62 protein-coding genes, 1 riboswitch and 1 other annotated feature (2 of these 64 only partly in view) are annotated in these 57671 nt (G+C 38.0%); of the genes, 22 read left to right on the top strand and 40 right to left on the bottom strand.

The genetic code is table 11. The features are described 5' to 3' along the window. Positions 1-59: 59 nt before the first annotated feature. From LQ50_RS00005 to LQ50_RS24560, 3 genes are all read right to left on the bottom strand, one after another. On the bottom strand, positions 60-2288 hold the full coding sequence (locus LQ50_RS00005) for a sensor histidine kinase (protein ID WP_034624796.1): 2229 nt from the start codon (positions 2286-2288) through the stop codon (positions 60-62). Beyond that, the gene (locus LQ50_RS00010; protein WP_034624798.1) at positions 2266-2958 is read right to left on the bottom strand and encodes a response regulator transcription factor; all 693 of its coding nucleotides are present in this window, start codon (positions 2956-2958) and stop codon (positions 2266-2268) included. Before LQ50_RS00010 ends, LQ50_RS00005 begins: the two co-directional genes overlap by 23 nt. Positions 2959-3157: 199 nt before the next feature. Continuing rightward, positions 3158-3304 (bottom strand): YycC family protein, encoded by a 147-nt coding sequence (locus tag LQ50_RS24560; protein ID WP_070808098.1) that lies wholly within the window; start codon positions 3302-3304, stop codon positions 3158-3160. A 175-nt stretch (positions 3305-3479) separates the two neighbouring features. On the opposite strand from LQ50_RS24560, the gene LQ50_RS00015 reads away from it, so the two are divergent. Together LQ50_RS00015 and LQ50_RS00020 are read left to right on the top strand one after the other, a co-directional pair. Further along, positions 3480-3974 (top strand): L,D-transpeptidase family protein, encoded by a 495-nt coding sequence (locus tag LQ50_RS00015; protein ID WP_034624800.1) that lies wholly within the window; start codon positions 3480-3482, stop codon positions 3972-3974. 130 nt (positions 3975-4104) lie between these two features. Next, positions 4105-5256, top strand: coding sequence for an acyl-CoA dehydrogenase family protein (locus LQ50_RS00020; protein ID WP_034624802.1), 1152 nt, complete (start codon positions 4105-4107; stop codon positions 5254-5256). Positions 5257-5741: 485 nt separating this feature from the next. Here the strand turns inward: LQ50_RS00020 and LQ50_RS00025 are convergent, their stop codons facing one another. The 5 genes from LQ50_RS00025 to LQ50_RS00045 are packed head-to-tail and all read right to left on the bottom strand — an operon-like array spanning position 5742 to position 10535. Next, the gene (locus LQ50_RS00025) at positions 5742-6845 is read right to left on the bottom strand and encodes an alpha-hydroxy-acid oxidizing protein (protein ID WP_034624803.1); all 1104 of its coding nucleotides are present in this window, start codon (positions 6843-6845) and stop codon (positions 5742-5744) included. A 17-nt stretch (positions 6846-6862) separates the two neighbouring features. Continuing rightward, a complete protein-coding gene (locus LQ50_RS00030) occupies positions 6863-7534 on the bottom strand; it encodes a methionine ABC transporter permease (RefSeq protein WP_034624805.1) in 672 nt (223 codons plus the stop codon). Position 7535: 1 nt separating this feature from the next. Then, on the bottom strand, positions 7536-8549 hold the full coding sequence (locus LQ50_RS00035) for a methionine ABC transporter ATP-binding protein (RefSeq protein WP_034624806.1): 1014 nt from the start codon (positions 8547-8549) through the stop codon (positions 7536-7538). Between the two features lie 59 nt (positions 8550-8608). Further along, a complete protein-coding gene (locus tag LQ50_RS00040) occupies positions 8609-9424 on the bottom strand; it encodes a MetQ/NlpA family ABC transporter substrate-binding protein (RefSeq protein WP_034624807.1) in 816 nt (271 codons plus the stop codon). A 1-nt stretch (position 9425) separates the two neighbouring features. Then, the gene (locus LQ50_RS00045; RefSeq protein ID WP_034624809.1) at positions 9426-10535 is read right to left on the bottom strand and encodes an iron-containing alcohol dehydrogenase family protein; all 1110 of its coding nucleotides are present in this window, start codon (positions 10533-10535) and stop codon (positions 9426-9428) included. 427 nt (positions 10536-10962) lie between these two features. Here LQ50_RS00045 and LQ50_RS00050 point away from each other — a divergent pair, with 427 nt between their 5' ends. From LQ50_RS00050 to deoD, 4 genes are all read left to right on the top strand, one after another. Beyond that, positions 10963-11328, top strand: a complete 366-nt coding sequence (locus tag LQ50_RS00050) for a Na-translocating system protein MpsC family protein (RefSeq protein ID WP_034624810.1) — start codon at positions 10963-10965, stop codon at positions 11326-11328. A 147-nt stretch (positions 11329-11475) separates the two neighbouring features. Further along, positions 11476-12492: a sodium-dependent bicarbonate transport family permease gene (locus LQ50_RS00055; RefSeq protein WP_034624813.1), complete on the top strand. Its 1017-nt coding sequence runs from the start codon at positions 11476-11478 to the stop codon at positions 12490-12492. Between the two features lie 12 nt (positions 12493-12504). Beyond that, entirely contained in the window at positions 12505-13035 is a 531-nt protein-coding gene (locus LQ50_RS00060) for a carbonic anhydrase (protein ID WP_034624814.1), read from the top strand. A gap of 160 nt (positions 13036-13195) precedes the next feature. Beyond that, complete coding sequence (gene deoD, locus LQ50_RS00065; RefSeq protein ID WP_034624815.1) at positions 13196-13900, top strand: purine-nucleoside phosphorylase; 705 nt, start codon at positions 13196-13198, stop codon at positions 13898-13900. Between the two features lie 188 nt (positions 13901-14088). Here the strand turns inward: deoD and LQ50_RS00075 are convergent, their stop codons facing one another. The 9 genes from LQ50_RS00075 to LQ50_RS00115 all read right to left on the bottom strand — a co-directional run bounded on the left by LQ50_RS00075 (position 14089) and on the right by LQ50_RS00115 (position 22030). Next, on the bottom strand, positions 14089-15390 hold the full coding sequence (locus LQ50_RS00075) for a pyrimidine-nucleoside phosphorylase (RefSeq protein ID WP_152608132.1): 1302 nt from the start codon (positions 15388-15390) through the stop codon (positions 14089-14091). Between the two features lie 103 nt (positions 15391-15493). Then, positions 15494-16303: a purine-nucleoside phosphorylase gene (locus LQ50_RS00080; protein ID WP_373279157.1), complete on the bottom strand. Its 810-nt coding sequence runs from the start codon at positions 16301-16303 to the stop codon at positions 15494-15496. A 17-nt stretch (positions 16304-16320) separates the two neighbouring features. After that, complete coding sequence (gene deoB / locus LQ50_RS00085) at positions 16321-17502, bottom strand: phosphopentomutase (RefSeq protein WP_034624819.1); 1182 nt, start codon at positions 17500-17502, stop codon at positions 16321-16323. Between the two features lie 99 nt (positions 17503-17601). Further along, positions 17602-18492: a site-specific tyrosine recombinase XerD gene (gene xerD / locus LQ50_RS00090; protein ID WP_034624821.1), complete on the bottom strand. Its 891-nt coding sequence runs from the start codon at positions 18490-18492 to the stop codon at positions 17602-17604. Between the two features lie 29 nt (positions 18493-18521). Beyond that, complete coding sequence (locus LQ50_RS00095; RefSeq protein WP_034624822.1) at positions 18522-18755, bottom strand: YqzK family protein; 234 nt, start codon at positions 18753-18755, stop codon at positions 18522-18524. 180 nt (positions 18756-18935) lie between these two features. After that, entirely contained in the window at positions 18936-19394 is a 459-nt protein-coding gene (gene fur / locus LQ50_RS00100; protein ID WP_034624823.1) for a ferric iron uptake transcriptional regulator, read from the bottom strand. 119 nt (positions 19395-19513) lie between these two features. Further along, positions 19514-20155, bottom strand: a complete 642-nt coding sequence (gene spoIIM, locus LQ50_RS00105; protein ID WP_034624825.1) for a stage II sporulation protein M — start codon at positions 20153-20155, stop codon at positions 19514-19516. 148 nt (positions 20156-20303) lie between these two features. Next, positions 20304-21488, bottom strand: coding sequence for an endonuclease Q family protein (locus LQ50_RS00110; RefSeq protein WP_034624826.1), 1185 nt, complete (start codon positions 21486-21488; stop codon positions 20304-20306). Then, on the bottom strand, positions 21485-22030 hold the full coding sequence (locus tag LQ50_RS00115; protein ID WP_034624827.1) for an NUDIX hydrolase: 546 nt from the start codon (positions 22028-22030) through the stop codon (positions 21485-21487). Before LQ50_RS00115 ends, LQ50_RS00110 begins: the two co-directional genes overlap by 4 nt. A gap of 90 nt (positions 22031-22120) precedes the next feature. Between LQ50_RS00115 and mciZ the strand changes: the two genes are divergently transcribed. Further along, positions 22121-22348 carry a Z-ring formation inhibitor MciZ gene (gene mciZ / locus LQ50_RS26170; protein ID WP_084138565.1) on the top strand — a complete coding sequence of 76 codons (228 nt, stop codon included), beginning with the start codon at positions 22121-22123 and terminating at the stop codon, positions 22346-22348. On the opposite strand, the gene LQ50_RS00120 is transcribed toward mciZ, so the two are convergent. Together LQ50_RS00120 and LQ50_RS00125 are read right to left on the bottom strand one after the other, a co-directional pair. After that, a complete protein-coding gene (locus LQ50_RS00120) occupies positions 22240-23322 on the bottom strand; it encodes a DUF3866 family protein (RefSeq protein WP_034624829.1) in 1083 nt (360 codons plus the stop codon). The two genes, mciZ and LQ50_RS00120, sit on opposite strands and share 109 nt — an antisense overlap. Before the next feature lie 101 nt (positions 23323-23423). Further along, the gene (locus tag LQ50_RS00125) at positions 23424-23939 is read right to left on the bottom strand and encodes a TlpA disulfide reductase family protein (protein WP_034624831.1); all 516 of its coding nucleotides are present in this window, start codon (positions 23937-23939) and stop codon (positions 23424-23426) included. A 187-nt stretch (positions 23940-24126) separates the two neighbouring features. Between LQ50_RS00125 and uppP the strand changes: the two genes are divergently transcribed. Beyond that, positions 24127-24960, top strand: coding sequence for an undecaprenyl-diphosphatase UppP (gene uppP / locus LQ50_RS00130; RefSeq protein ID WP_034624833.1), 834 nt, complete (start codon positions 24127-24129; stop codon positions 24958-24960). A 57-nt stretch (positions 24961-25017) separates the two neighbouring features. Here uppP and LQ50_RS00135 read toward each other — a convergent pair whose 3' ends face one another. From LQ50_RS00135 to LQ50_RS00150, 4 genes are all read right to left on the bottom strand, one after another. Continuing rightward, the gene (locus LQ50_RS00135) at positions 25018-25953 is read right to left on the bottom strand and encodes an AEC family transporter (protein WP_034624835.1); all 936 of its coding nucleotides are present in this window, start codon (positions 25951-25953) and stop codon (positions 25018-25020) included. A gap of 164 nt (positions 25954-26117) precedes the next feature. Further along, the gene (locus tag LQ50_RS00140) at positions 26118-26756 is read right to left on the bottom strand and encodes an SDR family oxidoreductase (protein WP_034624837.1); all 639 of its coding nucleotides are present in this window, start codon (positions 26754-26756) and stop codon (positions 26118-26120) included. A gap of 96 nt (positions 26757-26852) precedes the next feature. Further along, positions 26853-27806, bottom strand: coding sequence for a CobW family GTP-binding protein (locus tag LQ50_RS00145; protein WP_034624838.1), 954 nt, complete (start codon positions 27804-27806; stop codon positions 26853-26855). 123 nt (positions 27807-27929) lie between these two features. After that, on the bottom strand, positions 27930-28493 hold the full coding sequence (locus LQ50_RS00150; protein ID WP_034624841.1) for a DUF2179 domain-containing protein: 564 nt from the start codon (positions 28491-28493) through the stop codon (positions 27930-27932). A 202-nt stretch (positions 28494-28695) separates the two neighbouring features. Between LQ50_RS00150 and LQ50_RS00155 the strand changes: the two genes are divergently transcribed. Next, positions 28696-29736: a permease gene (locus LQ50_RS00155; protein WP_034624843.1), complete on the top strand. Its 1041-nt coding sequence runs from the start codon at positions 28696-28698 to the stop codon at positions 29734-29736. Between the two features lie 16 nt (positions 29737-29752). Then, positions 29753-30712: a TIGR03943 family putative permease subunit gene (locus tag LQ50_RS00160; protein WP_034624844.1), complete on the top strand. Its 960-nt coding sequence runs from the start codon at positions 29753-29755 to the stop codon at positions 30710-30712. 78 nt (positions 30713-30790) lie between these two features. On the opposite strand, the gene LQ50_RS00165 is transcribed toward LQ50_RS00160, so the two are convergent. The 5 genes from LQ50_RS00165 to LQ50_RS00185 all read right to left on the bottom strand — a co-directional run bounded on the left by LQ50_RS00165 (position 30791) and on the right by LQ50_RS00185 (position 35563). Continuing rightward, positions 30791-32407 carry a carbon starvation CstA family protein gene (locus tag LQ50_RS00165; RefSeq protein ID WP_034624846.1) on the bottom strand — a complete coding sequence of 539 codons (1617 nt, stop codon included), beginning with the start codon at positions 32405-32407 and terminating at the stop codon, positions 30791-30793. After that, positions 32404-32934, bottom strand: a complete 531-nt coding sequence (locus LQ50_RS00170) for a DUF8052 family protein (RefSeq protein ID WP_034624848.1) — start codon at positions 32932-32934, stop codon at positions 32404-32406. Before LQ50_RS00170 ends, LQ50_RS00165 begins: the two co-directional genes overlap by 4 nt. Positions 32935-33226: 292 nt before the next feature. After that, positions 33227-34180: a carbohydrate kinase family protein gene (locus LQ50_RS00175; RefSeq protein ID WP_034624850.1), complete on the bottom strand. Its 954-nt coding sequence runs from the start codon at positions 34178-34180 to the stop codon at positions 33227-33229. Further along, a complete protein-coding gene (gene licT / locus LQ50_RS00180) occupies positions 34181-35029 on the bottom strand; it encodes a BglG family transcription antiterminator LicT (protein ID WP_034624852.1) in 849 nt (282 codons plus the stop codon). 21 nt (positions 35030-35050) lie between these two features. Beyond that, positions 35051-35563 carry a PTS sugar transporter subunit IIA gene (locus LQ50_RS00185; protein WP_034624854.1) on the bottom strand — a complete coding sequence of 171 codons (513 nt, stop codon included), beginning with the start codon at positions 35561-35563 and terminating at the stop codon, positions 35051-35053. 323 nt (positions 35564-35886) lie between these two features. Between LQ50_RS00185 and LQ50_RS24715 the strand changes: the two genes are divergently transcribed. The 4 genes from LQ50_RS24715 to LQ50_RS00195 all read left to right on the top strand — a co-directional run bounded on the left by LQ50_RS24715 (position 35887) and on the right by LQ50_RS00195 (position 39144). Then, complete coding sequence (locus LQ50_RS24715; RefSeq protein WP_084138567.1) at positions 35887-35982, top strand: YjcZ family sporulation protein; 96 nt, start codon at positions 35887-35889, stop codon at positions 35980-35982. A 294-nt stretch (positions 35983-36276) separates the two neighbouring features. Then, positions 36277-36426, top strand: a complete 150-nt coding sequence (gene sda, locus LQ50_RS24720) for a sporulation histidine kinase inhibitor Sda (protein ID WP_084138568.1) — start codon at positions 36277-36279, stop codon at positions 36424-36426. A gap of 390 nt (positions 36427-36816) precedes the next feature. Next, positions 36817-36918: riboswitch (purine riboswitch) on the top strand. A gap of 99 nt (positions 36919-37017) precedes the next feature. Next, the gene (locus tag LQ50_RS00190) at positions 37018-37611 is read left to right on the top strand and encodes a xanthine phosphoribosyltransferase (protein WP_034624857.1); all 594 of its coding nucleotides are present in this window, start codon (positions 37018-37020) and stop codon (positions 37609-37611) included. 12 nt (positions 37612-37623) lie between these two features. After that, positions 37624-39144, top strand: coding sequence for a SulP family inorganic anion transporter (locus LQ50_RS00195; protein WP_034624858.1), 1521 nt, complete (start codon positions 37624-37626; stop codon positions 39142-39144). A 65-nt stretch (positions 39145-39209) separates the two neighbouring features. On the opposite strand, the gene LQ50_RS00200 is transcribed toward LQ50_RS00195, so the two are convergent. From LQ50_RS00200 to LQ50_RS00220, 6 genes are all read right to left on the bottom strand, one after another. Beyond that, positions 39210-39950: an SDR family NAD(P)-dependent oxidoreductase gene (locus tag LQ50_RS00200; RefSeq protein WP_034624860.1), complete on the bottom strand. Its 741-nt coding sequence runs from the start codon at positions 39948-39950 to the stop codon at positions 39210-39212. A gap of 217 nt (positions 39951-40167) precedes the next feature. Continuing rightward, positions 40168-40317, bottom strand: a complete 150-nt coding sequence (locus tag LQ50_RS25280; protein ID WP_161784641.1) for a response regulator transcription factor — start codon at positions 40315-40317, stop codon at positions 40168-40170. A gap of 125 nt (positions 40318-40442) precedes the next feature. Further along, entirely contained in the window at positions 40443-42290 is a 1848-nt protein-coding gene (gene asnB / locus LQ50_RS00205) for an asparagine synthase (glutamine-hydrolyzing) (RefSeq protein WP_034624862.1), read from the bottom strand. A 255-nt stretch (positions 42291-42545) separates the two neighbouring features. Next, a complete protein-coding gene (locus LQ50_RS00210) occupies positions 42546-43451 on the bottom strand; it encodes an EamA family transporter (protein WP_034624863.1) in 906 nt (301 codons plus the stop codon). A gap of 207 nt (positions 43452-43658) precedes the next feature. Continuing rightward, on the bottom strand, positions 43659-43847 hold the full coding sequence (locus LQ50_RS00215; protein WP_034624865.1) for a hypothetical protein: 189 nt from the start codon (positions 43845-43847) through the stop codon (positions 43659-43661). A 13-nt stretch (positions 43848-43860) separates the two neighbouring features. Further along, on the bottom strand, positions 43861-44643 hold the full coding sequence (locus LQ50_RS00220) for an SDR family NAD(P)-dependent oxidoreductase (protein ID WP_034624867.1): 783 nt from the start codon (positions 44641-44643) through the stop codon (positions 43861-43863). A 131-nt stretch (positions 44644-44774) separates the two neighbouring features. Continuing rightward, positions 44775-44997, top strand: a binding site (T-box leader). A gap of 61 nt (positions 44998-45058) precedes the next feature. Between LQ50_RS00220 and proB the strand changes: the two genes are divergently transcribed. From proB to LQ50_RS00240, 4 genes are all read left to right on the top strand, one after another. Next, entirely contained in the window at positions 45059-46183 is a 1125-nt protein-coding gene (proB, locus tag LQ50_RS00225; RefSeq protein WP_034624869.1) for a glutamate 5-kinase, read from the top strand. Beyond that, positions 46180-47427 carry a glutamate-5-semialdehyde dehydrogenase gene (locus LQ50_RS00230; RefSeq protein ID WP_034624870.1) on the top strand — a complete coding sequence of 416 codons (1248 nt, stop codon included), beginning with the start codon at positions 46180-46182 and terminating at the stop codon, positions 47425-47427. Before proB ends, LQ50_RS00230 begins: the two co-directional genes overlap by 4 nt. Before the next feature lie 10 nt (positions 47428-47437). Beyond that, positions 47438-48271 (top strand): pyrroline-5-carboxylate reductase, encoded by an 834-nt coding sequence (proC, locus tag LQ50_RS00235; protein WP_034624872.1) that lies wholly within the window; start codon positions 47438-47440, stop codon positions 48269-48271. A 165-nt stretch (positions 48272-48436) separates the two neighbouring features. Further along, the gene (locus tag LQ50_RS00240; RefSeq protein ID WP_052144497.1) at positions 48437-49258 is read left to right on the top strand and encodes an ion transporter; all 822 of its coding nucleotides are present in this window, start codon (positions 48437-48439) and stop codon (positions 49256-49258) included. 119 nt (positions 49259-49377) lie between these two features. On the opposite strand, the gene LQ50_RS00245 is transcribed toward LQ50_RS00240, so the two are convergent. The 3 genes from LQ50_RS00245 to LQ50_RS00255 form a co-directional block, all read right to left on the bottom strand. Then, complete coding sequence (locus LQ50_RS00245; RefSeq protein ID WP_034624874.1) at positions 49378-50748, bottom strand: aspartate kinase; 1371 nt, start codon at positions 50746-50748, stop codon at positions 49378-49380. Between the two features lie 326 nt (positions 50749-51074). Next, positions 51075-51716 carry a YgaN family protein gene (locus tag LQ50_RS00250; protein ID WP_034624875.1) on the bottom strand — a complete coding sequence of 214 codons (642 nt, stop codon included), beginning with the start codon at positions 51714-51716 and terminating at the stop codon, positions 51075-51077. Positions 51717-51728: 12 nt separating this feature from the next. After that, on the bottom strand, positions 51729-52013 hold the full coding sequence (locus tag LQ50_RS00255) for a hypothetical protein (protein WP_034624877.1): 285 nt from the start codon (positions 52011-52013) through the stop codon (positions 51729-51731). Positions 52014-52274: 261 nt separating this feature from the next. Here LQ50_RS00255 and folE2 point away from each other — a divergent pair, with 261 nt between their 5' ends. Then, positions 52275-53159 carry a GTP cyclohydrolase FolE2 gene (folE2, locus tag LQ50_RS00260; RefSeq protein WP_034624879.1) on the top strand — a complete coding sequence of 295 codons (885 nt, stop codon included), beginning with the start codon at positions 52275-52277 and terminating at the stop codon, positions 53157-53159. Positions 53160-53205: 46 nt separating this feature from the next. On the opposite strand, the gene LQ50_RS00265 is transcribed toward folE2, so the two are convergent. The 3 genes from LQ50_RS00265 to cobA are packed head-to-tail and all read right to left on the bottom strand — an operon-like array spanning position 53206 to position 56127. After that, a complete protein-coding gene (locus LQ50_RS00265; RefSeq protein ID WP_034624880.1) occupies positions 53206-53820 on the bottom strand; it encodes a precorrin-2 dehydrogenase/sirohydrochlorin ferrochelatase family protein in 615 nt (204 codons plus the stop codon). Further along, positions 53817-54653: a sirohydrochlorin chelatase gene (locus tag LQ50_RS00270; protein WP_034624882.1), complete on the bottom strand. Its 837-nt coding sequence runs from the start codon at positions 54651-54653 to the stop codon at positions 53817-53819. The genes LQ50_RS00265 and LQ50_RS00270 overlap by 4 nt, the downstream gene beginning before the upstream one ends. 4 nt (positions 54654-54657) lie before the next feature. Next, entirely contained in the window at positions 54658-56127 is a 1470-nt protein-coding gene (gene cobA, locus LQ50_RS00275) for a uroporphyrinogen-III C-methyltransferase (protein ID WP_034624884.1), read from the bottom strand. A gap of 266 nt (positions 56128-56393) precedes the next feature. Between cobA and LQ50_RS00280 the strand changes: the two genes are divergently transcribed. Beyond that, entirely contained in the window at positions 56394-56699 is a 306-nt protein-coding gene (locus LQ50_RS00280) for a MerR family transcriptional regulator (RefSeq protein ID WP_034624885.1), read from the top strand. A gap of 142 nt (positions 56700-56841) precedes the next feature. Then, positions 56842-57671: the 5' portion of a divergent polysaccharide deacetylase family protein gene (locus tag LQ50_RS00285; protein ID WP_052144499.1), read on the top strand. The gene runs 16 nt beyond the window's last position; the window shows 830 of its 846 coding nt (coding positions 1-830); the start codon lies at positions 56842-56844; its stop codon lies beyond the right edge, outside the window. Then, positions 57656-57671 carry the beginning of a GNAT family N-acetyltransferase gene (locus tag LQ50_RS00290; protein ID WP_034624886.1) on the top strand. 557 nt of this gene lie beyond the right edge of the window, so the window shows 16 of its 573 coding nt (coding positions 1-16); it begins with the start codon at positions 57656-57658; its stop codon lies beyond the right edge, outside the window. Before LQ50_RS00285 ends, LQ50_RS00290 begins: the two co-directional genes overlap by 32 nt.

Genomic DNA, 57671 nt, shown 5'->3' on the forward strand with positions numbered 1-57671 from the left:
TTGTTTCAGTGCCCTCACATATATTTTGTTCCTTTTTGGAACACCTTTACCATATTGTCTTACTGATATAAAGTAACCATCACTTTAAACAAATCTCCATCAACTTCGATATCTAGATTCCCCCCATGTAAATCAACAATTGATTTGGCTATGGCAAGACCTAGTCCAGATCCTTCCGTATGTCGCGACGTATCTCCACGCTTAAACCGTTCCATTAACTCATCGATATTTTCACCTAATTCATATTTTGTGATATTTTTAAATGAGATGATAATAGAATCTCCTTCTGTTTTAATAGCTATATACACCCTCGTATTTTCTAATGAATAATGTAATGTATTGACGATAATGTTATCAAAAACTCGCCATATTTTTTGACCGTCGACCACAACTGACACTGGCTGTTCCGGAGTAGAAACTCGAAACTGCAACGTGGAGCCATCAATTTCTTCATTATATTCTGCAAGAGCTTGCTGCAATAATTGAACGATATCTACCTTCTCTTTCATTAATTCAATATTTCCACTGGCCATTTTGGATGCTTCAAATAAATCATCAATTAACACTTTTAGGCGTTTAGATTTTCGATCAATAATTTGAATATAGGCATTTTGATCCTCTTTTTTGACGTCATTCGCTTTTAATAATTCAGTGTACGTAATAATAGACGTAAGAGGGGTCCTAAGGTCATGACTTACATTCGTAATAAGCTCTGTTTTTAATCGTTCACTTTTCGCTTGCTCATTTTGAGAACGTTTCATCCCTTGTTTTAAAGTATTGATATCTCTAGCAAGCGTTGCTAAAATTGATTTACCTTTTACCGGTATGTCTTCTTCAAGTTGTCCTATTACTACATGTCTCGCACTTGCTGCAATTCGGTTAAAGTAGCCTATCCTTTTCATAAGTATAGTAAATACCGGAAGACCTACAATAAATACAAACATTGAATAGAGGAAAAAGATAATTGGATCAAATAAACTTATGACTGCCCCAACGCCAAATAGAAAAACGACTCCTGAATAGATCATCACTTGGAGACCTACCCTAGTATGAGAAAAGGCCTCAATCATCGTTTGATACGCCTTATAAACCAATGCTTTTTGCCCCTCTTGCTTCATCACCGATTTATCTTTAAGCAACTCCATGAAATATTTGCCCTGGATAAAGACTAACCCCATAAATAGTGTGGCCGTCAACAAACTCAAGAAAAAGTTTTCATAAAAACGGGAAACATGTTCTACATTAAATAAATAATACGGGCTATGCACTAATTGATTTATGTTGTGTAAAACAATATACAAACTGATCATAAATAAGAAGGCTTTTCCATCTATAGGAATAACTAAATAATATGATTCAAACCTTCTTAAGTGAAGTCTCTTCATTATGTTCAACCTTTTATTTAGGAAAAAACTAGCTATAAGTAGAATGACACCGACAAACGTATAAATAATATAGCCCCACTTTCTCTGTTGATAATCAGAGTAAGAAGTTAAAATGGGGCTTGCTCCTGCAGTAGAATGAGGGATGGCAATCTTTCCTTCAAATACTCTTGTTCGAGTCTGAAGTACAGGAGTGACCAACTCATCGTAATAAATAGCCTCAAATTGATCCACACCAGCCTGAAAATAGCCACTTGTTTTTGATGGATAACTTTGCACATAAAGCATCTTGTTACTAGCAAAAAAGTCATTCACTTCGTCGCTTTTTACCGAGACATTCGTAAACACTTCATCCGTTTCCGTATCCTCAAAGTAATAATGAAAGCCGCCCTTTAACTGAGAAAAATTGGAACGAGTTTGTTCTAACTTTATAAAGTATTCATCAATTCTTGCTTCCTTTTCTTTTAGAATTTTTGCACGGATGTGCTCGTCACTCATGAAATTATCTGTAATATCTTCAATTTTCTGATCCCTTTTAGCTTGATAGGCATCCGCTGCCTCTTGATTCTCAGCCTGTAATGCTTCTTGAATCAAATCTTCATACTGAACCTTTATTGTCGCAATTTGATCTGACAAATCTCCATACCGATATCGATGTTCTTCAATTTCATCTTCGGTAATAATAATGGCCTCTTTTACTTCTTCTTTTGTCATTTGATTTAATTCATAGACACTTAGCTGATTAACAAAGTCTTCAAATTGATACTCAAACTCGTCCGATTGAAAAAAATCCTTCGTGCTAAATTCTATTCCATAAGTCCATCCTGCTATCACACCACTTATCCCAAACGTGAATAATACGAGCCAGCCGAGCACTAACGCTCTATTTTTCCATTTTGTATCCAACTCCCCACACCACCTTCAAATATCTTGGATTTTTCGGATCAATTTCAATTTTTTCTCGTATTTTTCGAATATGAACAGCAACTGTATTTTCGGCATTATAATGCGGTTCCTTCCAAACCCGTTCATAAATTTCATGTATTGAAAACACACGCCCTGCATGGGTCATAAGCAGTTCTACCATTTTGTATTCAATCGGTGTTAGTTTGACACTTTCACCATGAGCTTTCACTTCTTTTGCTGATTGGTCCAATGTCAAACCATTTAGATCAATAACCTTTTCCATCCCTTCGTAAGTACCTAAAGTAACATACCTCCTAAGTTGCGATTTCACTCTAGCTATCAATTCGAGCGGATTAAAAGGTTTGGCAACATAATCATCAGCTCCTACTTGCAAGCCTAGAATCTTGTCTGTATCTTCACTCTTGGCACTCAGGATAATAATCGGTATATTTTTTTCTTCACGTATTCTAAACGTGGTTGCGATTCCATCTAGTCGGGGCATCATTACATCTAAAATAATTAAATGGATTGCCTGTTCATTTAATATTTCTAAAGCTTCAATCCCATCCTTTGCCTTAATCACGGTAATCCCTTCATTTTTTAAATAAATTTCAATTGCATCACGAATTTCCAATTCATCATCAACAACCAATACAAAATACTCATTCATCTGGCCTTCCCTCCTTTCGAAATTTATATATCTCAAGTGTTAGTTACATTGTAGCTAGGAAATCTTAACATTCCGTTAGCAAACATCTTAAGAATTTCTTAATTTATTTTTGTATTTTCTTACATGAAACACCAAAAACGCGAAGATACGATCCCCGTTTCTTCGCGTTTTTATACATGCTGATTTTTTAAGTTTCGGTTTATTTATCCTTTTTCTCACTTTCTTGTAACTCAGCAAGCTTCGCTAACAAAATATGTTGAGGCATATGCATAATTTGTTCAATTGGGACATTTAACGACTCTGATAGCTTCTGCGCTGTTTCAGCCGAAATTTGCAACGGTCTCATAAAATCATCTCCCTTTCCATTTCCATATTACCTTTATTAAACCATAAGAATAGAATGAGATACAATAATCCCTTTCATTCTCAAAGAATAATTACAATTTCATTTTCAACCTATGTAACGTTCTATTCACTCAAAAGTTACATAGGTTGATACAAAAGTAAAAAGGAGGATGTGCATGATTCATACCGTTCAAGCAGGAGAGACATTATTTTCAATTTCGGAAGACTATCGAGTTCCTTTCCAAGAGTTAGTTGCAGCAAATCCCGGTATAAATCCAGATTGGATTCTTATTGGGCAAAGACTAAATATACCAGGCCTTCCCTCTCCCCAAATGATCCCCTTCTCTATCCATGTCTCACTTACCAATCGAACGTTGACCTTAATGGCTCAAGATCAGATTCAAAAGGTTTACCCTGTTGGTGTAGGTCGTGTTCTGCACGAAACACCCGTTGGGGATTTTATTATCATTAATAAAGCACCAAACCCAGGAGGACCTTTTGGTACAATGTGGATGAGTCTGTCAAAGAAACATTATGGAATTCACGGTACAAACGATCCTCAATCAATTGGACATTATGTCTCACGAGGCTGTATTCGAATGTTTAATCACGATGTTGAAGAATTAGCTCACACCGTCCCAATAGGTACATCTGTATTCATCAGGCCTTAACATCACAACGGTTAGTTTGCCATGCTTGAACAACCTTATTATTATGAAGCAATTCCTTTGCATGCAATTCATTCTTAATCTATCCTCCTTTGTGATAAACTGGTAAAAACAAGTGAACGGAGGAGGATATATGAATCTTCAAACAGTGGATACGAACGAAGAGAGAAAGCAGATCGTTCACCAAACTGCTCAAGCCTTTTTGTCGCGTGCACAAAAGCATGATGAAGAAAACACATTTCCAATGGAAAACATTCAAGAGCTAAAAGAAATTGGCTATACCACCCTCACGATTCCAAAAGAATTTGGTGGAGTAGGTCTCCCATTAGTTGACTGGCTTTCTTTACAAGAAGTGATTGCTACATATGATGGTTCAACATCCTTATCCATTGGATGGCATATGGGGATCATTACTCAAATCACTGAAAATCGATCTTGGCCTGAAAATATTCTAGACCGCGTTCTTTATGAAGTGCTACATGAAGGAAAATTATTAAATGCTGCAGCCTCAGAGCCTGAAACAGGCAGTCCAACTCGGGGTGGAAAGCCTACGACCATAGCCAAAAGAGAAAAAGATGCCTGGGTCATTAACGGTAGAAAGAGCTTTACATCTATGGCACCAGCGCTCGATTATTTTATCGTTTCAGCAACAATGGAAGACGACCGGGTAGGAAACTTTTTAATTCATCACACAGACCTGGGAGTAAAAATTGAGGAAACATGGAATTCTATTGCCATGAGAGGAACAGCAAGTCATGATCTCCATTTAAAAAATGTCCGTATACCAAGAGATCATTTCCTTGAAATCATTCATCCTGGCAAAAAAAGTCCAGCTGGCTGGCTTTTGCATATTCCGGCTTGTTATTTAGGAATAGCCCAAGCTGCTCAAAACTTTGCGGTTGAATTCGCAAAAACCTATTCTCCCAATAGTTTATCTACGTCGATAAAAGACCTTCCAAACGTCCAAGTCAAAATAGGAGAAAATGAGGCGGATTTAATTCAAGCACGATATTTTTTATATGGAGTTGCAAAAAAATGGGATACAAGTTCTCAAAATGAGCGCCTAGCGATGCAATCTGAACTAAGTGCAGTGAAATATCAAGTTGTTAATAGTGCGGTAAACATTGTTGACCGAGCGATGCGAGTTGTCGGGGCTCAAAGCTTATTTAAAGAAAATCCAATCCAACGCTACTACCGTGATGTTCGGGCCGGACTTCATAATCCGCCAATGGATGACCGAACGATCGTCACACTTGCTTTCGAAGCTTTTGAAAGCTCTAAATAAAGAAATAATGTTACGAACAGGCTGTCCAAAAGGTCAAAAAATACCTTTTGGACAGCGAAGGAACTGAAAAGGAAAAATACTAGACTTAAAAGAAATAAACAGATGACCCTTAATACGCGGAACAGTTAAAATACCACATTCTCCAATAATTCTTTGAGACCGTTGATTAAAAAGACTTCCCCGCCCTTTTCAATCCCCTCTGTCTTCAGCTGTGTCATTTTCATCATTGTACGCCTGTATTTGATCAAATTGACCCTTTTCCGTATGCATCTTTACTATAGGAAAAGTTTTAAATCGATCATCCATATAAAACCGATGCATCTGTGTTCTTTACCTTTGTTCACCTGAATCAACTAGATAGCTTTGATCATAATCAATCAAAACTTTAATAGTAGCTAACTTCAAAAAAGAGTGCCTCTTCACAACTCAACCATGGACATTTGATATCTCATAATTGATTCATAAAAAAACACTCTTATCTCTATTTACGTTTTTACTACTTCGATTTGTTGCAGAGAAGATAAATCTGTTTCACCCGATAATGCAAGTGCTGATTGGATTTCAGCTATTAATTGCGTAATGACCGTTTCTACTCCGTCCTGCCCATTTGTGAGTCCGTAAGCAAAAAGCCTACCAATTAAAACGCTATCGGCACCTAGGGCAAGCGCTTTGATTACGTCTGAACCACGACGTATGCCACCGTCAAAGAGGATGTCGATTTGGCCTTTCACCTCATCAACAATAGCTGGCAATGCATCAATACTACTGATTGAACCGTCTAGTTGTCTTCCTCCGTGATTTGAAACGACAATTCCATTAACTCCGTGGTCCATAGCTAACTTTGCGTCACCTGCATGTAAAATCCCTTTTAGGACAATAGGTAGGTTGGTTTTCGAACGGAGCCACTTAACGTTTTCCCATGTTAATGATGGATTAAACAAACGAGAGGAGACTTCCGCAATCGCTTCTTGCGTTTCTTCAGTGATTAACTTCGCCTTCTCTTTAAAAACAGGATCAGTCAAATAATTCCCTAAGCCTTGTCCTTTACTTAATGGAAAGTATTGATTTTGTTTGTCCTGCTCTCTAAAGCCAAGGATCGGGGTATCGACTGTAACAAAAATAGCTGAATATCCACATTTCTCCGCGCGTTTCACAAAACTTAAAGCAATATCGTCATCACTTGGCCAGTACAGTTGAAAGAAACGCGGAGCATCTCCCATCACTTTTGCTATTTCTTCCATTGAACTCGTCGAAACCGTACTAACGGTATACGGAACTTGATGAATTGCAGCAGCTTTTGCTGCAGCTAATTCTCCTTCTTGATGAATGATTGTTTGAAATCCTACTGGTGCTAGAGCAAAGGGAACCGGAGAAACTGTTCCAAGGATGTCTTTCGTCAAGTCCACTTTTGATACATTCCGTAAAACACGAGGGACTATTTTCCATTGCTTAAATCCTTCCGTATTGCTTTGAAGAGTTTCTTCTATTCCGGCACCACTTTGAATGTATTCAAACGCGCCTTTTTCTAAACGCTCTTTAGCAACTCGTTCCCACTCTTCAGGAGATCTAAAACCAATAGTTTGTGACATTTTTTGTCCCTTCCTCTCTAATCTTTTTTCAACCTAGCTGCAACTCGGTTTCCTAATGATTGAATACCCTGTACTAGAATAATGAGGATAATGACTGTTGCGTACATCACTTCTGGTTCATAACGCAAATGTCCAAAACGGTAGGCTAAGTCTCCTAGTCCACCAGCACCAACCAGTCCGGCCATGGCGGTTGCACCAATCAACCCGATAGTGGCAATCGTTAAACCTAAAATAAGAGAAGGTCTTGCTTCTCGGACCATAACATGCCAAATGATATGCCTCGTTTTAATTCCCATCGCTTCATAGGCTTCTAATACTCCTTTATCAACTTCAAGCAGCGCTGATTCCATTAATCTTGCGATGTAGGGAGCTGTGTACACAACAAGTGGTACAATTACCCCTTTAACCCCCATTGATGTTCCAACAATAAATTTGGTAAAAGGTAAAATAAAGAACAGTAAAATAATAAATGGGATCGAGCGTGTAATATTAATAACAATATTTAATACTTGATAGACAAATTTATTTTCTAAACTTTTATTAGGTCTTGTTAAAACAAGTAGTGTTCCTAAAGGCAAGGCAATAACAATAGAAATGATTAATGAAATTGAAACCATCTGAAACGTTTCAATGGTTGCTTTCCATATAGGATCTCCCCAACGATCTAAAAATTCAGTTATTTGAAACATGTTATAAATTCACCCTTTCTACGTGCACACCCTCTGCTTCTAAATAAGTTATGGCCGCCTCCGTTTGTTCTTGTATTCCTTGTAAGTGAATAACCATTCGACCATACGGCTCGTTTTTCAATTGAACGATGTTTCCAGATAATATATTGGTGTACACTTCAAATTTCTTAGCCACTTCAGCAAGAGCTGGCTTCCCTGTGGAGTGGTCTACAAAGGACAAACGAATCACAGGGCCTTGTTCATTTAATGAATTAAGCACCTCAGTGGGAATATCTTCTGGAAATAGGCTATTGATAAACTTCTTTGTTGTATCTGTTGTTGATTTCGAGAAGATATCAATAACTTTTCCTTCTTCAATGACTTTTCCATTCTCCATTACAGCTACCCTATCGCAAATTTTTTGAACTACATGCATTTCATGTGTAATTAACAAGATCGTAATTCCAAATTCTTTATTTATCTTTAAAAGCAATGAAAGAATTGATTCTGTCGTCTCTGGATCAAGAGCACTCGTTGCCTCATCACTTAATAAGACATCTGGCTCATGGGAAAGAGCTCGGGCAATGGCCACTCGTTGCTTTTGACCACCTGAAAGCTGACTAGGAAACGAATCAGCTTTCGCTTCTAGACCAACAACAGCTAAATACTTTTTCACTCTCTCATCAATTTCCGTTTTTGCAATCCCTGTTAGCTTTAATGGAATCGCGATATTTTCATAGACAGTAGCTGTTTTCAAAAGATTAAACCCTTGAAAGATCATTCCGATGTTTTGTCTCGCTTCACGAAGTTTATTCGTTGATAATTTAGTCATGGATACCCCGTTAACGTCGATTTCTCCTTCACTCGGCTTTTCTAGCATATTTACACAACGAATGAGTGTACTTTTCCCGGCACCACTATAACCAATCACTCCATAAATTTCACCCTTTTTCACATGGATAGAAACATTATCTAACGCCTTAACCGTTGATTTCTTTGACACAAATGTTTTTGATACCTGCTTTAATTCGATCATGTTTCGTCAACTCCTTAATTAAAAAAGAGGGTGACCATCGTCACCACTCTCAGATTACTTTACCATGATGATACAACTGAACCGGCAAACTCTTCTTCAATGAATTGCTTTACTTCATCAGATTGATAGATTTCAATAAACTTTTGAACTACCGCATCATTTTCATTTTCTGTACGAACAGCAAGTACATTCACCCAAGGTGAATCACTTGGTTCAATAAAAATCGAATCTTCTGTTGGGACATATCCATGTTCAATGGCAAAGTTTGTGTTAATAGCAGCTGCTGCTAATTCATCTAGTTGTCGTGGAATTTGGGATGCTTCAAGCTCAACAAAATCTAAGTTATGTGGGTTCTCTGTAATATCATTAACTGTTGCTGTAACCCCAGCATCAGGATCAAGAGAGATTAAACCAGCGATTTCGAACAAGATTAACGCACGTGCTCCATTTGTTGGATCATTCGGTAAACCTACCTTATCCCCTTCTTCTAAGTCAGCTACATCGGAAATACCAGTAGAATAGATTCCCATAGGAAAGTTAACAGTTGTAGCAACATCTATTAAATCAAGGTCACGTTCTTCTTTAAAGTTATCTAAATATGGCTTATGTTGGAAACTATTCAGATCCAATTCCCCTTCATCTAGCGCTACATTTGGCATAACATATTCAGTAAAAACCGTCATATCAATCTCAAGGCCTTCTTCAGCTGCTAACTCAATTACTTTTTCCATAATTTGTTCGTGAGGACCAGCTGTTACTCCTACTTTTAATTGATCTTCAGATAATTCACCAGTACTCGTTTCCCCACCGCCTCCACAAGCTGCAAGGCCTATCATTGATAAAGCTGTTAACATAGAAAATAATACTTTTTTCATTTTAATCTCTCCCCCACTCTTTTTTCTCTATCTTTTTATATGTTTCAACGGTTTGAATTCCGTGAACAACCTCAGTTGTTGTGAACGATTGATTCATAAAGTGAATCGATTCACTTGGATGAAGTGTTTTGCTTGCTATTCTTTCAAGGAGCTCATCATCTTCTGTTAAGCCTAGTTCCTTTAAAGAAACTGGTAAGCCAACCTGCTCATAGAAAGACAGCAATTCCTCCATTTCCTCTAACTCACCTTCAAGTGCAAGTTGAACAAGAATACCATAAGCAACTTTTTCTCCGTGTAGAAAATGATGTGTCTCTTCAAATTGTGTTAATGCATTATGAATCGAATGTGCGGCTGCTATTCTACCATAATCATCGCCTAGTCCTCCAACAAGACCTCCCGCCATTATATTCGTTTCAATAATGGTTAATAAAGAAGGTGTAACTTCTTTTTTTGTTAATGCTTCTAATGCTTGTTCACTTTCCTTAAGAATAAGCTCTTGGCATAGATTTGCCGTTTGAAGTGATAACTTTACAGGCACACGCATGTAATCTAATCCTTTTGTTAACGCCTTTGCTTCATACCATTTGGCTAAAGTATCTCCAATTCCCGCCCGTAGATATGAGACAGGTGAAGAAGCGATAATAGTAGGTTCCACTAGTACCATCCAAGGATTTTTCAGAAAGGTCGTATATTTAATGTAATCACCTGTATCCGAATAAATAACACTCAAAGGTGTCCATGCTGCACATTGTGATGCAAGCGTAGGTAGCAAAACGACAGGCACATTCATCTCATTCGCTACGGATTTGGCTAAATCCATTACTTTTCCGCCGCCTATTCCGATAATGACATCACAGCACTTTGTTGAACCAAGTTTGGTTAAACGTTCAATTTCACTTATAGAACATTCTTCAACATACTGCTCAAAGTAAGTTTCTATGTGATCAAAAGAAGGCAGATGCTCTCTAGCAGCTTCAAGTGACTTTTTCCCATGAATGAACAATGCTCTTTTCACTTTTCCCTCTATCAAGAGAGAAGGCAGACGATCGTATACTCCTATTTCACAGGCATAATAGCTAGGAGATGCTTGCACTTTTATGTTCTTCACCATTTGTTCGCCTCCCTCCTTATATGTTGTTTCTTTAGCTGACAAAACCAAGAAAATGAGTTGGTTTTAACTTATTGTTCATCATTATAATGAATTATTACTATTTAGACAATTCTTTTTTTAAAAAAATATTTTACAAAAAGAAAATTGTTCTACCTCTCTGTAAGATTCTGAAAATATAATATTGACACTTCCTCTATATCAAGCTATGATTTATAATAACTTAGATCCGAGTGATCAAATGGAGAAGGGAAGAAGCTTAATTCTCTTTAGCGTCTTATTGATAAGAAATCGATATGATGAAAAAGGGGAAAACAACTTCAACCTTAGACATTTATGGTAAATCGGCGTATTTCTTCATTGTTCTCTTTGAAGGGATATGCCTTTTTTGCAGCATTGTTTCTTTTACACATTTTAGGAGGTATCCTTCATGGTACGAACAAAAGGATCACTGGAAGCTGCTATTTCGAAAGCTTTAACTCAATGGGAAAAAGATTTCTTAGGACGTGGCTCCGTTTCCGTAAAAACAGATATCCTTCGAGATATGGTCATTGTGACACTTAAAGGGGTATTGACTCCAGCTGAATATGCACTTTGCAAAAAAGATGAGGGTCGGTTATCAATCAAAAAAATTCGCTGTGAGCTTGTGGAGTCTGGTCGTGATGCATTAGGTGAGCTTATCCAAGATTTAGTGGGAATTGAAGTCATGACGCTACATACAGATATAAGTACAAAAACTGGCGAAAGATTAATGGTATTTAAATTAACAACCGACTTAGAGAAAACCTTAACTTAAATGAATAAGGGAGATCTTTAAAAAGCAATTGCTCGTTAAAGATAAACCGCCAATTACGAAAGCAGTAGCGTCTACATCAGACGAAACCAACTTTCTAATTGGCGGTTTTTTTATATTCAAATAGTCAAAAAAGGAGGATTTTTAACAATGTACGAAATTATGATTCAAAACATATTATCACCTGTTGTCTTATTTTTTGTGCTTGGTTTATTTGCCGCTCTTGTAAAGTCAGACTTAAAATTCCCAAGTGCTCTTAGTGAAACATTAAGCATTTTTCTACTTGTAGCGATTGGCTTAAAAGGAGGAATTGAACTATCCAAATACTCATTAGGAGAGGTCATTTCACCAGTAATTGGCACCTTATTTCTCGGTTCTATTTTGCCTATTGTAACGTTGCTTCTTTTAAAAACAATCAAAATTGATAAAAAGAATGCCATTGCTCTTGCAGCTACTTATGGATCCGTAAGTATTGTCACGTATGGAGCGGCTATATCGTTTCTTGATCAAATTGGAACAACGTATGAAGGGTTTATGAACGCCATGGTTGTTTTAATGGAAAGTCCTGCTATTATCGTGTCATTAGTCCTCTTGAAGATCATGGAACAAAAGAAATCGGAGGCACATGTTTTTTCATCAAAAACCGTTGCCTTTACCTCCCCTTTAACAACTTGGATTGATAAAGAAGTACTAAAAGAAGCATTATTTGGAAAAAGCATTTTGCTCTTACTTGGTGCCCTACTCATTGGTCTCGTTGCTGGAGAGCAAGCACTGCCCACAGTTCAACCATTATTTATTGATCTATATGGCAGTGTATTAATTCTTTTTCTCCTTAGCATGGGATTAACTGCCGGTGCACGATTACCTGAAGTACGTAAGCATGGTTTACAACTGTTTCTTTTTGGAATCATCATGCCTGTCGTTGGAGGGATTTTAGGAGTACTTGTCGGAACTGTCATAGGGCTTTCTCTTGGCGGAATTACCTTAATGGGTGTGCTTGCAGGAAGTGCATCCTATATTGCTGCACCTGCAGCCTTGCGTACTTCTGTACCTGACGCTAATCCATCCATCTATTTAGGCCTTGCACTCGGTATTACGTTTCCATTTAACCTACTTATCGGAATCCCATTATATTATCAACTTGCTCAATGGTTCATTTCATTTTAAGGGGGAATTCAAATGTTAAAACGACTAAACCAAAATAAATTGGGCAGTAAAATACTAGTTATTGCTGATTGTGAACATGAATTCACGCAAAGACTCCCACAATGGCTCAACATTGAAACAAGTCAATTACTCGTTCTTTCAAGCGCAGGTGCTGCTGTAACACAGCCTTATGGTTGTATGGTCCGAAACATTATTTTAGCTATCTACCAGCAAGGTATAAATCAAATATACCTGATAGCACCTGAAAAACAGGGCACTCCTAAGTTTAATCAACAAATTCTTCTAAATCAGTTGAAGCATGATGGAATTGACCAAGACCTTCTTGAGACCATTGAATATAGTCGTATTGTAAAAAAAGATGTTCTGTCATGGCTAAAGGGTCCAACTGAGAACGTTGACGACGTATTAAAAGCAAGTCTTTCTTTATTAGAAAAACACCCACTCATCCCAGAGCGCATTAGAATAGAAGCTTTTACTGTAAATACACGTACTGGATCTTTAACATCGATTGCTTCAAAGGAAACAGAAGAAGATATTTGTTAACACCCTAGCTTGCACTGGATATCGTCCATTGCAAGCTCATTTTTATCACAAAATGAGTAAAGTACATATTCCAACCTTAAAAGATTTGAGATGGTGATGGTTTATGTTATAGTAATGAAAGAAAAAAACCTACCTTCAAGAAGGTCATAGGAGGCATAATATGAGTGTACATATTGGAGCAAAACAAGGTGAGATAGCGGAAACGATTCTTCTTCCAGGAGACCCGCTTCGAGCGAAATATATTGCTGAAACTTTTTTAGAAGATGCGGTTTGCTATAATGAAGTAAGAGGCATGTTAGGATTTACCGGTACATATAAAGGCGAGCGAATCTCTGTTCAAGGAACAGGAATGGGAGTGCCGTCCATTTCTATTTACGTTAATGAACTGATGCAAGAATACAATGTTCAAAACTTAATTCGTGTTGGTACATGTGGCGCCATTCAAAAAGATGTTAAAGTAAGAGATGTAATTTTAGCCATGACCGCCTCAACCGATTCACAAATGAACCGTCTAACATTTGGTGGAGTTGACTTCGCTCCTACAGCAAATTTTGACTTACTAAAGCAAGCCTATGATGCTGGACTTGAAAAAGGATTGAATCTAAAAGTTGGAAATGTCTTTACGGCTGATATGTTCTATAATGACAATGCTGAGTTAGAAAAATGGGCAAAATATGGCATTTTAGCTGTCGAAATGGAAACAGCAGCTCTTTACACCCTTGCTGCTAAATTTGATAGAAGAGCGCTTTCTGTCCTCACAGTAAGCGACCACATTTTAACTGGTGAAGAAACAACTTCAAAAGAACGCCAAACAACCTTCAGCGACATGATGGAAGTAGCTCTTGAAGCTGTTACAAAAAAATAATCGACGTTTAATGGACATGAAGAAGCCAACCCTTTTCATGTCCTTTTATGTTGATCTTCCTTTTAAAAGTTACTCATACAAAATAAAAGAGCACACTCAAAAAAAGCCGCTGAAAAGGTATGATTTTCACCTTTTTCAGTGGCCTTTAAGCAACGTGTAGAGCCTCTTCTTCAAAACATAAGAATCATTCAATAAATCTCATCATAAATCAGTGTCGGTTTATCCACATCACCACTAGAAAATGAATACGCAGCTTGCACCATTTCAATGACGTTGCTTACATTTTCTTTATTCGCATGTAATGTTGCGATCGCTTCCCCTTCTTGAACATAATCACCGATTTTCTTATGTAAAACAATCCCTACCGCTAAATCAATCTCCGAATCCTTCGTTGCTCTCCCTGCTCCAAGTAGCATAGCAGCTGTTCCAATTTTGTCAGCGACAATGGCCGAAACGGTTCCAGCTTCTTTTGCCTGAACATCTAATTTATAGTTCGCTTCTGGAAGGGTTTCTGGATGATCGACGATGGAAGAATTTCCATTTTGAGCTTCAATAAATACTTTCAAAGCTTCAAGTGCTTTTCCATTTGTTATTGCTTCTTTAAGCATTTGACGCGCTTGGTCTATAGACGTTGCTTGTTTAGCTAAATAAACCATTTGACTTCCGAGTGTTAAACATAGCTCCCGCAAATCATCCGGTCCCTCGCCCTGTAGCATCTCAATCGCTTCTTTTACTTCTAATGCATTTCCAATCGTATTTCCAAGCGGTTGGTTCATATCAGAGATAATCGCCATCGTTTCACGCCCAAGGCTCTTACCTATATTCACCATTGCCTGTGCTAATTCTTTTGATTGATTCAATTCTTTCATAAATGCACCCGAGCCAGTCTTCACATCTAGTACAATGGCATCGGCTCCTGAAGCAATCTTTTTACTCATAATTGAACTAGCAATAAGAGGGATTGAATTAACTGTAGCTGTTACATCTCTTAATGAATAAAGTTTCTTATCAGCAGGTGTTAAATTGCCTGTCTGGCCAACAACAGCGAGTTTGTTTTTATTCACCAATTCAGTGAATTGATTGGTGGTTATTTCAACGCTGAACCCAGGAATAGCTTCTAGCTTATCAATTGTTCCGCCAGTATGGCCTAAGCCACGCCCGGACATTTTCGCAACAGGAACTCCAACTGCAGCAACGAGAGGCGCCAAAGCAATTGTTGTTTTGTCGCCTACTCCACCTGTTGAATGCTTATCTACCTTTACACCTTCTATTGCAGACAAATCAATTTGATCACCAGATTGTACCATCGCCATTGTTAATTCCGCACGTTCGTCTGTTGTCATGTCCTGAAAAAAGATGGCCATCGCAAGTGCTGACATTTGATAATCTGGAATATCCCCATTCGTATAACCTTCAATAGCAAAACGAATTTCTTCTTTTGATAACTCATGACCATCTCTTTTTTTCTCAATAAGATCTACCATTCGCATCTACGTCACATCCTTTTTCAAATAAAAAAAGTTCCTTTCGACCGTTGAGACGATTTCCTGCCCAAGCATTTGCTTAATCATTAAGTCTAAATAAATCTCCCCATTACATTTCTTTCACAATTGCTTTTACTAAAGATAAGAAATTTGATTTTACCATTTCTGTTGTTTCGATCACTTCATCGTGCGTAAGAGGCTGTGGTAAGATACCTGCTGCCATATTGGAAATGCATGAGATACCGAGTACCTCCAGTCCAGCATGACGAGCAACGATCACTTCAGGAACCGTTGACATCCCAACAGCGTCAGCACCCAACGTACGCAGCATACGAATTTCAGCTGGTGTTTCATACGAAGGTCCCGTATTTCCTACATACACACCTTCCTGTACGCTTATATTAATTTTTTCCGCTTGTGTTCGCGCAAGCGCACGAAGACGTTCTGAATAAGCACTAGACATATCCGGAAAACGTACTCCAAAAGCTTCATCATTTGGGCCAATTAATGGATTTTGTCCCATGTTGTTAATTTGATCTTTAATGATCATTAAATTACCTGGCTCATATGATTCATTCACACCACCAGCTGCATTCGTTACGATGATTTGTTCGACACCTAATGCTTTCATGACTCGAACGGGGAACGTAACAACATCCATACTGTATCCTTCATAAAAGTGAAAACGTCCCTGCATCGCTACGACTTGCTTTCCCTCTAGCATTCCAAATACAAGTTGCCCAGCATGCCCCGCAACCGTTGACACTGGGAAGTTAGGAATTTCACTATACGGAACTTTCACCGGATTTTGAATTTCATCTGCTAGTACACCTAGCCCTGAACCTAATATTAAACCAATGGTAGGGTTTTCTCCCATTTTCTCCTGTAAATATGATGCCGTTTCTGTAATAATTGTCACATCAATTCCTCCTCTATTTAAAGTTCTTCTAAAAAGCTTACCCCTTTCTTTGGAAGGGGAACATTAAAATTATCAGCAATGGTTGCACCTACATCTGCAAATGTTGTACGCACACCAAGATCTTTTGCATCCATTTGATTCTTGTTATAGACAATCAATGGTACATATTCTCTCGTATGATCTGTCCCATGATGGGTCGGATCATTGCCATGGTCAGCAGTAATGATTAATAAGTCATTCTCTTTCAGTTCCTTTATTACCTGCTTAAGTTGTCGATCAAATTGTTCGAGCGCTTTTCCATAGCCAATTGGATCACGGCGATGGCCATATACGGCATCAAAATCTACTAAATTTAAAAAACAGAGACCCGAAAATGGCTTACGAATCGCCTCAAGCAGCTTCTCCATACCATCATCATTTGATACCGTTCGAACTGCTTCAGTTACTCCTTCGCCGTCATAAATATCAGAAATCTTCCCAAGCGCTATTGAATCAATTCCGTTGTCAGCCAGCTCATTCATAACCGTTCGTTCAAAAGGCTTTAATGCATAATCATGACGGTTAGATGTTCGCTTCCACACACCCTCTTTCCCGACAAATGGCCTCGCGATTACACGTCCAATCATATACTTTGGATCCAGAGTGATCTTCCGTGCTTTTTCACAAATATCGTATAACTCCTCAATTGGAACGATATCTTCATGTGCCGCTATTTGTAAAACGGAATCGGCAGAAGTGTAGACAATTAAATGACCCGTTTTTACATGCTCTTCTCCAAGTTCATCCAAAATTTCTGTACCTGAAGCCACTTTATTTCCAATCATTTTCCTTCCCCATTGACGCTCTAATTCTTCAACTAGTTCTTGTGGGAACCCATCTGGAAAAACCTGAAAAGGCTCTTTAATATGTAAGCCCATTAGCTCCCAATGGCCTGTCATCGTATCTTTTCCACTTGATGCCTCTTGCATGATCCCGTAATGTCCTAGTGGACGGTCTACTTTATCAATCCCTTGAATTGGCCGAATATGACTTAGCCCAAGGGCCGCCATATTTGGCATAGCTAACCCATTCATTTTTTCAGCAATATGCCCTAGTGTATGAGATCCTACATCTCCAAACTCAGCTGCATCTGGAGCCTCGCCAATTCCAACAGAGTCCATGACAATTAAAAATACTCGATCATAACGATAATTACTCACTACTAAATTCCTCCTTTTACTACATACTATGCCCTATTATAGAGTCAACTTGAATGAAGTGAAGTCGTCAGAAGTCTGACCTCTGTACACATAAAAATTCTATGCTCTTGGATGATACTGAGCATAGATATCTTTCATTCTCGCTTTTGTTACCTGTGTATAAATTTGGGTCGTCGAGATGTCCACATGCCCCAGCATCTCTTGAACTGCCCTGATATCAGCGCCATTTGCAAGCAAGTGACTAGCAAACGAATGCCTCAATGTATGAGGTGTTAACGGCTTATTAATGGATGCAGCCACTGCAAGTTGCTTCAATACCTTCCAAAAACCCTGCCTCGATAATGGGTTTCCTAAATGATTAACAAATAATACGTCATGCTCCTTTTGTTTCATAAGGTTTCGACGACTGGTTTCAAGATACTTTTCCAAAGCCTTCGAAGCTTCCTGTCCAAGGGGAATGATTCTCTCTTTTTCGGCCTTGCCAATACATCTAACAAACCCCATTGCTAAATGGGTATTTGTGACTGTTAAATTCATTAACTCTGACACACGCATGCCCGTTGCATATAACGTTTCTAACATCGCTTTATTCCGGATGGAGAACATATCGCTTCCTGAAGGAGCATTAAGCAAAGATTCAACTTCTTGCAAAGATAAAATTTGTGGCAATTTTTTGGACCGTTTTGGAATTTCAAGATGAACGGATGGATCAGAACTCGACATTTTTTCTCGCAACATAAATTGATGGAATGCCCTAATTGATGCAACGGTTCTAGCAATGGTTGTACCGGCACGACCTTGCTCTTTTAGAAAATGCAAATATTCTACAATCATAGATTGATCAATATCATGAATGCTCTTTTTCTTTGCGATTTTCGTAACATAGAGCTCGTACTGTTTCAAATCACGCTCATAAGATTGAACTGTATTGTTTGCCAGCCCACGTTCTAGGTGTATGTATTGTAGAAACTTTTTTCTTTCCTCTTCCATCTTAATCACCTTACATTAAGAGCCCCCGCTTATTCACCTTCTCGATAGAACAGTATAAGCCTGTCAATCCACGAAACAGAATTTCCTCCGTTCTGTTCCATCTGGAAAACCTTCACAGCTTTTCCTTGCGGCTCATCATAGCGATGATAACTCTCATATTCTTGACTCACCCATAGAATACCATAATAAAAGAGAAGTGTGCATCCCATAAATAAGAGAAACACTTTTATTGTTTGAATGACTAAACGAAACCAAGATCTCATGGGACATACCTCCGCATATGACTTCTTGTACGATTCCCCTTTTTACAAGCTATGCCAAAAACCATATGGAATATACCTATAAATCATTCATAATAGGAAATAAAATGGGTTTACGTTTAATGGTGTACATATTTAAAAGCACCCCCAAGATTCAAGAACCTGAGGGTGCTTTATGCTTTGTTATTTTTCTTCTACTTTTTCTTTATCATGGCATCGATGACAGATCCCATGAAATGTTAAACGATGATCTTTTATTTTAAAGTTCCAATCTCGTTCAACAACCTCTTCGACATCACCTAATAAATCTTCTTGTATCTCATCAACAGCTCCACATTCAATACATACAAGATGGTGGTGAAAGTGAGCTGCCCCTTCTTGCCTTAAATCAAAACGAGATACACCATCTCCAAAATTTATTTTATCGACTATTTTTAATTCAGCCAGTAACTCCAACGTCCGATATACTGTAGCTAGTCCAATCTCTGGTGATTTTTCTTTTACGAGGAGGTAAACGTCCTCTGCACTTAAATGATCCTCTTCATGTTCAAGTAGAACACGAACTGTTGCTTCCCTTTGTGGTGTAAGCTTATAACTTTGTGAGTGCAGATGCTTTTTAATACGTTCGAGTCTTTTCTCCATTCGTTATGCCTCCCCTCGCGCATTTTCCCTCCTTTTATTATAGTCATTCAAAAAAACAGTGTCAATCGATAATGATTATTATTTATAGAGATATAATAACTATTAAATAATAATTATTATCACACCATTGATTCAATCACCCACTTCATTAATACAGGTGATACATACGCCTCAAACGCAGAAGCAAAAGCAAGCGCAGATCCTACACATAAAATAAGAAGTGAATATTTAAGAAATTGCGGAAAAATCGGCACATTCGTACGCTTCATAAATTGCTGACGAACCATTTTCAAACAAAATGAAATACTCGCTGTCCCAACAATAATAAATGCAGGCACGAGGATGAAATTTTGAGGCATGATCGATACAAATGCTAAAAAGAAACCCGACATGCCCATTTGATTCACTAAAAACCCCACTGTAAATCCAACAACAACTCCTTTTAAAAAAAGCAATACAAGGATAACGGGCAACCCAATAATGGACAAGCCCAAAATCCACATAAGCCCAAAGTACTTTGCATAATGAGCAAAGCTCTGACTAAACAAAGCAGATGACTGTGCCAATTCCCCTTGTTGAACATGTCCAAAAAACTGGTTCAAATAAGTATATAGGTCATGCTTTTGCGTTAAGCTCAAGCTATTAACAACAATGGCTCCAAAAACGATCCCTATTAAAAACAAAACAATGGTAAACACATAGATCGTTCGGTTCTCTTCTAAATGGGCAGCTATCATTTCACGGAAACCGTACTTCATCATGCCAAGACCTCCTCTTTTGCTCTTACTTCACTCTATGAGATAAAAAGCAAATCTATGACAATGATGTTTCTATAGATTTTTATCAAATACGAGTAAGCTCTAACATTTCAATAGAAACTATCTCCAAAAGGGAGACCACTGAAAAAGGTTACTCTTTGATCATCTTTTTTTGTGCAACTTTCCCGTAAACACCTCCACCACCAGCATCAATGGAGAGAGTCCCCTCCCTTGCTGCAATAATCGACTGTGCAATAGGTTCTGAAACCACCCGCACCAATTCCTCCCTAGAAACAGAATGGATAATTGACATATCTGTTCCAAATTGTTGTCTAAGTTTCTTCAACGTTTGTTTTCCTAACTTCGGTATAAATTGCAATGGTACTTGATGGATATATGGCGGACGTTCTATCTCTTTTTCATTAGCTGATCGTAACTCTAGTATCCGATCAAAAACACCTTTCACTATTTTTTGGGTTTGACAATTCGGACATTCTTTATCTTCTATTTGACCTGAACATTTTGCACAAATTGTTCGATAATACTTGCCTAGTAGGGGATTTAAACCGAAATTGCTACTAATTTGCCTTCCTTCTTTATTTTGTAAGGCAAGCTTGAATTCTTGAAATGATGGATGTTTCATTTTAATTATCTGATACTCTCGTGCAATTTTTTCTAATGAATGCGCATCGGAATTGGTTATATATGGGTAAGCATGTAGCTCTTCTATTTGATCAGCCAGATTCGTGTCACTACTCAAGCCAAGCTCAATAGCATCTATTAACTTTGGGTCAAATACTTCCGTTAAGCTCGATGTCACTCCTTTTCCATATAAGCTTTTGAAAGGAGTAAACACATGTGCAGGAATAAACAGCCCATGTAGTTCTCGGACTTTTAATTGGACAATCTTTGCATTTTCATAAATACGTTGCGAGCTTAGACTGGCATTCGTCATTCTATCAGCTAACCACTCGCTAAACTCTTTCATTTTTTCAATTGTAGGCATGAAGGCAAGCACATGAATCGGACCTTTGCAGCTTTCATCGTATAACTCAAGCTCCGTTCCTAGTAGCAATGTTACTCCAGGAAACTGCACCCCACCATCCTCTAATTGAAATGCTTCCCCATTTTCAATTTTCTCCTCTAATTCCCGGATAACTTCTTTGACATGACAATCAATGACTCCTACCATATCAACCCCTTTTGTCGCTGTTGCAAATTGAATGATGGCATTCATTGTTAAAGAAGGAGCAGCAGTTATTTTAACCGCTGCTCCCAAACGAGTTCTACCAATGTGAATATGTAAATCTGCTAAATAATCTCGTAACTCTATCATGAACCAAAACCCGCTTTCATCCGCAAATATAAAATCGCATAGGCTGTTTTTGCATCATGAATCGTTTGATCCTTAACCATTTGTTCTGCCTCTTCAAGGCTGACCTCTAGTAGATCTAAAAATTCATCCTCATCCATATTTGTCGTTCCTTTTTCAAGCTTATCAGTCATATAAAGATAAATTAGCTCATCTGCAAAGCCCGGCGACGTATAAAAAGATAGTAGGAAATCTAGTTTATCGGTTTTGTAACCAGTTTCTTCTTCTAGCTCTCTTGCGGCAGAATCAAGTGGATTCTCTTCCTTTTCTAGCTTCCCTGCAGGTATCTCTACAATTGTTTTCCCTAAAGCTTTTCGGTACTGCCTAACAAGTACAATTTTCCCTTCCTTTGTAATCGGCAACACCGCTACAGCTCCTGGGTGTTTGACTATTTCACGAGAACTCATTTTTCCATTTGGTAGCTCTACTTCTTGTACTTCTAAGTCAATTACTTTCCCTTTAAAGATCTCCGTAGTTTTTACTGTCTTCTCATATAAATGATTCATTTTCTCCTCCAAATCGTATAATTTCCTGTTCTTTTTCTACATTCTCCTTCATAGACGTGTATCATACTCTACTCGAAAGGACGAGCCTAGATGAAAGTGTACATTCATAACAAAGGTGTCATTATGGCTGGAAAAGCATGGGAGATTCAAGCAAAATTAAAACAAATGCAGAACTCCTTTGATACATTGGAACAATGGATTGATACTGTTCATTCCTCTAACTCTAAACCTACTCTGAGCGCTTCAGCAACTGCGCAGAAAAAAACTGGATCATCTTCATATTTACGTCCCATTGTCAGAATGGGCAAGGTAGAATGATTTACAACTTGCTCCACTAGTAATGAAACAAGATCCTCTTTTGCATGATACACATGGTGATTGGTTTGAAAAGGCTGATATGATTCTAGTTGTTCACAAACTTTCTGACGCTCATAAGTGTTTAGATAAGGTAGTGGCAAGATTGCAGGCTTAAATGTAAATTCACATAATGGTGTTAATGTATGATGGCTAATGCCACTGTGACGTGATCGCTCATCAGCAAACGACAATCTAGGAATCCAGATAGGGGTCCCGTTTAGGGCACTCACCGTATGAGACCAATGTGATAAAGCCATTCCCGTAAAACCATATCGCGTTCCTGTTCCAACGACCCCTGGTCCAACTGATATTAAAATGATCTCTGCCTTCAGTACTTGCTTAGCGAATTGCAAAGCTGAGGCAACCGTAATCGCTTCATACTGAGCACCAAATGCTTGACCAACACTAATTGAATAAAAGTGTTCTTGCTCTTTCAGATGCCGTAATTGGTCGCTCATCATTAAAGGTAACGAGGCTTGATCATCAAAAACAACACAGCATTTAACTCCAGGGGTCATTCGTTGTGATGCATAATAAAACAAAGGGACCATACTATGTAATTCTGCCAGCCAAACAGGACTTCCCTCTAAGGTAAAGGGTTTCTTAAAAAATGGATGAAAATCACTTTCTTGCGCTTCAACAGCTGCAACACTATGTTGAATAGGCGTATAACGAGCTTTCATGATATGGCCTTTCCCATCATTTGAGTGCCACTGTTCGTTATTTAGGTGGGACCTGACAATATCCCACCCACCAGTCCCTAACCTTAAGTCAGTTGCTGTTGTATTAATAAGAATCTGACTTCCGACCTCTGCTCGTGCTGTGAATGACTTATATAAAATCGCTTTTTTGCTTCCATTATCTGTGATTAATTTTTGAATGGACTGATCTTCAAAACAAATATCCAGAACTTTCGCTTTTAATTCTTTATACATACGCTCACGCCTTACTAGTGGCTTATTAGGTTAAACAAACTACCTTTCATTAGTGTTGCCAAAAAAACGATTGGATATAGTCATAAGATGAGGTGGCTCCTCTACAACATAGGGATAATCAAAGATTCAAGCCCTTCATAATCGACTTCACCACGAATGACATGTTTTATCACACCTTCTCTATCTATTATATATGTCATAGGCATGGCAAATATTTTATAGCGATCGGCAACTTCACCATCTACATCAAAGAAAACAGGTAATGTGATTCCAACTTCATCAATAAAATCTGGGGCATCCTGTAATGTCCGTTCTGTTTTTTGCATGTTCACCGTTACAACATGTAAGCCTTGCTCCTCATAATCAGCCTGTAAATCCATTAAATCAGGCATCTCATCACGGCAAGGTTCACACCATGAAGCCCACATATTTAAAATGATCACATCATCTCGATAATCCCATAATTCACCTTGGGCTTGCGTGTGCATGGGAAGTGAGAAATTCTCGGCAATCATACCGGGTTCATTACCAATTTCCTGACGCTCTTGAAAAAAGACGATTCCAATAATCAAGAGGGCTACTAGACTTAATACAGCAATCGTAACTCTACGTTTCATTTATTCGTCTCCCCTATACCATCGTTACTTTCTACTTCGTATTATAGAGAGGTACTTCTTGAAAACGCAAGTAAAGGAGCTATAAATAAAAACTTGTCATGTACAAAATGAATCTTCCCTGAAAATGATAAGTTTGTTAGAATAATAAGGTTAGCGGCTCACATATTAGAAAGGACGGATTGAATTCATGTCAATTATTGAGGCTTTAATATTTGGAATTGTTCAAGGCATTACAGAGTTTTTACCAATTTCTAGTACTGCACATATCGTCATAACACAACTATTATTAGGGTATCAATTCCCAGGATTTGGGTTTGAAATATACCTTCATTTTGCTTCAATTCTTGCTGTTATGATTTATTTTCGAAAAGACATTATGGTTGTTATATTTGGATTCATCGGTTACGTGATCAACCGTTCAAAAGACAACCGGACACAATTCCTCTTTGGAATCTACATCATTGTTGCAACGCTTATAACAGGGGTACTTGGACTAGTGCTTGAGGATTTTATTGGGGCTTCCATGAAAACTCCGCCTTTTATTGCCATCGCTTTAGCTGTAACGGGACTTTTCCTTATTATTATTGAACGATTCGTTCGATATGGCGACCGTACAGAAGAACAGATGACATTCAAAGATTCCATTTTTGTAGGGCTTGGCCAAACGCTAGCCGTGTTCCCAGGCATTTCTCGTTCTGGTGCAACACTTGTTACGGCTTTATTTGCTGGATTAAATCGCGATACAGCTGTTCGTTATTCCTTCTTACTATCTATTCCTGTCATTCTTGGGTCAAGTGTTTTAGCAATCGGAGACTTTACTGACGGAGCGATGGTTGCAGAAGTGGGAATTCCTGCATTAGTTGTTTCTTTTATTGCTACTTTCATTTTTTCTTGGCTTGGAATTGTTTGGCTAATTGACTTCTTAAAGAAAAGCAAACTTATTTACTTTGCGATATATTGCTTTGTAGCAGCAATCTTTGTTTATTTCTTCCTAGACAACAGCATGATTATTGAATTATAAAAAGCCGCAAATGCGGCTTTTTTGACGATGTGAAACAGGACCAGCTCTAGTAGTACTTTATCGAACAAACAAAATTAAAGCGTAAAAAAGTGGAATGGTCAGCACACATAAAATGGTTGTTGTTGCCACTGTAAACGTAGCAAACTCTACATCACCACTATACTTCTGAGCAAACATGGGTACAGTTGGCGCAGTTGGAGTGGCCGTTACTAGGATTGCAACTCCCATCACCGTTGTGGAAACAGGAAACCATAAAAAAGGAATTAAAAAAAGTGGGAGCAGCAGTAACTTTGCTCCTGTAGCATACCAAATGTAGCGGTTTTTTATTAATTGTTTAAACTGCTTCCCACCTATCCTGGCTAATAAACTACCAATTAATATCATAGATAGTGGCAATGTCATTGTCCCTATATCTTCAAGAACTCCTCCAAGTATAGAGGGTAAACGAACAGGAAGAACCATCACAAGGAATCCGATTGATGTAGCAATGACACCTGGATTAAGTATAATCTGTCTCCACGAGATCTTCTGCCCAGCTCTTGCGACAACGTACACAACATACGTCCAGACATAAAACAAGAAAAAAATCATAAAAAAAGCTGTATACAAAACACCGATTTCGCCAAACAACAAAAAAGCAATGGCATATCCGATAAACCCTTGGTTCCCAAAAATGATTGCTGCTTCATAGACCCCTTTTCTATTTTCAGGTAACGATGCTCTTTTTCTTAAACAATAACCTGTTAACGTTGTACAGAGTAAAGCAAAAACAGACAGACCTACTAACCACGATATATCCAGCGCCAAATCAACCGACATCTTAATGTCCATTGAATAAATAATGAGACAAGGTAGAGTAATATATAAAACGACTTGGGTTAAGACAAAATTAGACTCTTTCGGTAAAATATTCGTCTTTCTCATCACAAATCCTATTAGCCCAATCATTAATAAAACAAACATCTCTTGAGCTAATCCCAATATAGCGCTCATCTTATTCCCCCTACACCTTGAATCAAGTTTCAGATTTAAATATCAATAAACGGTCACATTGAATTATATCACGATTCTATAAAATGTATGAAAAAAAAGGGGTGTATCAAAAGGGTACAGTTTAGGGCTGAATTTGACCTTTTGATACACTCCCTTCAATTTTCCTATAATTGCTCTAATGCTTGTTGGATAGGTGTATCGCCATTTAATATTTCAAACGTTTTTCCATAAGAAGTATGTAAGTCCACAGTCTTTGCAAGGACGATTGCTACATCTTCTCTTGTTATTGTATTATCACGAACTTGAATTTCTTCTTCTAGTTTGATGTCCATCTTGGCTGGTTCATTTGTTAAACTGCCTGGACGAACGATCGTATAGTCTAAACTAGAACGCTTCAGATGGTCATCAGCTAACTTCTTTGCAACTAGATAATGACGAATTCGCTCACTTTTATCAGGATCGACCGTCCCCATAGAACTTAGCATGACAAAACGTTTGACCCCTAGTCGCTCTGCTGTATCGATTGCCTTTATTGCCCCCCAAAGATCAACTAAGATTGTTTTATCTGCCCCAGTATGTCCTCCCGATCCAGCAGCAAAAATCACTGCTTCAATCCCATTAAATGCGTGATCAAAGTTAGATTCTAAATCAGCTACTACTGTTTCTTTTGCTCCATGTTCTTTTGCAACTGTCTCTTGTTTAGCATGACGAAGCATTGCAACGGGAGTATGCCCAGCCTCTTTCAGCTTTGTTAATGTTTGACGTGCAACCTGACCGTTAGCACCTATAACTAACACTCTCACTATAGAACACTCCTTTTTCGAGGGACTTAAAAGGGTACATAAGATCCCTTCTTTTGGTGATGATAATGACAAGTTTGAAGCAAACCGAAACTAGAATCAAATGATTTGTCTTACATACTCATTTAATGACTGACGAATTTGCTCCAGATCCAAGCTTGTACCTATTAAAATAACACATGTTTTCTTTGCTGATTTAATAGGCTGAATGTCAAGTCGATTCGCCGCATATTGAAATGAAAAAACTTGCTGTTCACCTTCAAACACAATATAGCCTTTTGCCCTTAGCAGATTCGGACCTTGCTCTTTCAACCATTTTTCAAACTCTTTTTGACCAATTACCTCGACCCCCTCAAGTTTGATCGCCTGAAACGGATGCGAATGATCGTGGTGTTTATGATGGCTTGAATAATCAGTAACTGGAACCGTCTTTGTTAAAAAGCGTTTTTCAAACAATGTATCCATCGGGGCATCTCCATATTGAGAAAAGACCATTTCAGTATTAGCCATTTTAAGTTCTTCTAATTTCGAAGTTACTTTATTTAGTTTTTTCTTATCAATAAGATCGGTTTTATTTACAACTAATAAGGTACTTGAAACAATTTGTTGTTTCAGCATCATTCTAATTTCTTTTGAACTTTGGAATAAGCTTTGATATTCCAAATAGCGGCTAGCATCTACCATTCCAATAATCGTTTGGATGTTTACTTGATCAATTAAATCCGGGTGGGTAAGAGACTCAACGACCTCTGCAGGATTAGCAATGCCCGTTCCTTCAATTAATAAAGCATCAATATCTTTATTTAGTTTGAGAAATTGAGTCAACTCAATTCTCATATCATCTTGGATGGTACAACAAATGCAACCATTGAGGAGCTCAATCATTGCATCACCTTCAAATAGTTCCTTTTCCACATTTTCAGAACCGAGTTCATTCATTATTAATGCAGGTTCCTTACCTTGATCTTTAATCTCTTGTACCATTTTCTTTAAAACAGTCGTCTTCCCGCTTCCTAAAAAGCCGGTCAATATATAAACAGGAATTCGGCTCATCATATGTCACTCCTTTTAGTTTAAAAATAGCATACAATTCACACAGTTACAAATAGGAAACGTTCTTATTTAAATAAAATAGAAAAAACGACTACACTCATCCTGTAGTCGTTCCTGAACATATTACAGCGTAGCATTGCTTTTTTCTTTGCTTTTCAAGAATTTCTCTTTTCTTTTTTTCATCGCTTTTGTAATATAACCACCTTTAAAGTTACGAGGTTCATAGGACACAATAAACGCACTTGGTTCATAGGAACTGACAATTTGTATAAACTCCTGTTCACGATCTCTTCGTGCGGTACAATCTAAACGATAACGCTTAGCTTCATTCATCCCTTCCACTTCTCCAGTCGACACACTAAATCCTACTTCACGAAGTCGATTGGTTAGGGCTTCATTTTTATTCATTAAATTCACTTCAATTGAAACATAACCTATTGCTAATTTCTGCTCTATAATTTGACCAATATATAAACCAACACCAAATCCAATGGCATAAGCAGCCATATTTAAGTAGTTAGATAAATCACTAAAGACAATGGCAATTGCCCCTACATAAATCACTCCTTCAAGAGTCCCTAAAGCAGATGCCTTTCCTTTCATGCCTTTTACCATCGTGATCGTACGAAGTGTTAAGACAGGAACATAAATTAATTGTGCAACAAAGATAATTAACGCTTGAAGCATATATGCCACCTACTTTCTAACTATGATAACTATCGTAGTGTAACAGGAAATTTCCTTATAAGCTACCATAATTTCAAAACGATTTTTTTGTAATTTTGTCAAACATTTCATCATTTTTACAAAACGAGTTTCACACTTCATTCACTCAATCTATGGTAAAATAGCGAAAGAACTTTCATAGAGTAAAATAAGGAGACTTTGGATGAATAAATTTAAACATTTTTTCCTCTCTTTTGGAAAAGACTTTTTAGGGTTTTTACTACTTTTGATATTCTTAATTCTGTTTTTTAATATTGAATCGTTCAAAGCTGAACGTGCTGGTTTTACTGTTCCCGATTCATGGTTAAATGTAAACACGATTTTCCTTGGAATAGTAATTGAAGCTGTTCCTTTTATTTTACTTGGCGTTTTTGTCTCAGCACTCATTCAAATCTATGTAAAAGAAGACCTCATTCATCGATATTTACCGAAAAATGCATATGCAGCACTTTTACCTGCTGCCGTTTTAGGTGCCATTTTTCCAATTTGTGAATGCGCAATTGTTCCCATTGTTCGTAGACTAATTAAGAAGGGCATGCCTTTACACGTCGGTGTTGTCTTTTTAGTTGCTGCCCCTATTTTAAATCCGGTCGTTGCAGCTTCCACCTTCTTTGCTTTTCGAACCGATCTAACCGTGCTCTATGCACGAATGGGACTGGCTTTTGTTCTTTCAATTATTATTGGAGGGATATTATACGTTGTCTTCAAAAATCGTGATCAATTAAAATGGACAAAAGAAGAACTTGTTGGACGTCAAGTCGTTTTAGAAACAGGAGCAACTGCACCAAGAAAGATGAATCGCTTCAAACAAACGTTATATCACGCTGCAGATGAATTTTTCTTAATGGGGAAATTTCTTATTTTAGGCGCTTTTATCGCCGCCCTTTTCCAAACTTTTCTTGATCGTAGCCTTTTACAAGCCATTGGAAGCAATGAGTACAGTTCCACTGCTGTGATGATGGCTTTTGCTTTTCTTCTATCATTATGTTCTGAAGCAGACGCATTCGTTGCTGCATCATTTGGAAATACCTTTACAACAGGGTCTCTTATTGCCTTTTTAGTATATGGTCCGATGATCGATTTAAAAAATACAATTATGTTATTTGCTTTCTTTAAAGCGAAATTTGTATTCGTCTTTATTGGAGTTGTTACAGCGATTGTCTTTATTGCGGTTGTTGCCCTGCAACTACTTGCCATTATTTAAAGAAAGGAGTAGTCATATGGAGAAGAAATCAGACTTAGGTTTCCATGCTTACATCCGTGGCATTATTCTAATTGGCTTCGCACTACTCATGCTCGCCTTTATCATTACAGGTAATATCGTCTATTATATTGCCCCAACGATGATGCCATTTATTTATTTTGCAACAGCCGTTTTCTTAATTCTTGGAGTCATTCAAATCATTCGAAGTACGAGCAAAGGTCAGGAGGAAGAGGAACTATGTGATTGTGGAACTGACCACAATGTAACAGGTTCGCCAGTCACTAAGTTAGTAATTTATTCCATCTTTGTTGCACCAATTATTCTCGGTTTTGTTCTTCCTGATAAACTACTAGATAGTTCCGTTGCTGCTAACCGTGGCATTCAATATGGTTCAGGGATCTTAGCTGATCAAGCAAATGCTGAGCAACAAAAAGAGGAATCCACATCTCGAGCAGAAGCCTATCTAAATGATCCAGATGCATATCTTGATCAACTTGAATCAGGTTCTGAGCTTTCGGATGAAGATCATATAACTGCTGATGAGTATTACACTCAAGAAGGTTTTAATCAATATTATGAGGAACTAGCAGAAGAGGTCCTTCAAGAAGGTCAAATCATTGTGACTGAAGAGAATTACTTAGACATGATGACGATGTTAGATCTTCAACTAGACCAATTTATCGGAAAACCAATTGAAATTGTAGGATTTGTTTATCGTGAGCCTGAGTTTGAAGACAATCAGCTTGTCGTTGCTCGCTTCGGAATGACATGCTGTGTGGCAGATGCTTCTGTATACGGAACGATGGTTGAAGCAAATGAAGCAAGTCAATTTGAAAATGATACTTGGGTTCGAGTGACAGGAATTTTAGATCAGACAGAGTTCAATGATTTTCGTATTCCTCTCATTCAACTACGTGAAATTGAAGTCATTGATCAACCTGAAAGCCCATATGTTTTTCCTCGCTTTAGCTTTTAGTAAAAAAGAACGGCTGCCTATAATGGCAACCGTTCTTTTTTGGGGTTATAACATGTAACCTAGACCCTTTTTCAAGATTTACATTTTTACTGTTCGATCTGATTTATCATCGGCCAGCGATCTCCAGCCTTCAATAGCAAGAAAAACACATAGAATAAATAATACAAAAGCTGAGAAAAATAAGAAATAATTACTAGCCATAAAATTGTTATACATTAATACACCAAGTGCTGAAATCGTAACGATAAACATAAATATCATTGGAATCACAACATAAAATGTTCTGGCCCCTGTTTTCTTCAGCCAGACTACAACAGCTAGTAATGCTAACGCTCCAAGCATTTGATTAGCCGAGCCAAACAATGGCCAAATCTGTTCCCACGTACCTGTTAATGCAAGTGCTGCAGCCCCTATTAATCCTGTAGTTGTTGCCACATGGGAGTTTTGGAACATCTTTGGTGCGCGGTTTTCAGAGATCTCTTGAACGGCATATCTCATCAAGCGAGTTGCTGAATCAAGCGTCGTTAATAAAAATGCTGAAGCCGTTAATGCTGCAAATGTCACAGCTGTTGCTTCTGGAATGCCCCAAAATGACATAAAATAGCCAATCCCAGCTGCAAATGTTCCAATAGGACCCCCAAGGGCATCTAATCTCGCCGCAAAGTCTGCTTGTGTTAAATACGCCACGGAACCAATTGTAATGATCGCCATAAATGCCTCAAGTAACATTGCTCCATAGGCGATAAACTTTCCATTCTTTTCATTATCTAATTGCTTTGCTGTCGTACCTGAGGAAACAAGTGAGTGGAATCCTGAAATTGCCCCACAAGCAATAGTAATAAATAGAATAGGAAATAAAAAGCCCATCGTTTCATGTCTAAAACCAGTATAGGCTGGCAGTTGCATCGCCGGTGAAGCAATTAATATCCCGATAACTGCTCCTATTATGAGCCCATATAACAAAAACGCATTCAAATAATCTCGCGGTTGCAGTAAGAGCCATACTGGCATAACAGAGGCAACATATGCATATCCAAGAAGGATTAGAGACCACGTGGATGCACTTAAGTGAATCGGAAATTGAATTCCAATCCAAATGGATATAAGCATAGCCGCAACCCCTAATATACTTGCCACAGCTAGATTCATTCGTAATTGGTTGACTAAGAAGCCAAAAATAATAGCAACACCTAAAAATAAGATCGATGCGGTCGCAGCTTCAGGAACCGCAACAAATGTATTCGCTACTAATATCATGAATACACCAACAATCAAGATTAGTGTGGCAATAGAAAAAGATAAGAATAAGATCTGGCCTCGACCGCCCATATACTCTTTGATAACGCTTCCAATTGATTGTGCTTTATGACGAATTGATGCTTGTAAAGAGGTATAATCGTGCACTCCGCCTACAAAGATACTTCCTACTATAATCCATATAACCGCTGGCAACCACCCAAATACCACGGCAGCAATCGGTCCGGTAATTGGTCCTCCACCCGCAATTGTTGCAAAGTGATGACCTAATAAGACTGGTTTTTTTGCAGGAACGTATTCAACTCCATCATTGACTTCAACAGCTGGCGTCGTTCTGCTCGGATCTACTTTTAATTCTTTCTCAAGAAACCTTCCATAAATTCGGTAAGCTAATAAAAGGATCACTCCACATATCATCATTAATGTTATAAAGTTCATGATCTTTCGTCCCCCTTCATTAAAGCTTCTTCAAATGTTTTAACAAACTCTTTTCCCTTTCGATTTACGTAAACACGTTTATCTTTCATGCTAACAATCGCAAGATACCGATCAGCCCATCCATGCCAACCAAACTTTAGAAATCGAAGCTTTCTAGCTCGTTGTACATAACGTTTCAGCTCCTCTCCAATAGAGTCATTTGTGACGATCACACCGATAAAGTACGTTGACATATGCTCTTGTTTTTCAGGGACAAACGACGGAATACGAGAATCTAAAACGTTAGCAAAAAGTTGGAGCTTTTCCTTTGACAGGTTGTCTGCTTGTTTAACGAACGCATACTGCTGTGTTTCAACACTCCATACCTTTACAGATTTAGACATTAGATATTTTTCATCGCGTCTTTGAAACTCAGCATAGAAATCCAACGGCATATCGCCAATAGTTTCACCTCGATATACATTGAACTGAACCGTATATTGATTAGCCATTTGATTAATAAATTTCTCTACTTGTGTTTCAGTCATGTACAACCACCTTGCTTTCTTCATCCATGTTCGAAAATCTCCGTTTTTTCAAAGTGAGTTACTTCATAAATAATCAAGTAGTTATGAACTCTTCATTCCCACCTCCTTAATCAACCATATTCTCTTGTCAAGTGTTTTAGTAGGAATATTCACACAATTCTTTAAACTAATTTTATTATAACGAAATGGTAAGATTATACAAGCGCTTTGCATTAGTTTTCTCTAAATCTAACAAACGAAAAAAGGATACTAAAACAGGTGGTTTTCCCTTTTTAGTATCCTTTAAGCTCTTCTATGATTGCTTTTTCGTTAAATATTCTTTTACTTCGGCCATTGAAGGTAATGCGGTCATAGCTCCACGGGTTGATGCTGCCAACGCTCCTGAAACGGATGCAAACGTTAAGATTTCCTTCCATCGTTCAGTTGAAATTTGCAGTACATCTCCTTCTTCTTCATTCAAGTTATAAAGAACACCTGAGACAAATGCATCACCTGCACCTGTCGTATCAATCGTCTCTACTTTCATAGCTGGAATATGGATTGTATCTCCATTCACATGAACATAACTTCCTTCTGCACCAAATGTAACAATAAGGGCTGGAATGTGATAAGATGACAACTTTGAAATTCCTTTTTCAAGCTCTTTTTCCCCTGTTAAAAATTCCAGCTCTTCTTCAGAAATTTTGACTACATCAGCTTCGGCAAACATGGATAGAATTGTTTCTCTTGCTTGCTTTGCACCAGACCATAAGCTCAGTCGGAGATTAGGATCATAAGAAATCAATAGACCGCTTTCTTTCGCCCGTTTCACTGCCTCTACCGTTGCTGTTTTACTTGGTTCACTAATCATTGAAATCGAACCGAAGTGTAACACTTTGTTTTGTGAAAATATTGATTCATTTAAGTCATTCGTTGTTAAAAAACGATCGGCACTTGGATCGATATAAAAACTGAAATTACGCTCACCGTTCTTGTCTAATGTAACGAACACGACACCTGTTCGAGCCTCGTCCGTTAGCGTCATATTTGTAATATCCACTCCATGTTGCTCTAACGTCTCTTGCATAAATTTTCCTAAGACATCATTTCCCACTTTTCCCAAAAAACTCGACTTCGCCCCAAGCTTTGATACAGCCACTGCCACATTGGCAGGGGCTCCACCTGGACTTTTTTGATATGAAATATTCTCTTGATCAAGGGGAATAAAATCAATTAACGCTTCTCCTAAACAAATAATTCCTTTCACTTATGACACCTCATCACTTTTATTACGTTCGATTCGTTGAATGTGTAATGTTAAATAGACAAGTTCAGAAGGAGGTAGTTCGTACTGATGTGCTTCTGATAAATAACGTCCTAACTCTGTAGCTGTATGATAAGCAGACTTATGCTTTTCTTTCACTAATTTATGCATATCGGAATCGACATCATCAAAAGGTTGTCCTTCGGATACTCTTCTGAGTGCGAAATTCAAATGAGTTAATAGCCGCTGATATGATATAGAATCTTCATCTACTTTTACATGAAGGAGCTGTTCAATCTTTTCAATTAACTCATTCAGAACAACTGTTGTGCTTATCGTTTCATCCATTGTCAGTGCATTCATTTTAGCTGTATGAAGGTGTAGAGCAATATGGCCCGCCTCATCCTGTGGTAAACGTACAGCAAGCCTCTGGTCAATCAACTGAAGAGCCCAAAGACCAACTTCATACTCTGCAGAATATAAAACGCGAATTTCATTTAACAATTTGTTTTTTAATTGAAACCCTTGTTTAATCCTCTCAATAGCGAACGACACGTGATCAGTTAATGCAACATGTACATGTTCGTTTAATTTTGTATTTAGTTCCTTCTCCGCATAAGTGATAATTTCTTCTGCTATGGCAATGTGTGCTTCCGGTAGTTGATCAATAATTTGAGTGAACTTTTCATATTCATGTTTATCCTTCATAACAAAGACCTTCTCAATCTTATCAGAACTGATTATGTCATTTTTCCTTTTACCAAAAGCTATACCTGAACCCATAACAATGATTTCTTCTTCTCCTTCTTTTACCACAACAACATTGTTATTTAGCACCCTATTAATCCTCATTTGTACGAACTCCCCACATCATTACAGTTTCAGCGTTAAAAGAGGCGTTTCTCCTGCCACTGTCTCTGTTGCTGTTGCTTTTTCTAGGCTAGCCACTGCTTCCATATTAGTAATAACAACTGGTGTGATGGTACTTGTTGCTTTCTCAGTAATAAGGTTTAAGTCAAACTCTACTAATGTATCACCAACATTAACTTTATCTCCTTCTTTTACATGTGCAGTAAATCCTTCGCCATTCATATTAACGGTTTCAAGACCAATATGTAATAAAAGTTCAATCCCGCCTTTTGTCTTTAACCCAATAGCATGCTTCGTTGGAAATACTTGTACAATCTCTCCAGCTACCGGTGCCACTGCCTTGCCCTCTGTTGGTTCAATAGCAACACCATCTCCCATCATTTTTTGAGCAAACATCGGATCTGGTACTTCTTCAATCGAAATAAGTTTTCCAGTAATTGGGGCAATGATGACCTCTTGTTGTGGTTGAACAGGCTCTGCATCTTTTTTTCCAATTCCAAATAATTTCTTTAACATTTTTTATTCTCCTTTATAATAGCTTTCGTTTAAAATAAAAAAAGACTTAAAAAACATAGAGATACCCTAACTAAGGACCCCTATAACTTTTTAAGTCTTGCCTGACAATCTCAGTAACAATCTTTACATATTCTTTTTCTCACCTATTTTATTATGACATAATTATGGTTGTCAATCAAAGAAAATTATAGAAGGTATACATACTTTACCCTTATCGATAACGAATCAAACAAAAAATATTTCGTTAATCTATGTTCTCTCCGCGTATACCTATACTCATCGTTATCTCTTTTCATATGATGTGATGAACAGGAAGAAAGGAGATGACAATTATGGGTTACGGAAATTACGGAGGATTCACATTAATTGTAGTTTTATTCATTCTACTAGTGATCGTTGGATCTGCTTACGTTTGCTAATTTGATATAAGAGTACCTCTCTCTGAGGGTGATGAAAAGGGGTTTCCCTTTTCAGTGGCTTCCTCACTTAGCTATAATGTCTTATTAAGTTAAGTGAGCTAGAGAGAGGCATCTCCCAATCATCCATATGAGTCTATAGACCTATATAATTCGACATTGTTATGATGAACTATTACATAAGGAAAATTTTGTATGTTAAAAATTCCGACAAAGTAACTATTAAATCCTTTATAACTAGGGTAATATGACTTATAGACAAAGTAAAAAAAATCAAATAGCAAAGGAAGGTATTACATGTTGACGCTATTAGAAGATCAGATCATTCTTGAAGCCTATAAACAATCTGTAAGTTTACAATTAGATGAAGAATTTATCTCATTATTAAAAGATGAATTAATCAAACGAGGCTTATTAAAGGACGTTCAATCAAATACTATCCTTTAGTAATATTACTCTTTAAAATGCTGAGGTGATTTTTGTGCTTAACAATATTCTACGTTTTTTCAGAAAGAAGTCTTGCTATTTTTGCAAGGAAACCACTCCATTCATGCGAAAATATCAAAAAAATTCGACCGACTTAATCTATGTATGTGAGAAATGTCTAGAATATGCCGAACGCCGTGCTTTTACAAAGCTACACTAATTACCTACCCTGGCACTTTTCTCCTCCCTCACTACAAGCATTTCTATCTACTTTTCTTTACATTTATTTCTTCCCCTTCCTTATTTCGCCCATCAAACGAACGAATCTCCAGAAAACAACATGTTTATTCGTATATTATCAAAAAAACTCTTTCAATTTTTATTCATTTCATCTATACTTACCCGTAGACACAAACAATCAAATAAAAAACTCGTATAAAATTGGGGATATGGCCCAAAAGTTTCTACCAGGCTGCCGTAAATGGCTTGACTACGAGTGCAAAGATATGTCGTTTTCTATCCATTAAATAAGACGGATATCAAGGTCACTCGTTTTTCAACAGATGCCTTGGTATCCGTTTTTTTATTTGAATTTTTAGGGAGTTGAATTAGTTGGAAAAATTAAAACAAGCGATACGCGAAAGAGGAAACGTTCTCTCATCCGAGGTACTAAAAGTCGATACATTCTTAAATCATCAAGTAGATGTTAATCTAATGGCCGCTGTAGGTGAGGAGTTTGCCCGTTTGTTTAAAAAAGATGGAATTACAAAAGTTTTAACCATTGAATCATCAGGGATCGCGCCTAGTTTTATGGCTGCTTCAAGTCTTAATACGCCATTGATCTTTGCACGAAAGAAAAAATCACTAACTATGAATGAGAATGTATATAATAGCCAAGTTTATTCTTTTACTAAAAGAGAGACAAATGACATTACTGTATCAAAAGACTTCATCAATGCAAATGACACAGTTTTGATCATCGATGATTTTCTAGCAAATGGGCAAGCTGCATTAGGGCTTATTGACATTGTCGAACAAGCAGGTGCAAAAGTGGCTGGTCTGGGCATTGTGATTGAAAAGTCATTTCAAGACGGTCGAAAAAAATTAGAAAAAGATGGCTATCGTGTAGAATCACTAGCAAGAATTCATGAATTAAAAGCTGGACATGTTACATTCGTTGACGAGCTTGTTACAAACAACAACTAAGGAGCTGACACCATGAGTACAAAATCAATTCATTATCCTTTATACAAAAAAGAAGATACCGATGCATTCTTTGCTTTATTTCAAAATAACTTAGCTAACTTTGTTGTAATTGCTGTTACAATGCTCGGAATGGGGTTCCCGGCTAGTATTGTTTTTGGAAAAGTGATACCAGGAGCAGCTGTTGCTGTTATGATCGGAAATTTGTATTATGCTTACATGGCAAAACAATTAGCCGAAAAAGAAGGCCGAACCGACGTGACAGCTCTTTCTTATGGTATAAGTACACCAGTTATGTTTGTATTTTTATTTGGGGTCTTAGCACCAGCAAATGCATTAACTGGCGATCCTGAGCTTGCTTGGAAAATCGGGGTTGCTGCAGCGTTATTAAGTGGACTTGTTGAAGTGCTTGTTAGTTTTAGTGGCAATTGGGTACGTGACCGTTTGCCACGTGCTGCGATGCTTGGAGCAATTGCCGGTGTGGCTTTAACCTTTGTGGCAGGTGAAATGCTCTTTAATACGTTCTCGATTCCCGTAGTAGGACTTGTTTCATTAGCAATAATTCTTGTAGGAATTGTAGCAAAAATTGCCATGCCTTTTAAAATCCCTGCATCGTTGTTTGCCGTGTTAACAGGAACGATTCTAGCATTTGCTCTTGGTTATCAGTCTCCAAGTCAAATCACAGATGGACTAGCTAATATTGGTTTCTATCCAATTCTACCTACACTCGCTCCTTTTGAAGGCATGACATATTTATTTGGTGCCTTAATCGGGATAATGGCTGTACTTATTCCAATCACTTTATATAATGCCATCGAGACGATGAACAATGTTGATGCAATGGCAGCTGCTGGTGATTCATATGATGTACGTAAATGTCAAGCAGTAGATGGTGTCGGGACAATGATTGGAGCCTTTTTCGGAGGTTTATTCCCTACAACTGTCTATATTGCAACAGTAGGTTCAAAACAAATGGGCGCGGGTCGTGGATACAGTATTTTAAATGCAATTGTATTTGGGCTCGCAGCTATAACTGGAGTCATTGCAGCCTTCTCAGCTATTATTCCACTTGCAGCTGTTGCTCCAATTTTAGTATTCGTTGGAATGTCTATGGTTGGAACAGCGTTTCTATCTAATGACAAGAAGTATTATCCAGCTGTTGCTATTGCCATGTTACCTTACCTCGCTAACTATGTTATGACTCGTTTTAATAACGCTGCAGGTGAAGTTGTAGCCGGAATTTCTGAAGGAATTGTACCACTTGGTCAAGGGGCGATGTTTACTGCAATTTTACTTGGGGCGATGACGGTAGCTATTATTGATAAGAACTTTAAACAAGCCATTATTTTCTCTTGTATTGCTGCTTTCCTATCATTTATTGGCTTTATGCATGCACCTGCTTTAGCATTTAATGCAGCTGGAGATTTTGCTGTTGGATATCTGTTAGTAGCTGTATTCTTTGGTTATGCTTCGTTTAAACAACGTTCTGAAAAACAAATCAATTCTGCAAATACAGGAACTAAAAAAATCGCTTAACCGAACAGAAGAGGCCAACTCAAAAGACCTAAACTGATGCAGGGTACCCTTTTTGGGATACCCTGCTATTTTTCATATATCATTTTCCGTGTCATTCCACCATCAATCGTAATATTTTCTCCATTAATAAAATGATTTGATTCATCTGTTAAGAAAAGACAGGCACGTGCAATATCATCCGGTTCGCCAACTCGTTTTGAAAAATGTTGGTCATGATCAATTTGTCTTAATTCTGATTTTTCTCCTGTATGAACCCAACCTGGACTAATCGAATTCACTTGAATCCGGTCCTCTTGAAAGGAAGCTGCAAGAGAATGGGTTAATGCGACGATGGCTCCTTTAGATGCCGCATACGCTTCTGAATGAGGCTCTGACATTTCTGCACGCGTTGATGCTAGATTAATGATCGATCCTTTCTTGTGTTTACGCATGATTTTTGCCACTTCTCTCGAAAACAAAAACACACTACGAACATTGGTATGTTGGATATCGTCCCACTCTTCTATTGTTAGATCAAAGGGCGACTTAAACTTTGAAACTCCAGCATTATTAATTAAGATATTAATTTCCCCATATTGTTGTTCAACCATAGCAACGATTTTTAAAATGTGCTCTTCATTTCTTACATCACAGAATCGAGCATGAGCCTCTCCTCCATTTTCTATTATATTCGTGGCTACTTCTTGTGCTTTCATTTCATTAACATCTGTCACAATTACACGATCTCCATTCGCTCCATATGCTTTTGCGATTGCTTCCCCTATTCCTTGTCCAGCTCCTGTTACGATTACCGTACGATTTGCCATCAACTTAGACCTCCAAGTCACGATTAGTATGTACTTACTTTACATCTATTTTACCCTCTTTTGACATAATTGGAACAATGTAAGCTTTCTCTATAACAAAAATGAAAACGACTAAAAAAGGAAATACCTTTTTTAGTCGTTCTGACTCCCTAGGGGGGAATTAAGACTCGGCCACACCTTAACTCCTCTTATACACTATGCAACTAACTAATTTTCGTTAATCGTTTAAGTTACTGCTTTTCAATAGATCATTTACAATTTCAATCAGTTCAAGGGGACTAAATGGTTTAATTAAAATGGCATCAGCCCCATTATTAAACATTTCTTGCTTATCTTCAGCTTGACCTTTTGCTGTTTGTAAATTCATATAAACCGATTGTCTCTCCTGGTTCTACTACAGAATGATAGAAGGATCTGCAAATTAGAACGGGGTGTCTCATGGTCTGTTTAACCTTGGGACATCCCGTATTCTGAAGTTTTTGTAGCCTCTACTTACTCTTTTATCTTAACATTATACGTATTTAGCCAATAATCCATTTGAATAAAGTGAGCTAGAAGCTGAGGCCCTGCCATCAATTGACCAAAGTAAGGCTGACCTGTAGGGAATCCTCCAGATTCGGCAATCTCTCTTAGAGCGTCTTTATTAATAAATTCAAAAATTGGAGCATCTTTTTGAGCTAACACTTCTTTCATCCCTTTTTGTACAGCTGCCGTATACTTTGGATGATGGGTTTTAGGATACGGACTCTTCTTACGGTATAGGACATCATCTGGTAGCAAGCCTTCCAGTGCTTTTCTAAGAATTCCTTTCTCACGTCCAGCTAATTGCTTCATTTCCCACGGGATGTTCCAAACATATTCAACTAGACGATGATCTGAAAATGGGACTCGCACTTCTAAACTAGCCCCCATACTCATTCGGTCTTTTCGATCAAGAAGATTCGTCATAAACCAAATAATATTTAAGTACGAAATCTCTCTACGTCTTGCTTCTTCAGGTGTATCTTCATCAAAAGTAGGAGTTTCTTGAATCGTTTCTTTATAACGTTGATACACATATTGCTTTAAGTCTAATTTCTTTTTCCATTTATCATTTAATAGGTTTTCCCGTTCATCAATGGAGCGCATCCACGGAAAACCGTCAATATTCATGACTTCAGGTTTATGAAACCAAGGATACCCCCCGAAAATTTCATCTGCACACTCACCTGATAATCCAACCGTCACATCTTCTTTAATTTCATGACAAAACCAAATTAACGATGAATCAATATCCGCCATACCCGGCAAATCTCGAACATCAACAGCTTCTTTTAGCCGATTAGCTAATTCATCAATGGAAATGACTTTATTATAATGTTCTGTCCCAAGTGCATCTGAGACAACTTTGACCCATGGTGCATCTGAATTTGGTTGAAAATCATTGGCCTTAAAGTATTTGTCATTCTCGTCATAATCAACAGAATAACTCTTAATCGATCCCTTTCCTTGTTTTTCATACACTTTTGCAGCAAGAGCTGTTAACGCACTTGAGTCAACCCCACCTGATAAGAACATCCCAACTGGTACATCCGCAAATAGTTGTCGTTCGACTGTATCTTCTAATAAAAAGCGAACATGATCAGCAGTTTCTTCTACAGTATGGATATGTTTTTTGCTTTTTAATGTCCAATAGCGACTAATCTTCGCTCCATTCCGGTCATAGATAAGCATATGAGCAGGTCGTAATTCATTAATATCATCGTACACTCCATGACCTGGTGTTCTTGATGGAGCGAGCCCCATAATTTCAGCAAGACCTTCCGTTTTGACTATCGGTTCAATATCTCGATGAGCAAGCAGTGCTTTTAACTCAGAACCAAAAAGTAAACAGCCGTTACGCACCGTATAAAAGAGTGGTTTTACCCCTAAACGATCGCGAGCCATAAATAGGCTCTCATCTTTGTCATTCCAAATAGCAAAAGCAAAAATGCCATTAAATTTCTCTAAACATTGATGGCCCCATTCAATATAGGACTTTAATAGTACTTCTGTATCAGAGTGTCCTTTAAAATCATGCCCTCTTGCAAGAAGCTCTTTTCTTATGTCTTCAGTATTGTAAAGCTCTCCGTTATAAACAATCGTATATGTTTTATTTTTGTAAGTACGACTCATTGGTTGAATCCCATTTTCTGGATCAACAACTACGAGACGTGCATGCCCAAAAGCAGCATGAGGCGATGTCCAAACATTCATATCGTCTGGCCCTCTACGATGAAGTGTCTCTGCCATTTTTCGTACTTGTTTGTCTTCTTTTCGTAAATCTTGACGCCAATCAATCCACCCTGTAATACCACACATATATCATCAGCCCCTTTTGGGAAGTTTTCTCGTGCTCAAGTAGAGCGGAAATCCGACTTCCTACTACTACCGAGCTTTTCTCTGTAATGTCCATACTAGGCCCTCTACCCATAAACTATCCTATTCAGAAACTTGGGCTAATGTGATGATTTTTTTCTTTATTAAAAATGCGCAACAAAAGCCAGCTAGAACAGTCTCTTAATAAAACTTGCTTTTAGCCGGCTCTTTGCATTATAAAAAATAGTGTTTCTGGTATTACAGACTCGCTTCCTCTTTTTCAGTAATAGGCTTGTTAAATTTAAGTTTACTGTTTCCTACAACAATCCCTAATATAATAAGAAACACTCCAAGCCATTGGGTCCAGTGAATCGTTTCGGATAATACAACTGTTGAGAGAATAATGGCAACAGGTAGCTCAGAAGCAGATAGAATCGTTCCAAGTCCTGCCCCAATATGCGGCATTCCAATCGAAAACAAAAGAGGAGGAAGCGCCACACCAAACAATCCTAAGACGAAGCTATAAGGAAAAACCCCCATGACTGTTGATCCTTCTAAGAGAAACACAGGTGGAAACCATACAGCAACAATGAAAAAGCCACCAAGAGCTAAAAAGGAGCTCTTTTGTACTGGTGGTACGGCTCTTCCTACCGTACCACTTACATATATAAATGTTGCAAACGAGAAAGCTGCGAGTATTCCCCACAAAGCCCCATTCAGCGAAAATCTAACATTTCCTTCAACCAAAAGGCCAGTTGCAAATAGAGATCCTATTAACAAAATACAGATTGCCACCTTTTTTTCACGTGAAGTCCTTTTTTTCTCAAGAATCCATTCCAATAAAGCTCCTATCCATATAAATTGAAACAAAAATATAATAGCCAATGACGCATCTAGTGTTTGTAATGAATGGTAATAGAAAATTCCCGTTAGTCCCATTGGTATACCCGTCAAAAGCAGGTTTCTCATTTCCTTAAACGTTAATTTATTTCTTTTTGTAAAACAGGACAAAACGAAAATCAGGACCGTTCCAATCAAAAATTGTCCTCCCGTCACTGCCCCAACTGTAAATCCAGCTTCATACGCTAACTTTACAAAGGTTGATAAGATCCCAAAGCAGCAACCAGCTAAAAATACAAAACATGCATAATGCCACATCTTCAATCTCCCTCTCTTAATGGACTCAAACAAAAAAAACACACTCTGTGCTATGACAAAGTGTGGTGAAAATAGAGTTTCCTCTAGAAAAGTCCACTCCTGTTTAAGGTGTTTTTTATGTGCTTAAACAGGTTTTAGTTAATAGTTTGGTAGTTTCAATTTTAAAAGCATGAACTAGCCACGTCAACTTCCTTTTTATATACTATAGAATCATCAACTTAAATAAAAGTGATTTCGTTTTTTCATCAGCTTTTTCACATGCTCTTTTGGTTCCCAACAATTAAACTTATAAACTGGTTTTGTTTCAAAACCTAACCGAACACAATGATACTGCATTCTTCCTGCTTTCTTTTCTGCACCAAAATGCGTACATGTTGCACAGCAATGATATCGATTCGTCATAAGTCTCCCCCTTTTATTTTTGATTCAATCTTCTTCCCGCAATTTTCTCGATCACTCCAGGCATAACTTGATACAAAGTTGAACCTACATTCATCCAGCTAGGTAAGTTCAGCTCTCTTTTCGGTTTTTTGATAAGCTCAATTGTCTTAACAGCGACATCCTCTGAATTTAGCATCCAGCGTTTCACATTATTAACATACGTACCTTCCTTATCCGCCCTCTCAAAAAAAGGGGTCTTGATTGGTCCAGGATTAACCGTACTAACATGAATATTTGTATCCATTAATTCCATTCGCAATCCATTTGTAAACCCTAATACAGCATGCTTTGTCGCTGAATACACACTGGACTTCGGAGTTGAAAGCTTGCCTGCTTGCGAGGCAATATTAATAATGTGACCTTGATTGATTTTTGCCATATAGGGAAGAACCGCTTTCGTTAATGCAATAAGACCAACGACATTAACAGAAAACATTTCTTGAACATCATTTATGTTTGCCTCCTCAACTTTGTCAAACACTCCAAACCCTGCGTTATTAATTAGAACATCAACTTGCCCTACCTCTTTCATGATCTGTTCTGTTACTTCTTCCACCATCAATGGACGACTAAGATCAAGCGGGTAGACGAATGCTTTACCTCCTTTTTCCTTAAGTACATCTTTCAACTCCCTTAATTTATTTATATTTCGTGCTAGTAAAACAACGGTATATTCTTGTTTTATTGCTTCAATTGCCAAGTCTCTTCCTAGTCCACTTGACGCCCCTGTTATCCAAATGGTTTTGTTTGTATTCATACTCTACTCCTTACTATTCACTAATTTATTCATTTTTCTGTTTTTTGCTAAAAATTCAAATTCTAATCCTCTTTTTTTAGAGTAAGAGTTGACTCTGAAGCGCCACCCTCATATAATGGAAAAAAACATGATAAACAGCACTGATAGGGATTAGTAAATGATCATTACGTGTATAGAGAGTGACTCCACCGGCTGAAAGAGTCATCACCTCTAATGACATAGAACCTGCCCTTGAGCTAGTCAGCTTTCTAATTTGTATGTTATTAAGCTTGACCGTTCCCCACGATACGGGTAAGAGTGGGCAATATTGCCAACTAAGGTGGTACCGCGGAACTAAGCTCTTCCGTCCTTATTTTAAGGACGGGGGAGCTTTTATTTTTTTATAAAGTTAATTAATTGAAATGAGGAGAGAATCATGAGTCGACAACGTCTCGTTGTTAAAATTGGTAGTAGTTCATTAACAACAAAACATGGTGCTTTAAGTATGGAAAAAGTCACTGAATTTGTCAAAGCCATCGCACAACTTAAAAAAGACGGTCATGAAGTAATAGTCATTTCTTCTGGCGCAGTTGCGGCTGGATTTAAGGCGTTAGGTTACCCAAGTCGCCCTGTCACAATTGCAGGCAAACAGGCGGCCGCGGCGGTGGGGCAAGCGATGCTGATGCAAGCCTATATCGAACAATTTGGAATTCATCAGCTCACACCCGCTCAGCTTCTATTAACTAGACAAGACTTTTCAGATGAAACTCGCTATGGAAATGCCTACTCCACATTAACGGAACTCTTAAAACGAGGGGCAATTCCGATTATTAATGAAAATGACTCAACTTCAATAGAGGAATTGACATTTGGAGATAATGATATGCTCTCTGCCCTTGTCAGTGGGTTAATTCATGCAAATACGTTATGTATCATGACCGATGTAAACGGCCTTTATGATGATAACCCCCAAACAAATCCAAATGCTAAAAAGATTCACTATTTGCCGTATATTACGGACGAACTACTCGCTCTTGCTGGGGAACCAACCTCAAAAGTCGGGACAGGTGGAATGAAATCAAAAGTGAGCGCAGCACAAACTGCCTTAACTTTAGGTGTAAACGTCTTTATCGGAAAGGGCGTACAACAAGATACATTCATTGATATATTAGAAGGCAAGGGCAACGGGACATATATTGGCTCATTTCAACATGAAACGGTTATGCCCACAACCAAACAATGGATTGCACTTCATTCAAAAATATCCGCCAGCCTAATGATTGATAAAGGGGCAGAACAAGCTCTTTTAAATCGTGGGAAAAGTCTTCTACCTGTTGGCATCGTTTCTGTAAAGGGGCAGTTTACAACTGGTGATGTCATTGAAGTGGTCAACGAAAATGGCACCCTTATTGGTAAAGGAAAAGCCAATATGACACTAGAGGAATGTAACCATTTCCGAGGACTGCAAGATACAACGAAAGCAACCATAAAACATAAACAACCTGTTGTCATTCATCGCAATGAATGGGTACCATATATAAAGGAGACGATGAAACGATGAACGAATTAAGAACAAAAGCCAAAAAAGCAGCCGAATGCGCACGCGAACTTGCCACAAAAACAACCATTGAAAAAAATGAAGCTCTCGAAGCAATAGCTGTACAATTACTACAAGAAGAAGAATACTTGCTAAATGAAAATAAAAAAGATATTCAAAAAGCTAGAGATAATGGAACAAATGAAGGAATTATTGATCGATTAACATTAACTTCTACAAGATTAGAAGAGATGGCAGAAGGAATTAGACAGGTGGTCTCACTCACAGATCCAGTTGGGGAGAATTTAACAACGCTACTTCGTCCAAACGGATTACAAATTCAGAAAGTACGTGTTCCACTTGGAGTTATCGGGATGATTTATGAAGCTAGACCAAACGTGACTATTGACGCATCAAGTCTTTGTTTAAAGGCAGGTAATGCCGTCTTACTTCGCGGAAGTTCATCTGCCATTCATTCAAACACTGCACTAGTGAATGTTGTTCAACGTGCATTAGAACAAACAAGCATTCCTGTTGAAGCCATTCAACTCATTGAAGATACTAGTCGCGCAACAGCTACAGAAATGTTTACTTTAAATGAATATTTGGATGTACTTATCCCTCGTGGTGGTGCGTCACTCATTCAGTCAGTTGTCAAAAATGCATCGGTACCAGTCCTAGAGACAGGGGTCGGGAATTGCCACCTGTACATTGACCATAATGCAAATGCGGACATGGCTATCTCCGTTGCTGTGAATGCAAAAACACAGCGTCCTTCTGTTTGTAATGCTGTTGAAACAATTCTTGTAAACGAGAAATGGGCGAATGAACATTTCGAATCATTACTGCAAGCTTTAGCCCAAAAGAATGTTGCCTTTGTTGGCGATGATAAAACAAGATCCTATGACTCACGAATTGGGGCTGCCAAAGAACTGGATTGGGCTGATGAGTTTCTCGATTTAAAAGTCGCCTTAAAAGTCGTTCAATCATTGGACGAAGCAATTGAACATATTCATCAGTATGGCACCAAACACTCTGAGTCCATTATTAGTGAAGATGCAGAACATGTTGCTAGCTTTTTGAATAAAGTGGATGCTGCAGCAGTTTATCACAATGCTTCCACACGTTTTACTGATGGGTTTGAATTCGGATTTGGTGCTGAAATCGGTATAAGTACACAAAAGCTTCATGCCCGTGGCCCAATGGGACTAGAAGCTTTAACATCAACGAAATATATTGTCCATGGTACGGGACAAGTGAAAGGATAGGTGCAAATCGTTGCTACAAAACAAAACCATCACTTTTTTAGGTGCAGGATCAATGGCCGAATCAATCATTGGCGGACTGGTAAGGCATAATGTGGTCGAGTCACAACAGATTATTGCCACAAACTTAAGTGATCAAGGAAAGTTAAACTACCTTGAACATACGTACGGAATTCAAACGACAAGTGACCGTAGCGAAGCAATCCGGCAAGGAGATATTGTCATCTTAGCGATGAAACCCAAACACGTGAAAGAAGCGATTGAGGACATTCAGCAAGCGACTAATTCCCATCAGCTTTTTGTCTCCGTTTTAGCCGGAATTCCTACCTTTTATATTGAAGACTTATTAGGAAGTAAGGCCGGTGTCATTAGAACAATGCCTAATACATCAGCAAAGGTTGGTGCCTCTGCTACTGCGATTACAAAAGGCCGGCATGCGACCGATATTCAGCTTCACGAAGTGGAACAACTATTTTCTTCTGTAGGTACGGTTACAATTGTAAAGGAAGATAAATTAGATGCTGTTACTGGGCTTGCAGGAAGCGGGCCAGCATACTTTTATTATTTAGTTGAAGCGATGGAACAAGCCGCAAAAGAAGCTGGTTTGACAGCTGATGAAGCATCTGCATTCATCACTCAAACGATTATAGGTGTAGGAAAAAGACTTCAATCTACTAGCAAATCCTCAAAAGAGTTATATGAAGAAGTGATGAGTCCTAACGGGACAACAGAAGCTGGAATTAATGTTCTTAAAGCACAAAAGACTCAAGAAGCCATGTGTAAAGCAGTAACTCGTGCTATCTCAAGATCAAAAGAGTTAGGCGAAGTGTTCACAAAAACAAAATAATTCCTTTAGTAAAAGGTAGACACAAATTAAGTGTTTACCTTTTTTTATTGAACCTTCTGTCAACTGACGTATTGAATCGTTCGTTATTGTTATAAACACTTTTTCAATAACTGAAAATCTAGTAGAATAAATAAGTAGATTTGTATTTTAAGGAGCTATACATCCATGGAAAATAGAACGAATGAATTATCTAAATCACCCTTTGTACGTACTATTCAGAAAATAGTCTTTCACCGTGCGTTCACATCAACAATTATAACTCTCATCCTTATTAATGCTATTATTGTTGGTCTTGAGACATACCCTGATTTGTACAAGGCTTATTACGAATGGTTTTACTTGATTGACTATATCCTTTTATGGATTTTCACGATTGAAATTGCGATGCGTTTTATTGCCACACGTCCAACAAAAGATTTCTTTAAGAGCAGTTGGAATTGGTTTGACTTTTTGATTGTAGCTGCTGGGCATATTTTTGTTGGCGCCCACTTTGTCACAGTACTTAGGATATTACGCGTACTTCGTGTGTTGCGCGCAATATCTGTGATCCCATCATTGCGCCGCCTTGTAGATGCCTTATTAATGACGATTCCTGCCCTAGGTAATATTATGATATTGATGAGTATCATTTTCTATATCTTTGCGGTAATAGGCACGATGTTGTTTGCTGGTGTTGCTCCTGAGTATTTCGGGAATCTCCAACTCTCTCTTCTAACATTGTTTCAGGTTGTGACGTTAGAATCATGGGCAAGTGGTGTAATGAGACCCATCTTTGCTGAAGTTACATGGTCGTGGATTTATTTTGTTGTTTTTATTTTAGTTGGCACATTCATTGTTTTTAACCTCTTTATCGGGGTTATCGTAAACAATGTTGAAAAAGCTAATGAAGAGGAAGAAGAGGCAGACAAAAATGCAGAATTAAAAGAACTCCGACAAGAGGTTGCAGAAATGAAAGCGATGATCCAAACGTTAACAGACAGGAAATAAACGAATAGAAGTGCCAGCACGGAGCTAAGTGCATATCAAGGCCTTCATGTTAGATCATGATAGTGAAAGAGGAGTTCCATTCTTAAGAAATGGAACTCCTCTTTTACTAATTAAGTATTCTATTGAACGGTTTCTTCAGCTCCACCAAAAAATTCATGATACAATTCAACAACTGTTCGGTCTGCATCAGAAGCATGAATACCTAAGATCAAACTAACTTCAGAAGACCCTTGGTTAATCATTTCAATGTTTACATTTGCTCTAGTCAAAGCTGCTGTTGCACGTGAGGATATCCCAATTGTATTGTGCATTCCTTCTCCCACAATCATAACCATGGCAAAATCCCGCTCAACATATACATCATCGACTTGTAACTCCTCTTGAATTCTAGCAACAACTCGCTCCTCAATTTCTTCTGTTAATTGCTCTTGGCGAAGGATTACAGATGTATCATCGATTCCTGATGGCATATGCTCATAAGACAACCCTTCGTCTTCTAAAATGTGTAGCAATTTCCGACCAAACCCTACTTCCCTATTCATTAAATATTTACGAACATAAATTGTTGCAAACCCTTCATCTGCAGCTATGCCTATAACTGGATTCATAAAGTATTCTCGTTCAGCAATAATCATTGTTCCAGACGAGGAAGGATTGTTTGTATTCTTTACACAAACAGGAATTCCATTTCTGAATGCTGGAAATAAAGCTTCGTCATGAAACACGGAAAAACCTGCATAAGACAACTCACGCATTTCCCGGTACGTCATTTTTTTAATTTTCACAGGGTTATCAATAATATTTGGATTGGCAGCAAAAACGGAATCCACATCTGTAAAGTTCTCATATAAATCTGCTTTAACGCCTGCAGCTAAAATCGAACCAGTAATATCTGAACCCCCTCTTGAAAAAGTAACGAGCGATCCTTCTTTTGAATAGCCAAAAAATCCTGGAAACACAATAATCTCGTCACGATCACGTAAAGCTTTCAGATGCTCATATGCTTCTGGTAAGACTTGTGCATTCCCTGGTTCATCACTAACAAAAAGACCAGCATCTTCTGGATTTAAATATGTAGCATTTAATCCAATGCTTTGGAAATAGGCAGCAATTAATTTAGCATTGTTATCTTCCCCACTTGCCTTAATTAAGTCCATGCACGCCCCAGGACGATTTCGATCAAACTGCAGTCGCTCTCGCAAATCAGCCTCAATCGTTGCAACGATTTCCTTTCCAAGACCTAACCCTTCTGCAATGTCCTCATAACGATTCAATACGGCTTGTAATTCATTTTCTGTATCTTCACCTTTTAAGAGCGTTTCCCCAAGTTGGATAAGAAGGTCGGTTACTTTTGTATCATCACTGCTTCTTTTTCCTGGTGCGGAAACGACAATAATTTTCCTTTCTTTATCTTCTGCTACAATGGAAGCTACCTTTTTAATTTGCTCCGCACTTGCGACTGATGTTCCCCCAAATTTCGCTACCTTCATCTTATGTCTCCAGCTCCCTTATTCTTCATTTCTCTCTTCATCTGTAAGTTTTTTGAACATTCCCAATATAGCATAATCAACTAGGTTCTGCAAAACGATTCTTACACGTTATAAGCTTACATACTCTCCTGAATCTTCCTGAGTAATTCTCACCACATTGTTCCATACAATCCTCCTTGATTCTTGGCAATGGCTCCCATTCCCTTAAAATCGCTTTTAGTCAGATCCATACTCTGTTCTGATATACCGTCTTTTTACCAAGCATTAGCCCGTTCAACCTTTTCTTGAGTACAAAAAGAGAGTAGGTGAATGTAATCTCCCCTACTCTAAAGTGGTTCATCTTCAATTTGTACATAATACAAAAATAGATGTTCATATTCATCATTTTGCTGGATAGCTTCTTCGTAATTAAGCGTTCTTAAATGTTCTGACTCTACATTTTCAACAAAGTAGGCAGTATATACCTTCTCTCCTATAGGAACATCATCAAATTGATCCAACAAATACCCCCAAGAAGAGGCACCTCGTTTTACCCCTTCTCGATTGAATGAATAGCCTGTTGATCCTGCACTCCCACTATCAAACAGAACTTTGAGCGTCCCAGAAAAGGTGAGATCTTCACCTTCTTCCAAAGAGTCAAGAGTAAATAGAAATCTAGCTCGTTCGTCTTTTCCTTCTAATTCTGGATGATTTGCACCGATTTTCATACCACCCATACTATCGATAAGTTCACCATAATGATAATAATCGACACCTATTTCGACTGATTGAAACTGTTTCAGCCGATCTTGAAATTCAAAATAATAAATTTGATCAGCCAGCAAAGAAAACATCACTTCTTCATTTTCGGATAAAGTGATCTCCTTCATTACCTTCTCATTTCGATCAATTGAAGAAGAAATAAGCGAATCACAACCAGCTAAAAGCAAAATACTCATAAGACTAGCTATCCATTTCCTCAATTCCACCACTCACTCTCATTATTGAAAAATACCTATTAAAAATGGTTTGGTTTCTTTCAACTGCTCCTCTGTGCAAGAGGATTCACTTACATATTCAAGCTCTTGTGCAAACTTTAATGTCGTCTCTTCTAGATTATTTGTTAGATCAGCTTGATCAAAGCATGCTGGTGCACTGTACACTTTATTTGTATGATCTAAAATAACTCTTGTATCATCAGGTGCTGTGACCGTTATTGGCACTACCAAACCAATGATAAGTAGCAATCCTGCTAATGTTATCCAAAGAATTGTCCCTTTTTTCATTCTATACCTTCTTTCCACTCTTTACCTTCTAATCTCTTTGTAGAAAAAAATCGATTTTCTTGTTTCCTTTTCCCTTTGTAGTGTAATATGGAGTAAGCATAACCCGCAACTATTTTTCATCATCCTATGTTAGTTGTGGATATTTTCATATGCTAGAATTTTTCCTTCTAGTTGTTCTTGAACAGCTAGAAAACAATGAGTCGAAATCATTGTTTAAGCACGCATAGAAAATAGAATTAATCTTCAGGAGTGATAAATAAGATGAAACGTTCTTTACCCCCTAAGGCCGAGCGTCATCGTCATTTTGGTACTGTTGATCCCGTTATAGGAACGAAACCAACAGACAAAGAGAAGATGCCAGACCTTCAAAATAAACCAGATGATTTTTACTTTCCTATCCAGCAAGTAGGAATTTCTGATGTAAAATACCCTGTCATGATTGAATCAGAATTAGCACCAACAACACAAACAACAACAGCAACATTCGCTTTAACAACGAGCTTAGAACAAGACTTTAAAGGAATAAATATGAGTCGCCTAACGGAGCAACTTCATCTATTTTTCCAATCTCATTTGCTAACCGATCAAACATTACGTGAATTTACTGCTATTCTTGCTCGTGAAATGAAACAAAAAGCAGCGAACGTACGCGTAACGTTTCCATGGTTTTTTACAAAGACAAGCCCAGCCATGCAAAAAGAAGGAATGGCCCATGCTGATATCACATATGATGTTTCATTTGATGAGGACCAAGGCTATACTTCTATTATAACACTCACAGGAGCTGTGACGACTCTTTGTCCATGCTCAAAAGAAATTAGTGAATACAGCGCCCACAATCAACGAAGTTTCGTCACAATGACTGTAACAGTAGATGATGCATTTGAGGCGGATTGGAAAGCAGTTCTGTTAGAAGCTGCCGAAAGCAATGCAAGCTCTATTCTTTTCCCAGTGTTAAAGCGTCCTGATGAAAAGGCCGTTACTGAGCGTGCGTATGAAAATCCACGCTTTGTTGAAGATCTTGTTCGTCTTGTTGCAGCTGATTTATATGAACATGAAGCCATTCGTTCATTTGAAGTTCAGTGTCGTAATGAAGAATCTATTCACCAGCACGATGCCATTGCGAAACTTTCTTTTACGAAATAAATAAAAAGGGAGAACCATTTAGCGTTTAACAATGGTTCTCCTTTTTTTATGCTTGATCGATTAATTCACGCAAGAGCTGTTCGCGATTCGGATCTTGCAAAAAGTATGGCATAGCACATTGCCGTAGAATTTGCTTCCGAATACTTTGCTCTAACCCACTACTATGTACTTGTTTTCTTGCATGCTCTAAAAATAGCAAATCTTCCTCAATGGAATCAGGAATAACCTTACTTATTTTATCCATCAGTTTCTTTCCATACGTCGGGCTAGCTCCACTAGTGGATACAGAAACAGACAAATGGCCTCTTTGAACAGTCATCGGGAAGTGAAAATCACTTAGATTAGCATGATCAGCAAAGTAAACGAGTTGAAATGGCCCTCTCTGCTGATAAAGGGATAGATGAAGTGCTGAGTCATTTGTCATAAAAAACAGCAAGTCTTCATTAAATGTTGATTTGTGGTCCACCATTGTTTTTTCCCATCTAAATCGAGGCTCATTCAAATAGCATTCTAAAGTTGGATGAAGCGTTGGTGCATAAACAACTATTTGACTGATGCCTGCCTCAAGTAATTTAGGAATCTGTCGAGTTGCTACCTTCCCAGCTCCAATAACAGCTGCCTTTTTCCCAGTTAGCTTCAGTATAATCGGAAGATAACTCACGCTTTTCCACCCGACGTTTGCTTAGACCTTGTACGCAAATAACAAGTGTCACAATTTATTTTTACATCCTCATCTAATACTTCTTGTACACGTTGTCCTAAAATGGTAATTAACTGATCGTCAAAACCTAAATAATCACATAAAATAAAATCTTTATTTGTTTGTTTAGACCACTGATCTAATTGCTTTTGCAAGCCTTTCATTAACACACCAGTAAATAACAAATAAGGCACGACATACACAATTTTATTTGGCAAACGGTTCATTCGTTCTAATCCCTCGTCGACATTTGGCCTTGTAGCGGCTAGAAAGCAAACATCGACTTCATTTACTGGAGTATATTCCCAAAGAAGTCGAGCAACCTTCATTAAGTCACTCGTCTGATCAGGATCACTGCTCCCCCTTCCAACTAATAGAATGGAAACCGGTTGACGCTCTTCGTACCTGGGGCGTTCATTCGCAAAGTCAAAACCAACAGCTCTTAATCGATCTTGAATAATGTCAATCACTGTTAACTCAATTCCAATAGGGCGTCCATAAGAGAACGCGATATGAGGATACATTGCCTTCATCTTATCAATTTCTTCAGGGATATCAACTTTCGCATGCATAGCTGTCAATAAAAGCAAGGGAACAACGGCAATTTTCGTTGCGCCTTGCTCAACACAGGATTGCACTCCTTCTTTGATCGTCGGCTCAGCTAACTCAAGAAAACAGCATTCCTGAATGTTTACATCTGCGTGTTCTTTTTTTGCTTTATTAACAAAAGAAAGAAGCTCCTCGTTCCCAGCTTGAACACGACTTCCATGCCCAACATATAAGATTGCTTGCATTGGATCACCTACTTTGTTTTACATTGGATTTTAACATGTCTACTAACTCTTCCTTGGATGGTTTTTGTAACATATGTTGAACTTCATACCCTAATTCAATTGCAGCTTTAGCTGTTTCAGGTCCAAAACAAATCACTTCAGCTCGTTTTGATAATGTTTCGGGCGTTTCCTGACATGCTAAAATTTGCTCTGTCACCATTCTCACTGCTTCTGCACTTGGAAAAACGATCGTATCCACTCGATCCTCATCTAGAATACGTTGGCAAGTAAAATTAGACTGTTCAATAACCTCATCTGTATGAGACACGAAAAAGTCATGTTCACTATAAAGGTCATACCGTTTTCTCTCACGCGTTTCCCAATTTTTAGAAGCGATAACAAGTCTACGATCCGATTCAATCATTTCATGGACTCCAAACCCTAGACAAGCAAACGATTCAATGGCTTTTATTGATTTTTTCGATGCACCATAAAAACGTGCATGAATAGACCTAATGTCAATTCGTTTATTCCTAAGCTGCGCAAAGAACCAATCGACTGATTTCGGTGAATGAAAAATAATTTGATCGTACTGCTCGAAGGAGATATCCGCATCTAATTGATCCTCCTTTGTTAAAAGTCGAGGATACTCAAATACATCCGCCCCTAATTTTGTCAGTTCACTTGCTATTTCACTTGGTCCTTCCGTTGTCCTTCCAAATAAAATATGTTTTCCGAAAAGGGGCTGTCGCTCAAACCAACTTTCTTTCGTTCGAAGTTTAGCTACTTCGCCTACTAACGTAATAGCAGGATTCGAGAAACTTTCTTTTTGAACAAGTTCTGCAATTGTAGCAAGGTCACCAGTCAACGTTTTTTGTCTTCCTACCGTTCCCCACTGTACAAGTAATACAGGTGTTTTCGGACTTCGCCCATGTTCAATCAGCTGCTCACATATATATGGTAAATTTTTTACACCCATATAAAAAGCAATCGTATCTACTCCAGTCGCTAGCCCTTTCCAATCAATAATTGGTTGTCCAGCAGGCGATTTATCATGCCCTGTTACCACGGCAAATGATGCTCCATGATCTCGATGCGTTACCGGTACACCGGCATAAGTAGCGGCCCCAATTCCAGCAGTAATTCCTGGTACAATCTCATAGGAAACACCGGCTTCTTCAAGTGCAGCTGCCTCTTCTCCCACTCGTCCAAATACACTTGGATCTCCACCTTTTAACCGAGCTACTCGCTTACCTTCTAGTGCATACTTCACAAGCAAATCATTAATAGCTTCTTGTCTAAGTAAGTGCCGATCGGGAAGTTTCCCACAATAAACTAATTCTGCTCCCGGCTTCGTAGTCTCAAGCAGTAGAGGGTTTACAAGACGGTCATATAAAACAACATCGGCTTTTTCCAAACATTGTTGCCCTTTCACTGTCATTAGACGAACATCACCTGGGCCTGCACCAATTAAATATACATATCCTTTATACATGATCATTTCTCCTTTTATCTCTCTGTAAATCTAGATCATTTCATTCCCGACTTTTTTTATATGTTTTATCAATTATATTATATAGTAGGCTTGACCTCAATTAAAATAAATTCATGTTAGTCTTACTTCACTTTTAATCTTCCACTTTATGTTAAATCCCAATAATCAATGTCAGATTATCTAACATTTCCTGTCACTTACCACATAATAGTGTGATATGATGGTAAAAAGATCTGAACATTCTAACTTAATAAGGGGTGGAATGGGTGTCAACATATAAAGATAAAAAAGTAATTACAATTGGAATTGTCAGTGAACTTACCGGTCTTTCTGAGAGAAAAATTCGTTATTATGAAGAGAGAAAACTCATTTATCCAGAAAGATCAAAAGGCGGAACACGAAAATATTCATTTCTAGACGTTGAGCGATTATTAGATATTGCCAATAAAATGGAAGATGGCATGCAAACATTTGAGATTCGGAAAATGGAACAGAAACAATTGCAGAAAAAAGAAGTACGCGATCGTATGCTTCGCGGACAACTTAACGCCGCATTTAATATTCGTAAGTAAACCATATATAACGAGCAATCGTTATATATGGTTTTTTTTGACCTTTTTTCAATAGCTTATCTTTATTTTATCTTTTTATCATAGAACGTAAAGTCCTTTGACAAACTAACAAAAACAAAGTGATGAGAAAAGGTGGTTAACCATGCAATTACGGTTCGTAGTTCGTACTTTCTTAAGTATAGCCTTACTATTAACAGCATTCATTCCTACATCATTTGCAAACGAGAATGAACAAGTTGCTATCATTATTGATGACTTCGGGGGGGATGTGAGAGGAGTTCAATCTTTCTTAGATGGAAATATTCCTGTTACCGTTGCAGTTATGCCATTTATGGAGCAATCAACCGAACAAGCTAAGCTTGCTCACAATGCAGGTCTAGAAGTTATAATTCACATGCCCATGGAACCTAAAAAGGGGAAAGCCTCTTGGCTTGGACCAAATGCCATAACAAGCGACTTGTCGGATAAAGAAATACAAAAAAGAGTATTAGCCGCTATTGAGAATGTTCCTTTTGCAAAAGGGATTAATAACCATATGGGTTCTAAAATTGTAGAAGATGAACGAATTATTCGTATTATTTTAGAGATAGCTAAACAAAAGGGTCTTTACATTATTGATAGTGGAACAAGTTCTTCCTCGGTCATTCCTAAGTTGGCAAAAGAAATGGACATCCCTTACGCAACAAGAGATATTTTCATCGACGATACTCATTCTTCAAAAGCACACGTTATGAAGCAAATGTCGTCATTACTAAAAATAGCAAAGACAAATAAAAAAGCGATTGCAATAGGGCATGTAGGAATCAATGGACACAAGACTTTTGAAGGTATTTTAACAACCCTTCCATCTTTTACAAAAGAACGAGTAAAGATTGTTCCAGCATCCCATCTTTTAGAAACAAACATAGAAAAAGATCCTATGCATTTTTGGCAGCCTAAAGAAATGGAGGATGAAGATGAAAACACTTACCC

The organism is Halalkalibacter okhensis (assembly GCF_000787375.1).
In the GTDB taxonomy this organism is placed as follows: domain Bacteria; phylum Bacillota; class Bacilli; order Bacillales; family Bacillaceae_D; genus Halalkalibacter; species Halalkalibacter okhensis.

Excerpts from the sequence above, each read along its gene's own strand:
- LQ50_RS00010 (WP_034624798.1), bottom strand. The coding sequence starts at position 2,958 with ATGAATGAGTATTTTGTATTGGTTGTTGATGATGAATTGGAAATTCGT.
- LQ50_RS24560 (WP_070808098.1), bottom strand. The coding sequence starts at position 3,304 with ATGAGACCGTTGCAAATTTCGGCTGAAACAGCGCAGAAGCTATCAGAG.
- LQ50_RS00015 (WP_034624800.1), top strand. The coding sequence starts at position 3,480 with ATGATTCATACCGTTCAAGCAGGAGAGACATTATTTTCAATTTCGGAA.
- LQ50_RS00020 (WP_034624802.1), top strand. The coding sequence starts at position 4,105 with ATGAATCTTCAAACAGTGGATACGAACGAAGAGAGAAAGCAGATCGTT.
- LQ50_RS00025 (WP_034624803.1), bottom strand. The coding sequence starts at position 6,845 with ATGTCACAAACTATTGGTTTTAGATCTCCTGAAGAGTGGGAACGAGTT.
- LQ50_RS00030 (WP_034624805.1), bottom strand. The coding sequence starts at position 7,534 with ATGTTTCAAATAACTGAATTTTTAGATCGTTGGGGAGATCCTATATGG.
- LQ50_RS00035 (WP_034624806.1), bottom strand. The coding sequence starts at position 8,549 with ATGATCGAATTAAAGCAGGTATCAAAAACATTTGTGTCAAAGAAATCA.
- LQ50_RS00040 (WP_034624807.1), bottom strand. The coding sequence starts at position 9,424 with ATGAAAAAAGTATTATTTTCTATGTTAACAGCTTTATCAATGATAGGC.
- LQ50_RS00045 (WP_034624809.1), bottom strand. The coding sequence starts at position 10,535 with ATGGTGAAGAACATAAAAGTGCAAGCATCTCCTAGCTATTATGCCTGT.
- LQ50_RS00050 (WP_034624810.1), top strand. The coding sequence starts at position 10,963 with ATGGTACGAACAAAAGGATCACTGGAAGCTGCTATTTCGAAAGCTTTA.
- LQ50_RS00055 (WP_034624813.1), top strand. The coding sequence starts at position 11,476 with ATGTACGAAATTATGATTCAAAACATATTATCACCTGTTGTCTTATTT.
- LQ50_RS00060 (WP_034624814.1), top strand. The coding sequence starts at position 12,505 with ATGTTAAAACGACTAAACCAAAATAAATTGGGCAGTAAAATACTAGTT.
- deoD (WP_034624815.1), top strand. The coding sequence starts at position 13,196 with ATGAGTGTACATATTGGAGCAAAACAAGGTGAGATAGCGGAAACGATT.
- LQ50_RS00075 (WP_152608132.1), bottom strand. The coding sequence starts at position 15,390 with ATGCGAATGGTAGATCTTATTGAGAAAAAAAGAGATGGTCATGAGTTA.
- xerD (WP_034624821.1), bottom strand. The coding sequence starts at position 18,492 with ATGGAAGAGGAAAGAAAAAAGTTTCTACAATACATACACCTAGAACGT.
- LQ50_RS00095 (WP_034624822.1), bottom strand. The coding sequence starts at position 18,755 with ATGAGATCTTGGTTTCGTTTAGTCATTCAAACAATAAAAGTGTTTCTC.
- fur (WP_034624823.1), bottom strand. The coding sequence starts at position 19,394 with ATGGAGAAAAGACTCGAACGTATTAAAAAGCATCTGCACTCACAAAGT.
- spoIIM (WP_034624825.1), bottom strand. The coding sequence starts at position 20,155 with ATGATGAAGTACGGTTTCCGTGAAATGATAGCTGCCCATTTAGAAGAG.
- LQ50_RS00110 (WP_034624826.1), bottom strand. The coding sequence starts at position 21,488 with ATGATAGAGTTACGAGATTATTTAGCAGATTTACATATTCACATTGGT.
- LQ50_RS00115 (WP_034624827.1), bottom strand. The coding sequence starts at position 22,030 with ATGAATCATTTATATGAGAAGACAGTAAAAACTACGGAGATCTTTAAA.
- mciZ (WP_084138565.1), top strand. The coding sequence starts at position 22,121 with ATGAAAGTGTACATTCATAACAAAGGTGTCATTATGGCTGGAAAAGCA.
- LQ50_RS00120 (WP_034624829.1), bottom strand. The coding sequence starts at position 23,322 with ATGTATAAAGAATTAAAAGCGAAAGTTCTGGATATTTGTTTTGAAGAT.
- LQ50_RS00125 (WP_034624831.1), bottom strand. The coding sequence starts at position 23,939 with ATGAAACGTAGAGTTACGATTGCTGTATTAAGTCTAGTAGCCCTCTTG.
- uppP (WP_034624833.1), top strand. The coding sequence starts at position 24,127 with ATGTCAATTATTGAGGCTTTAATATTTGGAATTGTTCAAGGCATTACA.
- LQ50_RS00135 (WP_034624835.1), bottom strand. The coding sequence starts at position 25,953 with ATGAGCGCTATATTGGGATTAGCTCAAGAGATGTTTGTTTTATTAATG.
- LQ50_RS00145 (WP_034624838.1), bottom strand. The coding sequence starts at position 27,806 with ATGAGCCGAATTCCTGTTTATATATTGACCGGCTTTTTAGGAAGCGGG.
- LQ50_RS00150 (WP_034624841.1), bottom strand. The coding sequence starts at position 28,493 with ATGCTTCAAGCGTTAATTATCTTTGTTGCACAATTAATTTATGTTCCT.
- LQ50_RS00155 (WP_034624843.1), top strand. The coding sequence starts at position 28,696 with ATGAATAAATTTAAACATTTTTTCCTCTCTTTTGGAAAAGACTTTTTA.
- LQ50_RS00160 (WP_034624844.1), top strand. The coding sequence starts at position 29,753 with ATGGAGAAGAAATCAGACTTAGGTTTCCATGCTTACATCCGTGGCATT.
- LQ50_RS00165 (WP_034624846.1), bottom strand. The coding sequence starts at position 32,407 with ATGAACTTTATAACATTAATGATGATATGTGGAGTGATCCTTTTATTA.
- LQ50_RS00170 (WP_034624848.1), bottom strand. The coding sequence starts at position 32,934 with ATGACTGAAACACAAGTAGAGAAATTTATTAATCAAATGGCTAATCAA.
- licT (WP_034624852.1), bottom strand. The coding sequence starts at position 35,029 with ATGAGGATTAATAGGGTGCTAAATAACAATGTTGTTGTGGTAAAAGAA.
- LQ50_RS00185 (WP_034624854.1), bottom strand. The coding sequence starts at position 35,563 with ATGTTAAAGAAATTATTTGGAATTGGAAAAAAAGATGCAGAGCCTGTT.
- LQ50_RS24715 (WP_084138567.1), top strand. The coding sequence starts at position 35,887 with ATGACAATTATGGGTTACGGAAATTACGGAGGATTCACATTAATTGTA.
- sda (WP_084138568.1), top strand. The coding sequence starts at position 36,277 with ATGTTGACGCTATTAGAAGATCAGATCATTCTTGAAGCCTATAAACAA.
- LQ50_RS00195 (WP_034624858.1), top strand. The coding sequence starts at position 37,624 with ATGAGTACAAAATCAATTCATTATCCTTTATACAAAAAAGAAGATACC.
- LQ50_RS00200 (WP_034624860.1), bottom strand. The coding sequence starts at position 39,950 with ATGGCAAATCGTACGGTAATCGTAACAGGAGCTGGACAAGGAATAGGG.
- LQ50_RS25280 (WP_161784641.1), bottom strand. The coding sequence starts at position 40,317 with ATGAATTTACAAACAGCAAAAGGTCAAGCTGAAGATAAGCAAGAAATG.
- asnB (WP_034624862.1), bottom strand. The coding sequence starts at position 42,290 with ATGTGTGGTATTACAGGGTGGATTGATTGGCGTCAAGATTTACGAAAA.
- LQ50_RS00215 (WP_034624865.1), bottom strand. The coding sequence starts at position 43,847 with ATGACGAATCGATATCATTGCTGTGCAACATGTACGCATTTTGGTGCA.
- LQ50_RS00220 (WP_034624867.1), bottom strand. The coding sequence starts at position 44,643 with ATGAATACAAACAAAACCATTTGGATAACAGGGGCGTCAAGTGGACTA.
- proB (WP_034624869.1), top strand. The coding sequence starts at position 45,059 with ATGAGTCGACAACGTCTCGTTGTTAAAATTGGTAGTAGTTCATTAACA.
- LQ50_RS00230 (WP_034624870.1), top strand. The coding sequence starts at position 46,180 with ATGAACGAATTAAGAACAAAAGCCAAAAAAGCAGCCGAATGCGCACGC.
- LQ50_RS00240 (WP_052144497.1), top strand. The coding sequence starts at position 48,437 with ATGGAAAATAGAACGAATGAATTATCTAAATCACCCTTTGTACGTACT.
- LQ50_RS00245 (WP_034624874.1), bottom strand. The coding sequence starts at position 50,748 with ATGAAGGTAGCGAAATTTGGGGGAACATCAGTCGCAAGTGCGGAGCAA.
- LQ50_RS00255 (WP_034624877.1), bottom strand. The coding sequence starts at position 52,013 with ATGAAAAAAGGGACAATTCTTTGGATAACATTAGCAGGATTGCTACTT.
- folE2 (WP_034624879.1), top strand. The coding sequence starts at position 52,275 with ATGAAACGTTCTTTACCCCCTAAGGCCGAGCGTCATCGTCATTTTGGT.
- LQ50_RS00270 (WP_034624882.1), bottom strand. The coding sequence starts at position 54,653 with ATGCAAGCAATCTTATATGTTGGGCATGGAAGTCGTGTTCAAGCTGGG.
- cobA (WP_034624884.1), bottom strand. The coding sequence starts at position 56,127 with ATGTATAAAGGATATGTATATTTAATTGGTGCAGGCCCAGGTGATGTT.